At 48.4% G+C, this 56,584-nt stretch carries 59 protein-coding genes and 1 other RNA gene (2 of these 60 cut by a window edge); 18 read left to right on the top strand and 42 right to left on the bottom strand.

Features of this window, described 5'->3' with window-relative positions:
- The 8 genes from ACJJJB_RS03175 to ACJJJB_RS03210 all read right to left on the bottom strand — a co-directional run.
- Positions 1-59 carry the beginning of a hypothetical protein gene (locus ACJJJB_RS03175; protein ID WP_020412371.1) on the bottom strand. It extends 373 nt beyond the left edge of the window, so 59 of the gene's 432 nt are visible here — the first part of the coding sequence; it begins with the start codon at positions 57-59; the stop codon falls past the left edge of the window.
- 101 nt (positions 60-160) lie between these two features.
- On the bottom strand, positions 161-487 hold the full coding sequence (locus ACJJJB_RS03180) for a hypothetical protein (RefSeq protein ID WP_444945464.1): 327 nt from the start codon (positions 485-487) through the stop codon (positions 161-163).
- Between the two features lie 41 nt (positions 488-528).
- Positions 529-1,893, bottom strand: a complete 1,365-nt coding sequence (locus ACJJJB_RS03185; RefSeq protein WP_444945463.1) for an IS4 family transposase — start codon at positions 1,891-1,893, stop codon at positions 529-531.
- Positions 1,894-2,591: 698 nt separating this feature from the next.
- Positions 2,592-3,479 carry an IS3 family transposase gene (locus ACJJJB_RS03190; protein ID WP_445365039.1) on the bottom strand — a complete coding sequence of 296 codons (888 nt, stop codon included), beginning with the start codon at positions 3,477-3,479 and terminating at the stop codon, positions 2,592-2,594.
- Positions 3,431-3,784 (bottom strand): transposase, encoded by a 354-nt coding sequence (locus ACJJJB_RS03195; protein ID WP_445365040.1) that lies wholly within the window; start codon positions 3,782-3,784, stop codon positions 3,431-3,433. The genes ACJJJB_RS03190 and ACJJJB_RS03195 overlap by 49 nt, the downstream gene beginning before the upstream one ends.
- Before the next feature lie 95 nt (positions 3,785-3,879).
- Entirely contained in the window at positions 3,880-4,284 is a 405-nt protein-coding gene (locus tag ACJJJB_RS03200; protein WP_353374904.1) for a hypothetical protein, read from the bottom strand.
- Between the two features lie 145 nt (positions 4,285-4,429).
- Positions 4,430-4,768: a hypothetical protein gene (locus ACJJJB_RS03205; protein WP_353374905.1), complete on the bottom strand. Its 339-nt coding sequence runs from the start codon at positions 4,766-4,768 to the stop codon at positions 4,430-4,432.
- 40 nt (positions 4,769-4,808) lie between these two features.
- Positions 4,809-5,075 (bottom strand): hypothetical protein, encoded by a 267-nt coding sequence (locus tag ACJJJB_RS03210; RefSeq protein ID WP_353374906.1) that lies wholly within the window; start codon positions 5,073-5,075, stop codon positions 4,809-4,811.
- 125 nt (positions 5,076-5,200) lie between these two features.
- Here ACJJJB_RS03210 and ACJJJB_RS03215 point away from each other — a divergent pair, with 125 nt between their 5' ends.
- On the top strand, positions 5,201-6,565 hold the full coding sequence (locus tag ACJJJB_RS03215) for an IS4 family transposase (RefSeq protein ID WP_444945463.1): 1,365 nt from the start codon (positions 5,201-5,203) through the stop codon (positions 6,563-6,565).
- A 115-nt stretch (positions 6,566-6,680) separates the two neighbouring features.
- On the opposite strand, the gene ACJJJB_RS03220 is transcribed toward ACJJJB_RS03215, so the two are convergent.
- From ACJJJB_RS03220 to ACJJJB_RS03295, 16 genes are all read right to left on the bottom strand, one after another.
- A complete protein-coding gene (locus tag ACJJJB_RS03220) occupies positions 6,681-7,160 on the bottom strand; it encodes a hypothetical protein (RefSeq protein ID WP_445365726.1) in 480 nt (159 codons plus the stop codon).
- A 51-nt stretch (positions 7,161-7,211) separates the two neighbouring features.
- Positions 7,212-7,589: a hypothetical protein gene (locus tag ACJJJB_RS03225; RefSeq protein WP_353374908.1), complete on the bottom strand. Its 378-nt coding sequence runs from the start codon at positions 7,587-7,589 to the stop codon at positions 7,212-7,214.
- A 113-nt stretch (positions 7,590-7,702) separates the two neighbouring features.
- Positions 7,703-7,891, bottom strand: coding sequence for a hypothetical protein (locus tag ACJJJB_RS03230; protein ID WP_353374909.1), 189 nt, complete (start codon positions 7,889-7,891; stop codon positions 7,703-7,705).
- A gap of 132 nt (positions 7,892-8,023) precedes the next feature.
- A complete protein-coding gene (locus tag ACJJJB_RS03235; RefSeq protein ID WP_445365727.1) occupies positions 8,024-8,332 on the bottom strand; it encodes a hypothetical protein in 309 nt (102 codons plus the stop codon).
- 193 nt (positions 8,333-8,525) lie between these two features.
- A complete protein-coding gene (locus tag ACJJJB_RS03240; RefSeq protein ID WP_353374911.1) occupies positions 8,526-8,756 on the bottom strand; it encodes a hypothetical protein in 231 nt (76 codons plus the stop codon).
- Positions 8,757-9,639: 883 nt separating this feature from the next.
- Entirely contained in the window at positions 9,640-10,212 is a 573-nt protein-coding gene (locus tag ACJJJB_RS03245; protein WP_353374912.1) for a hypothetical protein, read from the bottom strand.
- Positions 10,213-10,337: 125 nt separating this feature from the next.
- The gene (locus ACJJJB_RS03250; RefSeq protein WP_353374913.1) at positions 10,338-10,892 is read right to left on the bottom strand and encodes a hypothetical protein; all 555 of its coding nucleotides are present in this window, start codon (positions 10,890-10,892) and stop codon (positions 10,338-10,340) included.
- A gap of 156 nt (positions 10,893-11,048) precedes the next feature.
- Positions 11,049-11,507: a hypothetical protein gene (locus ACJJJB_RS03255; RefSeq protein ID WP_445365728.1), complete on the bottom strand. Its 459-nt coding sequence runs from the start codon at positions 11,505-11,507 to the stop codon at positions 11,049-11,051.
- 421 nt (positions 11,508-11,928) lie between these two features.
- Positions 11,929-12,204: a CPCC family cysteine-rich protein gene (locus ACJJJB_RS03260; protein ID WP_445365729.1), complete on the bottom strand. Its 276-nt coding sequence runs from the start codon at positions 12,202-12,204 to the stop codon at positions 11,929-11,931.
- Positions 12,205-12,294: 90 nt separating this feature from the next.
- The gene (locus tag ACJJJB_RS03265; RefSeq protein ID WP_445365730.1) at positions 12,295-12,705 is read right to left on the bottom strand and encodes a hypothetical protein; all 411 of its coding nucleotides are present in this window, start codon (positions 12,703-12,705) and stop codon (positions 12,295-12,297) included.
- Positions 12,706-12,802: 97 nt separating this feature from the next.
- Complete coding sequence (locus ACJJJB_RS03270) at positions 12,803-13,114, bottom strand: transthyretin-like family protein (protein ID WP_445365731.1); 312 nt, start codon at positions 13,112-13,114, stop codon at positions 12,803-12,805.
- An 83-nt stretch (positions 13,115-13,197) separates the two neighbouring features.
- Entirely contained in the window at positions 13,198-13,665 is a 468-nt protein-coding gene (locus tag ACJJJB_RS03275; RefSeq protein ID WP_445365732.1) for a DUF4275 family protein, read from the bottom strand.
- Between the two features lie 42 nt (positions 13,666-13,707).
- A complete protein-coding gene (locus tag ACJJJB_RS03280) occupies positions 13,708-14,217 on the bottom strand; it encodes a hypothetical protein (protein WP_444902007.1) in 510 nt (169 codons plus the stop codon).
- 192 nt (positions 14,218-14,409) lie between these two features.
- Positions 14,410-14,964: a hypothetical protein gene (locus ACJJJB_RS03285; RefSeq protein WP_445365733.1), complete on the bottom strand. Its 555-nt coding sequence runs from the start codon at positions 14,962-14,964 to the stop codon at positions 14,410-14,412.
- A 156-nt stretch (positions 14,965-15,120) separates the two neighbouring features.
- Entirely contained in the window at positions 15,121-15,429 is a 309-nt protein-coding gene (locus ACJJJB_RS03290; protein WP_444945460.1) for a hypothetical protein, read from the bottom strand.
- Positions 15,430-15,575: 146 nt separating this feature from the next.
- A complete protein-coding gene (locus tag ACJJJB_RS03295) occupies positions 15,576-15,995 on the bottom strand; it encodes a DUF4288 domain-containing protein (protein ID WP_444945459.1) in 420 nt (139 codons plus the stop codon).
- A gap of 1,194 nt (positions 15,996-17,189) precedes the next feature.
- Between ACJJJB_RS03295 and csrA the strand changes: the two genes are divergently transcribed.
- The gene (gene csrA / locus ACJJJB_RS03300; RefSeq protein ID WP_282951306.1) at positions 17,190-17,405 is read left to right on the top strand and encodes a carbon storage regulator CsrA; all 216 of its coding nucleotides are present in this window, start codon (positions 17,190-17,192) and stop codon (positions 17,403-17,405) included.
- Positions 17,406-17,529: 124 nt separating this feature from the next.
- Here csrA and ACJJJB_RS03305 read toward each other — a convergent pair whose 3' ends face one another.
- From ACJJJB_RS03305 to ACJJJB_RS03320, 4 genes are all read right to left on the bottom strand, one after another.
- Positions 17,530-17,940 carry a DUF6746 family protein gene (locus ACJJJB_RS03305; RefSeq protein WP_444945458.1) on the bottom strand — a complete coding sequence of 137 codons (411 nt, stop codon included), beginning with the start codon at positions 17,938-17,940 and terminating at the stop codon, positions 17,530-17,532.
- 397 nt (positions 17,941-18,337) lie between these two features.
- A complete protein-coding gene (gene bioA, locus ACJJJB_RS03310; RefSeq protein WP_444945457.1) occupies positions 18,338-19,642 on the bottom strand; it encodes an adenosylmethionine--8-amino-7-oxononanoate transaminase in 1,305 nt (434 codons plus the stop codon).
- A 7-nt stretch (positions 19,643-19,649) separates the two neighbouring features.
- The gene (locus tag ACJJJB_RS03315; RefSeq protein ID WP_445365734.1) at positions 19,650-22,100 is read right to left on the bottom strand and encodes an ABC transporter permease; all 2,451 of its coding nucleotides are present in this window, start codon (positions 22,098-22,100) and stop codon (positions 19,650-19,652) included.
- Entirely contained in the window at positions 22,100-22,822 is a 723-nt protein-coding gene (locus ACJJJB_RS03320) for an ABC transporter ATP-binding protein (RefSeq protein ID WP_020411650.1), read from the bottom strand. The genes ACJJJB_RS03315 and ACJJJB_RS03320 overlap by 1 nt, the downstream gene beginning before the upstream one ends.
- A gap of 45 nt (positions 22,823-22,867) precedes the next feature.
- Here ACJJJB_RS03320 and ACJJJB_RS03325 point away from each other — a divergent pair, with 45 nt between their 5' ends.
- A complete protein-coding gene (locus ACJJJB_RS03325; RefSeq protein ID WP_020411651.1) occupies positions 22,868-23,536 on the top strand; it encodes an arylesterase in 669 nt (222 codons plus the stop codon).
- Between the two features lie 132 nt (positions 23,537-23,668).
- A complete protein-coding gene (ttcA, locus tag ACJJJB_RS03330) occupies positions 23,669-24,586 on the top strand; it encodes a tRNA 2-thiocytidine(32) synthetase TtcA (RefSeq protein ID WP_020411652.1) in 918 nt (305 codons plus the stop codon).
- Here the strand turns inward: ttcA and ACJJJB_RS03335 are convergent.
- On the bottom strand, positions 24,471-25,076 hold the full coding sequence (locus ACJJJB_RS03335) for a hypothetical protein (protein ID WP_211214878.1): 606 nt from the start codon (positions 25,074-25,076) through the stop codon (positions 24,471-24,473). The genes ttcA and ACJJJB_RS03335 overlap by 116 nt on opposite strands.
- A 206-nt stretch (positions 25,077-25,282) precedes the next feature.
- Between ACJJJB_RS03335 and putP the strand changes: the two genes are divergently transcribed.
- The 3 genes from putP (at position 25,283) to ACJJJB_RS03350 (ending at position 27,979) form a co-directional block, all read left to right on the top strand.
- Complete coding sequence (putP, locus tag ACJJJB_RS03340) at positions 25,283-26,749, top strand: sodium/proline symporter PutP (RefSeq protein ID WP_445365735.1); 1,467 nt, start codon at positions 25,283-25,285, stop codon at positions 26,747-26,749.
- Positions 26,750-26,903: 154 nt separating this feature from the next.
- Positions 26,904-27,416, top strand: coding sequence for an O-acetyl-ADP-ribose deacetylase (locus ACJJJB_RS03345; RefSeq protein ID WP_020411654.1), 513 nt, complete (start codon positions 26,904-26,906; stop codon positions 27,414-27,416).
- Positions 27,417-27,514: 98 nt separating this feature from the next.
- Entirely contained in the window at positions 27,515-27,979 is a 465-nt protein-coding gene (locus tag ACJJJB_RS03350; RefSeq protein WP_282951298.1) for an Mpo1 family 2-hydroxy fatty acid dioxygenase, read from the top strand.
- A gap of 54 nt (positions 27,980-28,033) precedes the next feature.
- On the opposite strand, the gene ACJJJB_RS03355 is transcribed toward ACJJJB_RS03350, so the two are convergent.
- Positions 28,034-28,519: an Lrp/AsnC ligand binding domain-containing protein gene (locus ACJJJB_RS03355; protein ID WP_020411656.1), complete on the bottom strand. Its 486-nt coding sequence runs from the start codon at positions 28,517-28,519 to the stop codon at positions 28,034-28,036.
- A 198-nt stretch (positions 28,520-28,717) separates the two neighbouring features.
- Here ACJJJB_RS03355 and ald point away from each other — a divergent pair, with 198 nt between their 5' ends.
- Positions 28,718-29,863 carry an alanine dehydrogenase gene (ald, locus tag ACJJJB_RS03360; RefSeq protein ID WP_020411657.1) on the top strand — a complete coding sequence of 382 codons (1,146 nt, stop codon included), beginning with the start codon at positions 28,718-28,720 and terminating at the stop codon, positions 29,861-29,863.
- 323 nt (positions 29,864-30,186) lie between these two features.
- Here ald and ACJJJB_RS03365 read toward each other — a convergent pair whose 3' ends face one another.
- The 3 genes from ACJJJB_RS03365 to ACJJJB_RS03375 all read right to left on the bottom strand — a co-directional run bounded on the left by ACJJJB_RS03365 (position 30,187) and on the right by ACJJJB_RS03375 (position 33,397).
- Positions 30,187-31,539, bottom strand: a complete 1,353-nt coding sequence (locus tag ACJJJB_RS03365; protein ID WP_445365736.1) for a substrate-binding domain-containing protein — start codon at positions 31,537-31,539, stop codon at positions 30,187-30,189.
- A gap of 250 nt (positions 31,540-31,789) precedes the next feature.
- Positions 31,790-32,506, bottom strand: a complete 717-nt coding sequence (locus ACJJJB_RS03370; RefSeq protein WP_445365737.1) for a 16S rRNA (uracil(1498)-N(3))-methyltransferase — start codon at positions 32,504-32,506, stop codon at positions 31,790-31,792.
- Positions 32,507-32,554: 48 nt separating this feature from the next.
- Complete coding sequence (locus ACJJJB_RS03375) at positions 32,555-33,397, bottom strand: 6-carboxytetrahydropterin synthase (protein WP_445365738.1); 843 nt, start codon at positions 33,395-33,397, stop codon at positions 32,555-32,557.
- Positions 33,398-33,525: 128 nt separating this feature from the next.
- Here ACJJJB_RS03375 and ffs point away from each other — a divergent pair.
- An RNA gene (gene ffs, locus ACJJJB_RS03380) (signal recognition particle sRNA small type) lies at positions 33,526-33,623 on the top strand.
- Positions 33,624-33,874: 251 nt separating this feature from the next.
- A complete protein-coding gene (locus ACJJJB_RS03385) occupies positions 33,875-35,737 on the top strand; it encodes a M2 family metallopeptidase (protein ID WP_445365739.1) in 1,863 nt (620 codons plus the stop codon).
- Between the two features lie 124 nt (positions 35,738-35,861).
- On the opposite strand, the gene ACJJJB_RS03390 is transcribed toward ACJJJB_RS03385, so the two are convergent.
- The 5 genes from ACJJJB_RS03390 to purM form a co-directional block, all read right to left on the bottom strand.
- Complete coding sequence (locus tag ACJJJB_RS03390; protein ID WP_445365740.1) at positions 35,862-36,641, bottom strand: type IV pili methyl-accepting chemotaxis transducer N-terminal domain-containing protein; 780 nt, start codon at positions 36,639-36,641, stop codon at positions 35,862-35,864.
- 506 nt (positions 36,642-37,147) lie between these two features.
- Positions 37,148-38,545, bottom strand: coding sequence for an outer membrane protein transport protein (locus tag ACJJJB_RS03395; RefSeq protein ID WP_020411663.1), 1,398 nt, complete (start codon positions 38,543-38,545; stop codon positions 37,148-37,150).
- Positions 38,546-38,792: 247 nt separating this feature from the next.
- Positions 38,793-39,497, bottom strand: coding sequence for a DUF3108 domain-containing protein (locus tag ACJJJB_RS03400; RefSeq protein ID WP_445365741.1), 705 nt, complete (start codon positions 39,495-39,497; stop codon positions 38,793-38,795).
- 97 nt (positions 39,498-39,594) lie between these two features.
- On the bottom strand, positions 39,595-40,248 hold the full coding sequence (gene purN / locus ACJJJB_RS03405) for a phosphoribosylglycinamide formyltransferase (RefSeq protein WP_020411665.1): 654 nt from the start codon (positions 40,246-40,248) through the stop codon (positions 39,595-39,597).
- The gene (purM, locus tag ACJJJB_RS03410; RefSeq protein ID WP_445365742.1) at positions 40,248-41,309 is read right to left on the bottom strand and encodes a phosphoribosylformylglycinamidine cyclo-ligase; all 1,062 of its coding nucleotides are present in this window, start codon (positions 41,307-41,309) and stop codon (positions 40,248-40,250) included. Before purM ends, purN begins: the two co-directional genes overlap by 1 nt.
- Before the next feature lie 276 nt (positions 41,310-41,585).
- Between purM and ACJJJB_RS03415 the strand changes: the two genes are divergently transcribed.
- The 4 genes from ACJJJB_RS03415 (at position 41,586) to ACJJJB_RS03430 (ending at position 46,819) form a co-directional block, all read left to right on the top strand.
- A complete protein-coding gene (locus tag ACJJJB_RS03415; protein WP_445365743.1) occupies positions 41,586-42,683 on the top strand; it encodes a DUF2066 domain-containing protein in 1,098 nt (365 codons plus the stop codon).
- Between the two features lies 1 nt (position 42,684).
- Positions 42,685-43,398 (top strand): DnaA regulatory inactivator Hda, encoded by a 714-nt coding sequence (gene hda, locus ACJJJB_RS03420; RefSeq protein ID WP_445365744.1) that lies wholly within the window; start codon positions 42,685-42,687, stop codon positions 43,396-43,398.
- Positions 43,399-43,614: 216 nt separating this feature from the next.
- The gene (locus tag ACJJJB_RS03425; protein WP_353374936.1) at positions 43,615-44,550 is read left to right on the top strand and encodes a universal stress protein; all 936 of its coding nucleotides are present in this window, start codon (positions 43,615-43,617) and stop codon (positions 44,548-44,550) included.
- A 451-nt stretch (positions 44,551-45,001) separates the two neighbouring features.
- On the top strand, positions 45,002-46,819 hold the full coding sequence (locus tag ACJJJB_RS03430) for a DUF885 domain-containing protein (RefSeq protein ID WP_444945449.1): 1,818 nt from the start codon (positions 45,002-45,004) through the stop codon (positions 46,817-46,819).
- A gap of 77 nt (positions 46,820-46,896) precedes the next feature.
- Here ACJJJB_RS03430 and ACJJJB_RS03435 read toward each other — a convergent pair whose 3' ends face one another.
- Together ACJJJB_RS03435 and ACJJJB_RS03440 are read right to left on the bottom strand one after the other, a co-directional pair.
- Entirely contained in the window at positions 46,897-48,774 is a 1,878-nt protein-coding gene (locus ACJJJB_RS03435) for a DUF885 domain-containing protein (protein WP_445365745.1), read from the bottom strand.
- 232 nt (positions 48,775-49,006) lie between these two features.
- Complete coding sequence (locus tag ACJJJB_RS03440; RefSeq protein WP_020411673.1) at positions 49,007-49,588, bottom strand: superoxide dismutase; 582 nt, start codon at positions 49,586-49,588, stop codon at positions 49,007-49,009.
- A gap of 333 nt (positions 49,589-49,921) precedes the next feature.
- Between ACJJJB_RS03440 and ACJJJB_RS03445 the strand changes: the two genes are divergently transcribed.
- Positions 49,922-50,677 carry a hypothetical protein gene (locus tag ACJJJB_RS03445; protein WP_445365746.1) on the top strand — a complete coding sequence of 252 codons (756 nt, stop codon included), beginning with the start codon at positions 49,922-49,924 and terminating at the stop codon, positions 50,675-50,677.
- A 151-nt stretch (positions 50,678-50,828) separates the two neighbouring features.
- Entirely contained in the window at positions 50,829-52,337 is a 1,509-nt protein-coding gene (locus ACJJJB_RS03450) for a fumarate hydratase (protein ID WP_445365747.1), read from the top strand.
- 185 nt (positions 52,338-52,522) lie between these two features.
- Here ACJJJB_RS03450 and ACJJJB_RS03455 read toward each other — a convergent pair whose 3' ends face one another.
- Entirely contained in the window at positions 52,523-53,440 is a 918-nt protein-coding gene (locus ACJJJB_RS03455) for a LysR substrate-binding domain-containing protein (protein ID WP_445365748.1), read from the bottom strand.
- A 212-nt stretch (positions 53,441-53,652) separates the two neighbouring features.
- Between ACJJJB_RS03455 and ACJJJB_RS03460 the strand changes: the two genes are divergently transcribed.
- Entirely contained in the window at positions 53,653-54,339 is a 687-nt protein-coding gene (locus ACJJJB_RS03460; RefSeq protein WP_444901982.1) for a sterol desaturase family protein, read from the top strand.
- 20 nt (positions 54,340-54,359) lie between these two features.
- Here ACJJJB_RS03460 and ACJJJB_RS03465 read toward each other — a convergent pair whose 3' ends face one another.
- Positions 54,360-56,183: a DUF885 domain-containing protein gene (locus ACJJJB_RS03465; protein WP_445365749.1), complete on the bottom strand. Its 1,824-nt coding sequence runs from the start codon at positions 56,181-56,183 to the stop codon at positions 54,360-54,362.
- 262 nt (positions 56,184-56,445) lie between these two features.
- Between ACJJJB_RS03465 and ACJJJB_RS03470 the strand changes: the two genes are divergently transcribed.
- On the top strand, positions 56,446-56,584 hold the beginning of the coding sequence (locus ACJJJB_RS03470) for a 4a-hydroxytetrahydrobiopterin dehydratase (RefSeq protein ID WP_020411679.1). The gene runs 206 nt beyond the window's last position; only the first 139 of its 345 coding nucleotides appear in the window; its start codon is at positions 56,446-56,448; its stop codon lies off the right edge, out of view.

The following is a 56,584-nucleotide window of genomic DNA, read 5'->3' on the forward strand; positions in this document are numbered from 1 at the left end:
ATATGCTGAGCATGATAATTATCATGATCTATTGCGATTAGCTCTGGTTTTCCATTCATGTCTTTGTAACTCTTCTGACACATAACACCGCAAGCAAAGTCGCGCGGTAGCGCGTCCAGTGGAGCGCAGCGGAACGATTTCACCTTGCCTTTTTATACGTTTACAGATCTTCTTCACTTATTTTCAATAACCTACGGCTATCTCCTAACCAGACCTCTGTGCCAGGATGCATTCTGATCTCACCGTTATTTTCATTGTTGAACGAGAAATTTAATTCCCCGCTAAATGTAACACCACTAATTTGGATATTGTTAAGTTCATCTCGCAGATAGACATCTGCGGTGCACACACGGCAATCGACGACCGGTGCATCTTTAACAATCCAAACTTTACCGTCAGGAACGACATAGCCTTGCTCTTTACTCAAGGTTAATTCTGCACCGAATGCAGAACTAGAAAGTAGGATTAGAGGGATAATAGTTCTCATATCTCAATTACGTATAACGCCCGCACTGTGTTTTATACACATCATTTAAGTCCATTTAAAGCCTCCGCTGCCTCCATATAATGGAGAAGTTTAGTGTACCCCTGCCAAACGGTTTTAACTCCAGGCTCACCATCGCCGCTCCGCCCCAGAAAGCCTCCAAGTCCTGCCAACATACGAGTTATATCTCTCATACTTGGAGCTTCATTTGGTGGGGAGGTTTTAGCTTGCATTATCCATATCATACGCCACTCTTTTTCAGAGTAGACTTTCGTACACGATGTATCAGGAAGCGTTCGTGCTCGTGTTGTCATGGAGTGTAGACGCCACCCAATAATCATATAGATTGCAATACAGTTCAGCATTCGCTGCTCGGTTCTAAAGCGATTACTTTCTATCTGGCATCCGCCTTTCACCACTCTAAAATAGGTTTCAATTTCCCATCGACTTCGATACCACTCAATGATAATCCTCGCTTGCTTAAAGTCCTCAACTGCAAGATCGGTCAGCAGCATCCATTCAATACCTTTTTTGCCTTCTGGTGGGCTTAATTCCTTAGCAAAAACTGCGTAGATAGAAAGAGGTCGTTTTGATTTTCCTTTCCCCTGTAATCTTACTTCTGCAATGGATACACTGACCTTAGCTTCCCTTTCTGGCTCCCCATTCCTTTTGGGGATACCTACTGAGTATTTTCCGATGGACTTCTGTTTGGTCAAATAGTCCCAAAGTAAAGTCGTATCTTCTCCTTCGATCTCTAAACTACGATTAGCCTTGGCTCGAACAATATAGCTTGCACGCCGCTGTTCATTTTGATCTTCAGCTAATTGAAACCACTCATGAATATCCCCCTCTCTATCCGCGATACTCACAATCGTGGTTTCAGGGCAGCGCTCTTGTATCTCACAAGCTGACTCATAATGGTCTAACCAGCGTCGACTCTCTTTATCTTGTATCGACTTGGTATAGCGAGAATTAGCACTAGATTCTTTATCTCGCTGCCACATGCTACCCTCAATAATTCCCAGGTTATCTCTGGATGGTGTTATAGCGATAGACGTATGTAGGAGCTGCTGATTAGTCTCTTTGCGTCGGAGTGTTCCCATTTCTTTGCTTTCTAAATCGGTAGCAAAATTTAGGAAAGTGGTATCCTGAGGGATAAGAACAACTGGCTGAACCTTGATTCTTTCAAGAGTGGCTGATTTATGTCCACTCATAATGGAGTCAAAGCTGACTTTATCATTTTCGATAAATCGATAGGCTGCAAAGGTTTCTGTCCAAGACTTGTTTGCACAGGGAATACTACTCTTTGGGTCGGTACTTAAATTACTGAGAATATTGGATAAGCGCTTATTCAATCGTGTATCACCCATAACCTGATTTTTCACTTCGTCCCTGACCCAGTCCTGCATAATTATCCAGCCAAATCTGTAGCTCCTATACCGTACAAACTGTAACTCATTGATTTTTATAATAAAACTGAAAAAACTTGTGTATAAAACTTAGCGCCCGCATTTGGGGCAGCCGAAACGCAGTGTAGACTGTCCTAGCCGCGATAACGGCGAACAACACACGCTTGTTATGTGCATGTACGTACCACCTGATTATTAAAGGTAAGTTCATTGGCATTTAAAGTACAGTTAGTAATCCATCTTGGTCTTGGGTGATATGGAACACATGCAGGCACATCCGCGACAACCCCTTTATTGTCGCCAGAGGTGGCCTCGACAACCACACGTAGAAACGGGCCATATGACCCATTGCTGTTACGAAAGATACCTTGCACTTTAAATTGTGTGCCAGCAACAAAGGATACTCCCGTTTTTTCCATTGGCCCTATTTGAACTCTATCCGATGAAGTAATCAATCTAGAGCTTGCGTATATGCTTTCTCTGCCTTCCCAAAGTTTATGAGGTTCAACCAACTCTAAACATTGCCCAATCAGAGAACTCTCCTGTGGTACAGCTACACATGAAGAAAGTAGAAAAAATATGGGAATAATTAATAGGTACTTCATAGTATCTTTAGCACATAACGTTGTCAGCAAGGGCAGCCGAAGCGGAGCGTAGGAAGCCTCCCCCCTTAAAGTAGACGCCACCTTATATTCATCTTATGCGGCCATTCTTTCATATTCATCTGGGCTTTTGAACCCAAGTGAACCATGTCTTCTTTTAAAGTTATAGTACCTATCAAGATACCAAGATAAGTTAGTTCTTAGCTCCTCAACGGATTCAAAATTAAACCCTTTGAAACTCTCAGTTTTCAGTGTTTGAAAAAATGATTCTACATACACATTATCATTCATAAATCCTGGACGGTTCATGCTCGGCTCAATACCCAGTTCTTTGAGTCGGTTTTGGTATGCATAAGCACCGTACTCAGAACCTCGGTCGCTGTGAAATATTAGATCTGATTCTATATTTCTGCGACGGACAGCTTTATTTAGCGCTGACAGTGTTAGCTCAACGGATCGAGTATCCGACAGCTCCCAACCCAACACTTTCCGGGAGTAAAGATCGATAATCACAGCTAAATATTGCCATTGCCCATTGATCTTCAGATAGGTTACATCACCAGCCCATTGAGAGTCTGGTTTACTCGGCATACCATTCTCTCTTTGTAAATTTTCAACCTTAATGCAAGGATTTCCAGGCAAAGGGTGTCGACGATAGATCCTTCCAGCTTTCCCCACGATTCCAGCCTCTCTCATAAGGCGTTCAACGCGCTTGTGATTTATTCGTTCACCATTAGCTTTCAGCTCTGCGCTAATTCTTGGACTTCCATAATTACCATCATGCTGCGCATAGATAGCTTCGATACACCCAAGAATTCGTCTATTTTCTATGTCTCGAGTGCTCTCATCACGGTTGAGCCACTTATAAAACCCTTGGGGTGAAACATTCAAGTATCTACATAAGTACCTGACACCAAAGTCCGATCGATTAAGAGCTATGAACGAGAATCTTTCAGCTTTGGATCTTTCAGGTACATTTCCCACTTTTTTAGGAAATCATTCTCCTTTTGCAATTTCTCAACCTGCTTTTTTAGACGTCTTATCTCTTTGTCATCAGTTTGAGACTGAGTTTTCGTTGTCTTGGTCATACTTATTCTACGGCTGGGCTTCTCGACCAGCTTGCCTTCTCTACTTTCCTGTCGCCATCTATACACCATTACTGGATGCAAACCAATAATATTGGCGATAGTGGTCGTATCTACTTTCAGTTGATTAGTGAGAGCTACCACTCTAACTTTGAACTCTGTTGAATATTCAACAACCCGCTCTTCACTCAGTATTTTCGGCATTTTCTCCTACCCTATTCAAAAGGTAGGCGTCTACTCAATGGGGGAAGGTTTCTAGACTGTCCAGCCCAGCAACCGGCTGGGCGTTGATTGTATTGTTAGGCATTTAAGAAAACCATTCTTTTGACTCTTTTGCATTTAACAGTAGAAACACGAAAAGAAAACACACTGCCCCCCCTATACCCGTGTATATAGAATATACCCTCTAAAGGGGTATAAATACTCATACCTGCAACCAATAATGCCAGAATTAGAAATGTATTCTTCGGATTGTCACTTCTAGTTCGGATTGAGCTTGAAACCCAATATAGAATTCCGGCCCAAACCGGGATAAATAGATAGTTATATATATCGTAGGGCCCTTCCTCCGAGGCATAGGTCAGCTCTTCAATTAGAAAGATCATAAAGCTAAGCACAATAAACCCAAATGCAAAATATATTGTTTTTGGCATCACTTTCGTATCTGTACTTAAATCTGATTCTGGAATTTTGTATGGATCCATGATTTATGCCTAACGCCCACAGCAGGGGCGGCTTACCTTATGCACGTTTTGCGCAAAAATGGGAGCGAAGTCACCGCGCAAAACGTGCATAAGGTAAGACGTCCCGCGGAGGCCCGAAGGGCCGGAGCCTCGCTGCCTGTGATTGTTAGCTTTGATCTACACTCTTTAGCTTAACTCGTGCACCTAGCTTCCTAGCAATACCAGTGAACACAGAGTCAAAGGGATTTTCATACTGAATAAAACGAACCCCATGCTCAGTAAAATGAAAGCGAACTTTCCCGTCGTAAGGAAATCGCTCTAAGTTCATAGAGCTTGGAACCCAGTAACCAGATCCCGGAATCTCAATTTCTAGAAACTCTTTTGTAAATGGGTTTTGCTGAATCAGTTTATCGGTAACTAGAAAGTTCGGCTCTCCACTCGCAACTTCACGCCATTCATCAACCGATATCCTCTCCCCATCCCTTTCTATGATGCAATGCTTCATTGCCTACTCTTAAAGCTAACGCCCAGTTATACGGCTGCTATCAATTCAATTTATCACCACAAAATGGACAGTAATAAACTACCACCATACTAAAATATGTGAACTCTCTAATGTACTCAGATTCGCCAATCTCAACCTCTTTAGCATCGGCAAAATTGAACTTCTGAAATTGCCAAGTATCCTGCGCTTCGTCCTCGCACGCTACACAATGAACAAACCTGTATTCGTTGGGGAAGGGGTTTTCATCACATGTATGTTCGCGATCGTACTCGCTATCGGTTTCCTTACCTAACTCTTTTAGATCCATTTATGTCCACTATTCGCGTATAACGCCCCGCCTAAGTTTTATACACAAGTTTTTTCAGTTTTATTATAAAAATCAATGAGTTACAGTTTGTACGGTATAGGAGCTACAGATTTGGCTGGATAATTATGCAGGACTGGGTCAGGGACGAAGTGAAAAATCAGGTTATGGGTGATACACGATTGAATAAGCGCTTATCCAATATTCTCAGTAATTTAAGTACCGACCCAAAGAGTAGTATTCCCTGTGCAAACAAGTCTTGGACAGAAACCTTTGCAGCCTATCGATTTATCGAAAATGATAAAGTCAGCTTTGACTCCATTATGAGTGGACATAAATCAGCCACTCTTGAAAGAATCAAGGTTCAGCCAGTTGTTCTTATCCCTCAGGATACCACTTTCCTAAATTTTGCTACCGATTTAGAAAGCAAAGAAATGGGAACACTCCGACGCAAAGAGACTAATCAGCAGCTCCTACATACGTCTATCGCTATAACACCATCCAGAGATAACCTGGGAATTATTGAGGGTAGCATGTGGCAGCGAGATAAAGAATCTAGTGCTAATTCTCGCTATACCAAGTCGATACAAGATAAAGAGAGTCGACGCTGGTTAGACCATTATGAGTCAGCTTGTGAGATACAAGAGCGCTGCCCTGAAACCACGATTGTGAGTATCGCGGATAGAGAGGGGGATATTCATGAGTGGTTTCAATTAGCTGAAGATCAAAATGAACAGCGGCGTGCAAGCTATATTGTTCGAGCCAAGGCTAATCGTAGTTTAGAGATCGAAGGAGAAGATACGACTTTACTTTGGGACTATTTGACCAAACAGAAGTCCATCGGAAAATACTCAGTAGGTATCCCCAAAAGGAATGGGGAGCCAGAAAGGGAAGCTAAGGTCAGTGTATCCATTGCAGAAGTAAGATTACAGGGGAAAGGAAAATCAAAACGACCTCTTTCTATCTACGCAGTTTTTGCTAAGGAATTAAGCCCACCAGAAGGCAAAAAAGGTATTGAATGGATGCTGCTGACCGATCTTGCAGTTGAGGACTTTAAGCAAGCGAGGATTATCATTGAGTGGTATCGAAGTCGATGGGAAATTGAAACCTATTTTAGAGTGGTGAAAGGCGGATGCCAGATAGAAAGTAATCGCTTTAGAACCGAGCAGCGAATGCTGAACTGTATTGCAATCTATATGATTATTGGGTGGCGTCTACACTCCATGACAACACGAGCACGAACGCTTCCTGATACATCGTGTACGAAAGTCTACTCTGAAAAAGAGTGGCGTATGATATGGATAATGCAAGCTAAAACCTCCCCACCAAATGAAGCTCCAAGTATGAGAGATATAACTCGTATGTTGGCAGGACTTGGAGGCTTTCTGGGGCGGAGCGGCGATGGTGAGCCTGGAGTTAAAACCGTTTGGCAGGGGTACACTAAACTTCTCCATTATATGGAGGCAGCGGAGGCTTTAAATGGACTTAAATGATGTGTATAAAACACAGCGCCCCGCACAGGGGCAGACAAATAAGCGCAGCGCTTTGGCTGTCCCAGCGACCAGCGACCAGCGACCAGCGACCAGCGGGAGCGATTGCTGCGGCTTGTTACACACGCCTTAGCTCTCTTAGTGAAAATCCCAAACCAAATATTGCTAGTGTATAAATAGCTAAAAGTGAAAGCCCTAACTTTAGATTGGTTTCTTCCACAGATTCTGTCCATTCACCTTCATATGACCTGCGAATTGTAACAATTTTACTGGCGCTAGAAACACTTATAAATTGTTTCTGATCATAGGTATTACTGTAATCACATTCTCCATTGATACAGGAGTAGCTGCCAGAACCAAATCCGATCTGAAGCAGTTTAGAGTTTGGAAGGTAATTTCTTGCTCTCTCTACGTGCTCTAAACTTGGATTCAAGTACCCACTCACAACAGAATATATCGGCAAAAAAACAAGCACTAGGCATGGCATTAATACAAAAAATACTACAACTAACTTTCGATTAAGCACTAATTCTCCTTGCCGTGTAACGCCTGCCGTAGAAGCTGACAAAATGGGTGCTTGTTTTGCAGCTTTTTGCAAAACAAGTGACCGTTTTGGCAGTCGGTTGCCGGCACTTGTTAGCACTTTGCATTAAAATTCCTTACTAAAGTCAGGAATACCCAACTCAGCCTTTATTTTTAGAAACTGCACCTCGGAAAATGGCCCCTGTGTAATCTCATCAAGGTTTAGATAGGTGCTATCTTTACTTTTCTCTATGTAAAAGTAGGATATATCTTCAGAACCAATAACTCCTTGCTTTGCTACGACAAATTTGTCATTGCTACCAACCGCTATCACTTCTGAGTCTGCTCTTCCGATTGTATCAGGACCACCATTGATCCTACGGGCCAATGTGACATTGTTTTCCGTATCGATCCAATGAATCTCATATGGGTGGTCACTCCAGAGAACACCAGAATCACATGAACACAAAGTGACCAAGAAAAATACAATTAGTGCTCGATTCATATTGAGTGCTAACGCCCCGCACAGGGGCCGACAAATAAGCGCAGCGTTTTGGCGGTCCCAGCGACCGATGGGAGTAGTTGCTGCGGCTTGTTATGTGAACGCGCAATATGCATTTACCGCTCACTCTCAATCTCTTTCATTTGCTTTTTGTAGCTGCGCCTTTCCCGCTCAGAGTTTTTATATGAGTACTTTTTCCCAAGCTCTTGAGTGTCGGGATCATTCTCGTTCAGCATACGATGCATCTCACGAGCCGACTTTCCGCCATAAACTCCTTTTACGGTTTGATGGATACTTCTACTCATATTCGATGGTTCCTAGTACACATAACGCCCGCAATAGGGGCGACCTATGCTATACACATTTTGTGCGAAACAGGGAGCGCAGCGAATGCAAAAAATGTGCATAGCGTTGGGCGTCCCGCGGAGGCCCGCAGCTTACTGCTTGCGCTTGTTAGCCATTTCTTGGAGCTGCGCCAGCCCTTGTTTACCGATATCACCGAGCGAGCGAGTGTTTGAACAAGAACTAATTTCTGGAATCGAACCAGTTTTCCCAAAAACTACATACTTGTACCCTACCACCATGTGAGACGCACACATATCTTCTGAAAACAATGTATTTTTGACATTTTTTGTATCTGCTACGCCCTTAATTTTCTCTAGTATAACTAATTCGTTTGTGACTACGCCATTGTCACCAAGCGTTGATGACTGAACCTGACCGAGATAAACATAGTCAGACTCCAAATATCTCTTCCCAAGAGGAGTATCTACGCAGTAGCAGCCGAACGCTAACTGAGATATAAACAGCGTTAAAAGTAATATAAAGATCTTCATTCTAAGACGACCTTATGGTTAACGCCCGCCGCACAGGCGAGTAACTTGTTGCAAGTCCACAGCGCGAAGCGCGCATTTGTGCCGGCGCCTGTTATAAGTAATTTCAATCATTCAGACCGGTACCCATATTATCTTCTAGCGCCTCTCCGACTTGGTGGAGTCCAACCACAGTAGTATTCTCGGCCGCCCAATGGAGATTGCCAATTATTTCCCGAATCGCTTTTCTGTCCATATTCAGGCTTAACTGCGCTTCGAGAGACTGCAAATCTCTGGAAAGCTGCATGCAAGAAGTCACGACTACGTCGAGCTTCCTTTTTAGTTCTTCAGGTTCCATTTTTATATTACTTATAATGCCGCTATATGTTGTGCTCAAAGCGTAGCTTTATTTTAGCGTATAATGCGCGAAGTGCATGCCAAAATGAAGCGAAATTTTTAGCATCACGCTTGATAGCTTTGTTATGTTTATTGCCAATTAAAACTACGGAATATTTTTAACACGCCAATAATTATTAAACTAAAAACCACTGGAAATAATAGAAAATACGCTGTTCTATCTACTCCAACATTCCAAAACCATAGTAAGATACACCCTGCGCAATATAAGCATGCAACCAAATCCCATACGCTTATTTCTGATGGATCACGAAATCCATTTGTAAAAACACCAAAAGACAAGCGGACACCTGCAACTAGGTAAGCTGTAGCTAGCGTATAGAATATTGCGGCTTCATAACCTTTCTCGTACCACGTAATGAGATACAGAAGAGGGAGAGAAATTACATGGAACAGGTTAATATTTTTCATATACTCGTTTAAACATAACGTTGCCAGCAAAGGAGGCCGAAGCGGAGCGCAGGCTGTCCAGCCCAGCCCTGAAGGGGGTGGGCGAGCTTGACTGGCCTAGTTATAGCTGGCGCGCTTGGAGCCGACTATTAGCACTTTGTCAGCCACGGCTTGGCTGGCCGCTGCCCAATATTTACGAGGAATGAGTACCGCACTTTCCTCAACCAATTCATATCTTACTGGCACTCCACGAAATTGCAGCGGAATGCCCGTTTCTGCCGCACCTAAGCAAACTCTCCAGGAGAGAAACTGCTTAAATATAATTCAGTAAAAATAGCTCAATACTGGGTGCTACTTAGTGGAACTAAAGCTTCAGTTGCCAAAAAAAATCAATAAAATCGACCGTCACAATAACGCCCAAAGCAGCGGGCGCTTTAGCGGTCCGACTGCCTTTGCTTGTTAACCCTTTCATCCTTCAATGCACTTTCATAAGCTGAAATCCAGATCTGCTTTTCTAAATTCGCCATATAATGTTTTTGAAACTCATCTATCCCGCTAATCCAGGCGTGAATTCTTAGAGGTGCTTTGGCTGTAGTCTTAATAGTAAACCACATCGATACCGGCGAATACGTTATCTCTTCTATTTCGCTCCACTCATATTCTCTGAGCCCTCTCCATCCTGACGTTCCTGCAATGCCACCGGATTTCAGGGTGATCTTTACTGTAAAAAATTCAATATAAAAATAAGCTGTAAAGAGAAAAGCTGCCGAGAATAGCCAAATAACTGCTCGCGCATCTGACTCTGTCTTTATTGGAACGAAGATAAGGGCAAGAAATAAACCACCTATAGATATAATGGAAAGGACGAGACCGGCACCTCTAATTGAATTCGCATACGTAAGAAGAACATCCCCATTCTCCATAGAAACGGGCTTGGCATTCTTTGAGGCTCCAAGCATCAGCGCTAGTACAAAACCCGCAATTGCTGAAATCAACACATAATTCACTCAATACACCTCTGGGTTAACGCCAATGTAAACGGCGAGCGACGCAGGAGCGAGTCCGGCGGAATGCCGTAGGCATGTAGCGATGTTTGACATTTTTGTTAGGCATTTCTAGCACAGCCCCTATTTTACACTGGATATTTTACAAATTGCCGAAGCAGTTTTGGCTGTAGAAACTTGTGATAACATGCACTTGGTGAGCCTTTGGGTTGTATTGAAGGGTAAATCATAGCGTAATCAACAAAGTAAGCTGCATCCTTCAACAAATCCAGAGTATTAGAAGAACCAAGTTTCTCTATTAGCTCCATATGACTCGACTCGGTTTCCTCAACCCATAAACTGACTTTTTCTGTATCAGTTTCGTAGTCAAAGGTAAAAGCGGCCCCCTCAACATACCAGTTATATCTGGATAATTTTTCCCACTCAGTTTCTCCCCTTATATATTGCTCTGCTAGCTCAACGCCCCTTTTACTCTCATTCTGAGGAAGAAGAGGCCAAATTTCGCGACAACAAGCTATATAAAATTTGTATAGAGGCATTTCAATATCCAAATAATCTTTCCAATCATTAGCAGCAGGATATTCTTTAAACCTTTCTGAAACTGTACGAAACGGCTCTTGTCTCCAAACAAACTCAATCATATCTGGAGCGTCGCAACAGTTATTCCATTCGTTTTTAGTCATTTCTGATGATTTATGTCTAGCGCCGCCAGCAGGGGCAGCTTACCTTATGCGAATTTTGCGTAAAAATGGGAGCGTAGCGACCTGCGTAAAAGGTAAGCTGTCCCGCGGAGGGCCGCAGGCCCGGAGCTTCATTACCTGGCTTTGTTAGGAGCCTGCTCAATCTTGGCAAAATGCCTCGCTAACAACACCGTTTTCGACGGTGCTGATACAACCAAAGGAATCATGCTCACTCGACTGACACAACCCCAGAATCGCAATTCCGATTTCATGGGTGTTGGGTGTGAAACATAGCCCTTGGCATTGTGAATTATCCGTGCAGCTTTTACCACCATCGATGTAATAAGCGACACAAGAAGGTATACCAAAAATTCCTATACCTTCAACTTTTCCACCAGAGGATACGCAAGCTTCGCTATCTATTTTCGCCCTGGCCTCGCTCCTCATTTTTTCTATAGAGCGCTTCATGCGCCAATCATTCCAAGCACTACATGCACTCAATTGAAAAATGATAATTAAATAAAGTGCTATTCGGATGATCAAGCTCCTAACGCCGGCAGCATGGGCCGGAGTTGCAACGCGGCAGAGGTCCAGTAAATGCGCAGCATTTACGAGCATGCCTGCCCTTGTTAAATGAGATACCTACATTGTTACGACTATCAAAAAATACGACACCACACCCAACAAAATATTCAAAATGATTGCCAATCTCGGTTTGCAAAAACATCCCCAGATAGCAAAAAATAGAGCGATAAGGCCGCAAATTCTGTACGCACCGAGCTTTGACATTAGGCTAAATAGGGAGTCCTTTAATTTACCCTCCAACTGAAGATAATTATCCCCAACTATTTCCCAGTGAACCATTCCGTAGTAATTTAAAAGTACAAACCCAAAAGCCAAAAAAAGCATAGAATTGTAGATGGGAAACCATGCGCTTCTATACCACTTTTGACTCATCATTCTTACTCCATTACTCGACACATTTAACGCGTTTAGCACCTGTGCCGTAAGTGTTGGGTGCCTATATTTGTTATATTTATTACTCAACTTCACTGGAGTGTTTATATTCTTTACGAGCTTCAGCTGGTAAAACATGTTGAATCATTTCTTCGCAACAAGCTCCATACCTGTCAAAGTTATTTCGTGCTTCGACAAGCGAGAGACCATGATTGTTGACAGATGGCACTGTCCCCCTAAAACCAACCTCCGAATCCGACTCCCAATAACAAATAATACATATCTCTCCATGTTCACCGCCATTTAGGGATAGATAGCCGCAACAGGGGCACTCAATTGTGGTATTCACTTCATTCATAGATCAGTAAATATAACGCCCGCAATAGGGGCGCAAAGAGTTGGGCGTCCCGCGGAGGCCCGAAGGGCCATAGAAGCTTGCTTGCGTTTGTTAATGGGCTTTGCTCCTTAGCAAGAGAACAAGTACCGGAAGCACAGAAATCGTCAGAAGAACTTTTACACTTGTACTCACTAGAAATCCAGAGCTAAGAATAAAATCTGATAGTGCCGGCGCTACTTCCAGAAAGTTAACAAAGCCGTAAATTGAAATAGGAATTAATGGAAGCCCCAAAAGCACCGATAGCTTGACAGGTTGTTTGAGCCGAAGCTTGACAATCAAAATTGCTAACAATGAAGCAAAAATTAGAACGGCACATAGACCATAAATTACCAGCATCGCTTGATACAGTATTGGCGAGGTTTGGATATCTACTGGGACATACAAGGTGGAGGTGTAACCAAAAAGCCTCTCACAGATCCACGAGTAGAGTACCGCTACCACAAATACCAAGGCTATTTTCATCTTTATACTGATTCTTGACCATTAACTCAGAGTGCAGGGGCGGCTGGAACGAAGTATAAGCCGTCCCGGCGCGAAGCGCCCTTGCTGCCACGATTTGTTAAGTGCTATTTTTGGTGCACTTGGTCTCCGATTTCCCAGGGTGGCTTGTAAATACTAGTTTATTACCAGAATAAACGAAGAAACCCGCCTCTTTTTCTGTGTTTAATGTGAAAGTTCCATTTTCATCCGTTTTGGTTTCTCCAAGTTTACCAGGCAAGTGAAAAGGAATCCATTCGTTTTCCCATGCTTCTACTTCTGCTCTAGCAATCGGATTATCTTGGCAATCGGTTACCGTTCCGGTATAGGTTTGTGGTGTAGCGCAACCATTCAAAATTAATGTAAGTAAAACAATTGCTACTGACGTCTTCATTCTCTCATGATTCTCTCATGCACTTAACTCCTAGGTAAACTGTGCCGCCAGGTATCAGTTTGACCTATTTGTTATGTGAATTTTTATGTCCATCCTTTACTCTTGGCAAAGGCTTTTTGTTTCTCTTTTTCAATCTGTTTTTGATTGTCGATATTTAGTTTTTCGTAATCTGGATGTTTGGCAAAGTAGGGCCCTAACCAACCTTCCTCATGAGTGAAAGCCATACACCAAGCCATATTTTTTGGAAAAATATAGTAGTCCAACAAATCAACTGTTTCAGGCTTTAGGTCAGTTAGTACTACTAACTCATCATCGTTTGCCATTATGTAATATTCGTGCGCACTATGATTGTTATATAGTTCGCGTGCTTTCTCTCCTTCGCTTGAAGGATAGCAACCAGCGCTAAAGGTATGCCATTTATAAGCTTTGGTATTTGCTCCCTGGGAATTCTTAGCGAAAGTGGCCATCCACTGTTTTTGAATGTTCCACATTTCCTTCTCGTAGAGGTCTTCTAAGATTTTTCCTGGGTGGCATTCAATTACTTGTTCCATCACCTTCCCCGTAGACAAATAACGCCCAAAGCAGCGGGCGCTTTAGCGGTCCGACTGCCTTTGCTTGTTAACCCTTTCATCCTTCAATGCACTTTCATAAGCTGAAATCCAGATCTGCTTTTCTAAATTCGCCATATAATGTTTTTGAAACTCATCTATCCCGCTAATCCAGGCGTGAATTCTTAGAGGTGCTTTGGCTGTAGTCTTAATAGTAAACCACATCGATACCGGCGAATACGTTATCTCTTCTATTTCGCTCCACTCATATTCTCTGAGCCCTCTCCATCCTGACGTTCCTGCAATGCCACCGGATTTCAGGGTGATCTTTACTGTAAAAAATTCAATATAAAAATAAGCTGTAAAGAGAAAAGCTGCCGAGAATAGCCAAATAACTGCTCGCGCATCTGACTCTGTCTTTATTGGAACGAAGATAAGAGCAAGAAATAAACCACCTATATATAGATATAATGGAAAGGACGAGACCGGCACCTCTAATTGAATTCGCATACGTAAGAAGAACATCCCCATTCTCCATAGAAACGGGCTTGGCATTCTTTGAGGCTCCAAGCATCAGCGCAAGTACAAAACCCGCAATTGCTGAAATCAACACATAATTCACTCAATACACCTCTGGGTTAACGCCAATGTAAACGGCGAGCGACGCAGGAGCGAGTCCCGCGGAATGCCGTAGGCATGTAGCGATGTTTGACACTTTTGTTAGGCATTTCTAGCACAGCCCCTATTTTACACTGGATATTTTACTAATTTCCGAAGCAGTTTTGGCTGTAGAAACTTGTGATAACATGCACTTGGTGAGCCTTTGGGTTGTATTGAAGGGTAAATCATAGCGTAATCAACAAAGTAAGCTGCATCCTTCAACAAATCCAGAGTATTAGAAGAACCAAGTTTCTCTATTAGCTCCATATGACTCGACTCGGTTTCCTCAACCCATAAACTGACTTTTTCTGTATCAGTTTCGTAGTCAAAGGTAAAAGCGGCCCCCTCAACATACCAGTTATACCTGGATAATTCTTCCCACTCAGTTTCTCCCCTTATATATTGCTCGGCTAGCTCAACGCCCCTTTTACTCTCATTCTGAGGAAGAAGAAGCCAAATTTCGCGACAACAAGCTATATAAAATTTGTATAGAGGCATTTCAATATCCAAATAATCTTTCCAATCATTAGTAGCAGGATATTCTTTAAACCTTTCTGAAACTGTACGAAACGGCTCTTGTCTCCAAACAAATTCAATCATATCTGGGGCGTCGCAACAGTTATTCCATTCGTCTTTAGTCATTTCTGATGATTTATGTCTAACGCCGCCAGCAGGGGCAGCTTACCTTGTGCGAATTTTGCGTAAAAATGGGAGCGTAGCGACCTGCGTAAAAGGTAAGCTGTCCCGCGGAGGGCCGCAGGCCCGGAGCTTCATTGCCTGGCTTTGTTAGGAGCCTGCTCAATCTTGGCAAAATGCCTCGCTAACAACACCGTTTTCGACGGTGCTGATACAACCAAAGGAATCATGCTCACTCGACTGACACAACCCCAGAATTGCAGTTCCGATTTCATGGGTGTTGGGTGTGAAACATAGCCCTTGGCATTGAGAATTATCCGTGCAGCTTTTACCACCATCGATGTAATAAGCGACACAAGAAGGTATACCAAAAATTCCTATACCTTCAACTTTTCCACCAGAGGATACGCAAGCTTCGCTATCTATTTTCGTCCTGGCCTCGCTCCTCATTTTTTCTATAGAGCGCTCCATGAGCCAATCATTCCAAGCACTACATGCACTCAATTGAAAAATGATAATTAAATAAAGTGTTATTCGGATGATCAAGCTCCTAACACTCAGGTCATGTGCAGACGACGCAAAGCGGCGGCTGTCACATGCACCTGCTTGTTAGCATCTTACCGAAACCCCACTATGTCAGAATTAAGAAAATTGATCCTGATTTTTTCGTCATCTTCATAACTCTGTCCAAAACAGTTATCAGCAAGGTATTTGTCATTCAATTTTCTTGGAACTAAATATGTACTAGAGAATACTTCAATATTAGCCGGCACTGAATCATAAGGCTCAAAAGCGACAGAATCACCAGTGAAATACCACGCCACATTTTGGCCAAAGGGATTAACAAAAACCTCACGAGCATATTCCTCGGCCTCTCGTTCTGCTCTTTCAATTGCCTCATCAAATGATCGAGCCTTAAAAGTAACGACTCGTTCTTCAACCATATCGTATTGATCAGAGTATCCCTCACTAGTTGAAAGAGGTACTCCAGTTGTTTTAGTCCGATATAGTGTTTTTACAGCGAATGTTTTCCACATACTCATATTATGCTAACAGTGTATTCAGAAGCAGCTGCATTATATCACCAGCCGATATATCCCAAGAGGAGGAAACTCCTCTAGCCAGAAAAAATCAAATAAATCAGTATGTTAGCCAGCACTGGTGGAAAATTACTCTAGTGGATATAGTGCGGCTGCATTATATCCTGATATTTTGCTGCTTTTGATCACAGGCGTAAATCATTCAAAATCAATGAGTTAGCGCTTTTTCTACTGTGGATATGTGCGGTTGCTCTTGATCTTTGATGTTGGCAGTACGGAAAAGCAACAAAATATATACAAAATAAGCATTTTCAAGCAGTTAAGGATGATATTTCCCCAAAACCATCTGTCAAACCAGAGCGTTTGGTGGATGTTCTGGTGCGGCCTTTTTAAACAGGGGTTACCGTACCAGAAGGCTTCGATCCTAAATGATGAGTGAAAATAGCACTATCACTACGAATAGAGTGCCGACCTAAATACCACAGCAATATATTAAAAGTCTGTAAGATATTTTGGCTCTCGAGAGATCTTTTCTATTGATGCGTGGAAGGTATTTCAAGTAGCAGTATTACCATTGTTTTTTGCATTCTAACGCGAGAAACGGTGAGGAGTGTTAATTTAAATGGCCATTTTTACGTGTGACTAAAATCTTTCAAAGCGTGAATAAATAAAAATATAGGCACAAAAATAATCTTATTAGATTTTATTAGGATTGTTTTAGTGTCAAAGCCACGTAAAATCGATAGATATTTATTGATATTTTGGCGGCGATTAAGAAGCCATCTAAAGGCAACAATCAAAGCCGCTCGGTTCAAGTGTATCTAGAGATTCAAGAACCCAAGAATTTTCTAAAAACCACCCCTTAAAGGAGAACGGTCGCGTGAAGTAAGAAATAGTAAAAGGCGCTGACCCAAGGTGCTGGAACACCTGGGGCCAGCTAACCAAATTGATAAATCACCTATCAAGATGGCTATATGAATAGTACGCTAGAAACCCGCTCGTCTTCAATAAAGTGGAGCACAATCAGCGGTTTGGAGAGATTCCCCAAGCCCTGGGGGCGTTGCGTCTGCCTTTTCTTTTTCTACGCCTACCGTTCTCGCGCACCACCCCGTATTTCCTCAAAACGTTACTATTCAAGCTTTCCCGTCGTGGAAGGTCTACTTATGGCTTGAGTATCAGTAGGACATAAATATGTTGGTCTTAAAGCGCCGGACAGGCGAAAACTTACGGATTGGAGCAAATGTCTCAGTCACGGTATTGGAAGTTAAGGGTAATCAGGTGAAGATAGGAATACTTGCTCCAAAATCCTTACCCGTACACCGCGAGGAGATTTATAGGCGGATCAAAAAGGAAGGAAGTATGGGCAATGGGTATCGTAAAGAATCTGATCGAGGTTGTGGCACCTAGCCATGAACGAGTGGTGTTATTATTGAAGGGCTAACTACTGATAGCTAGCCCTTCAGTTTTCTATCGTACTAGACGAGCCTTTCGCTGCGAAAAGAAACGCTGTTTAAGCTCGGGATTGAGCTTATTAGTGATGCTTAAACCCAGCGGCAAATTTGTCTGCTAATTTAAAGTATTCCTTCAGATCCTTGCGGGTCTTTTCTGCACGGTTGTTTTCGGAGTTAAGATGGATATTCTCCACCACAACGGCAATTTCTTTTGCCAGCTCTTGCTTCTCACCCTTTAAGTTCTCTGCGAAAAACTCAACGCTTTTTTCAAGCGTGTAGGTGATGACATGAATCTGGTGAAGCTCAGCAGCATCAAGCTTTTGCTTGCCCTTAATTTCTGCTGTTTTCTCAATGAAAATCTTCTTGGCATCCTTCATCGAAGTAACATCCGCTACCTTGAGGTGCTGAATGGGTTTTTCTCCTGATGCATCGCTAGCTTGCGCCGTGGTAGCAAAAGTAACCGCAAAAAGTAATGCAATTAAAATTCTCATTTTTCCTCTCTAACGCCCAAGCAGTAAAGATTGAAAAGGCATTGATCGGGCGAGGTGAATGCCTAACATTTAACTGTGATCACTTTGATTGCTATCACAAATGAGGATAACTATCATTAACATTTATGATACAGGAATTTTTAGGGGCTCAAAACATTTCTGGCAGAAATTGCGATCAAGCTGATCGAAGCTTGTAAAGACGAAGAAAATTGAATCTGCGAACGACGAATGCGGGAGGGGTCAACGGAGGTCTTTAGCCTGGAAGCGGCGCCCCCGTGTTAAGGAAAGTCATCAGATAGCCATCTGCTCGCAGCAGCAACTGTGAAGGTTATTGACAGAAAGAGCCGGTTAATCCGGCATTATTGAGACCGGCTTCACAAATTAATTGGTACGAAGGCTAGGAAATCTCCCCCAGTACATCAACCATTGCCGAAGTTAGTTGGCTTAGGTCTTCTTTAGAAATCACATAGGGCGGCATGGCGTAGACCAGCTTGCCGAAGGGACGCAGCCAAACGCCGCGTTCGATTAAAGCTTCCTGCACCTTGGCCATATTCACTGGCTCACACATTTCCACTACCCCAATAGCGCCAAGGGCCCGAACATCGGCCACACCCGGTGCGGATTTTAATGGGGCCAGCTGCTCGGTCAGCTGCTGCTCGATCACTGTGACTCGTTTCTGCCAGGGGCTGCTGAGAAGCAGCTGGATGCTGGCATTGGCAACGGAGCAGGCCAGGGGATTCCCCATAAAAGTGGGGCCGTGCATAAAGACTCCGGCCTCGCCATTGCAAATGCCTTCGGCAATACGATCGCTACACAGTGCGGCCGCTAAAGTCATGGTACCGCCGGTGAGTGCCTTGCCGAGGGTGAGAATATCCGGGCTGATCGCGGCGTGGTCGCAGGCGAACATTTTGCCACTGCGGCCAAAACCGGTGGCGATTTCATCGGCAATCAGCAGCAGGTCGTATTCGTCACAGAGTGCTCGTACCCGGCGCAGGTAATCTGCGGAATAAAAGCGCATACCGCCGGCGCCCTGTACTATGGGTTCGAGGATCACCGCAGCCAGTTGATCGCTGTTTTGCGCAATCAGTTGTTCCAGTTCACGGATATCTTCTTCCGGGCATGTTTCGCCGAAAGGGGTTTGCGGGGCAGGGGCAAACAGGTGTTGGCTCAATTGCCCGGCAAACAGGTGGTGCATGCCGGTAACGGGATCACAGGTGGCCATGGCCCCAAAGGTATCGCCATGGTAGCCATTGCGCAGGGCCAGCAATTTACTTTTACCCGGTTTGCCCTGAGAGTGCCAGTATTGAATGGCCATTTTAATGGCCACTTCCACAGACACTGAACCGGAATCAGCCAGGAATACCCGATTCAGCCCCGGTGGGGTGATCTCTACCAGCTTTTTGCACAGCTCAATGGCCGGTTCATGGGTGAGGCCGCCAAACATCACATGGGACATCTTGTCCATCTGATCGCGCATGGCCTGGTTTAGCTCGGGCACATTGTATCCGTGCAGGGCACTCCACCAGGAGGACATGCCATCGATAAGGCCGCGGCCATCTTCCAGGAAAATTCGAACCCCTTCAGCCCTGGCCACCGGATAAACCGGCGGCGGGTTGATCAGCGAGGAGTAGGGGTGCCAGATATGTTTGCGGTCGAATTCCAGGTCCATAAAAACTACATCTTTATTCTCAAGAGCCGACATTCATCAGTTAGGCCAGTTCGCGCAGTACTCTGAGCGGGGGCTGGCTGATCGAGCTGTAACAGGCCAGGGTACCGGCGGTGCCAACCAGTACTGCACCGGTGAGTGGTCCGGTTAGCCAAAGGACTGGGTGCAATATCACCGGCAGTTCAAAGACCCAATAAGACAGCACGGCCAAAGTGGCTTCAGCACCGATAGCCGCGAGCAAGCCGGCGGCAAAACCCAGTAGGCCAAATTCCAGTATCAGGCTTCTCAGTAATAAGCGCCTGCGGCCTCCCAGTGTGCGGATAATTGCCGCTTCCTGCAATCGCTCGGCGATACTGGCGCGTACTCCGGCAATTAATACCAGCACCCCGGCAACAAGCATCAGGGCCATGACTGATTCGATAGCAAAGGACACCTGGTTAATGGTGTCGCGGATACGTTGGATGATCTTATCCAGCTCTATCACGCTGACGCTGGGGAAGGCGCGAACCAGATCGTTGACCAGTAGCTTGTCCTCCGGTGGGAGGTAAAAACTGGTGATATAGGTAGCCGGGAAATCATCGATAGTGCCCGGTGCAAATATCATATAGAAGTTGGGGCGCATGCTGTTCCAGTCCAGCGAGCGGAAGCTGGCTACTGGGGCTTCTACTTCGAGGCCACCGATGGAAAAGCGCAATTGATCTCCCATTGACAGTTCCAGCTGGGCTGCCAGCTCCACTTCTACGGAAACACCTTCGCTGGCCTTGTCCCACCATTCGCCTTCCAAGATGCGATTGTCCGGCGCCAGGGTATCGGTGTAGCTCAGGTTCAATTCCCGGCGAACGCCACCGGGACGATCTTTTTTCTCTTTAATCGAAACGCCGTTAATCGCTACCAAACGGCCGCGCACCATGGGGTAAAACTCGGTGCTGCTTACCTCGCCCTCTGCCAGCATGTTTTCCATGGTTGGAACGTCGTGGGGGGCGATATTCAGAAGGAAGTGGTTGGGGGCTTTTTCTGGTAATTGCATCCGCCATTCATCCACCAGGGCTGTGCGGGCAAAGACCATGGCCAGCATGGCCAATAATCCGGTGCCAAAAGCGGCAATAAGGAGGGTGTTGAACGCGGCGCGGCGTTGCAAGCTGCCCAGGGCAATACGCCATGCGCCGCCGAGGGAAGCCAATTTGCCGCGCACCAGGAGTCGGTTAACCAGGGCGCTGCCCGCTACCAACAGGAGCATGCCGACAAACAAGGCGAGCGTCATGAGCAGACTGCCGGACAGCCACCAGATTAGGAGCAGCATGGCGCTGGGGCCGAGAATCAACCCGAGCCATTCGCGTCTGTCCGGATTGCTCCAGTCGTGCCTCAGGGTTTGCATCGGGTCTGTACGAGCCAAACGGAAAAGCGGCGGCAGGGCAAAGCCCAGGGCGCAGGCGAGGCCGGTGGCGAGTCCAATTAGCAGAGGGCTCCAGCTGGTGGCCGGGGGTTGAACCGGGAAGAACCCTTCCATCAGGTTGACCGCCTGGCTCTGGATAAAGGTGCCCAGTGCCAGCCCGATAGCAGTGGCAATCAGGGTGAGGGCGGCCAGCTGTCCCAGGTAGATGCCGAGGATTTTGTTGCGCCCGGCGCCGAGGCTTTTCATTACGGCTACGTAGGCGCCGTGGCGCAGTCCGTAGCGTCTGGCTGCCAGGCCAACGGCGACGCTGGCGAGAAGTACAGCCAGGCTGGCGGCGAGAAACAGGAATGACTCGGCTCTATCCAGGGCTGAGGCAACGCGGGGCTGGCCTTCGCGCAGGTCCAAGATTCGCTGGTGCTCAGTTAACTGAGGTTTGAGCCAGTCAAAGTAATCCTTCAGGACTTGGTCATCACCGGAAAACAAGTAGCGGTAGCGCACTCGGCTGCCGGGCTGGATCACACCTGCGGCGGGCAGGTCGGCGGTATTGGCTAGCAGTCGCGCGCCCATATCAAACAGGCTGGTGCCCCGGTCGGGTTCCCGCTCCAGTATGGCTGTCACTTTCAATTGGGTGTCGCCGAGGGCGATAGGATCGCCGAGCTGGATTCCCATCAATGGTAGAAGGCGGGACTCCACCCAGGCTTCTCCCGGGGGAGGTCCTTGTGGTGCCACTTCCCCTGGGCCTTCCGGGGACTTGCTGATTTCCAGTTGTCCCACCAATGGATAGCCTTTGTCGACAGCTTTGACTGAGACAAACTGGAACTGGTCGTTGGCGGAGATCATGGATGAAAACTGGACTATCTCGGCCTGTTCCAATCCCTTTTTGTCGGCTTCCTCCAGCCATGCGCTATCCACAGGCTTACTGCTGCGCAGCACCCGCTCTGCGGCCAGGAAGGTAAGCGATTGCTGCTCCATGGCGCGGGTAAGGCGGTCAGTGAAATGGGCAATGGCGGTTACACAGGTCACGGCCAGTACCAGGGCACTGGCGATCAGGGCCAGCTCGCCACCGCGCCAGTCCCTGAAAAGCAGTCGCAGCGGCAGCATCAGGCGGACACCTCCGACAAGTTGTCGTCACCAGAGAAGGGCACGTAAGACTCCACGGCTCCAGCAGACATACGAAGGTGAGTGGCGCAGCGTTCAGCGAGGCGTTGCTCATGGGTTACCAATACCAGAGTGGTACTGGACTCGGCGTTGAGCTTGAAGAGCAAATCGATGATTTTGGCGCCATTGCCGGCATCCAGGCTGCCGGTGGGTTCGTCGGCAAAGAGGATGGCGTCCTCTCCGCTAAAGCTAGCGAAGGCCCTGGCAATGGCAACCCGCTGCTGCTCCCCACCGGAGAGCTGGCGCGGATAGTGGCCCAGGCGATGTTCCAGACCAACCTTGGCCAGGAATTCCTCTGCGCGCTTGGCGGCGCCGCGCTCTCCACGCAGCTCACTGGGCAACATGACATTCTCACGAGCCGTGAGGCCTGGCAGTAGCTGGAAAGTTTGGAATACAAAACCCACGCAGCGGGCGCGTATCGCTGCACGTTGTTCCTCATCCATGGCGGTAATTTCTTCACCGGCCAGCCAGATTTTTCCTTCGCTGGGCTTGTCCAATCCCGCTAATAGACCGAGCAGGGTGGACTTGCCGGAACCTGAGGCACCGGTCACAGCCAGGCTTTCCCCGCGCGCCAGTTGCAGAGAGATATTGTTTAATAGGGTCAATGGCCCTTCGCTGGTGGAGACTCTGTGATACAGGTTTTCTGCCGTAAGAATGGCGGACATACTGTGTTCCCTATACGGATACGCGAATTTTTTGGAGAGTATGACATGACGACAGCCTTTTTTCGGCAGTTGGCGGCTCAATTCAGCTTGGTACTGTTGCTGTTTATCCCTGTCGGGGCTGCCCAGGCGAATACTGCGGATACCTTATTGGTGCTGGGTGACAGTATCAGCGCTGCTTACGGTATCAATGAAGAGCAGGGCTGGGTGCAATTATTGCGAGAGCGCCTGCAGGAGAAAGGCAAAAAAATTCGAGTGGTCAATGCCAGTATCAGTGGCGAAACGACTTCCGGTGGGTTGACGCGTTTGCCTCGCCTGATGGAGGAGTACAATCCGCGTTGGCTGATTGTGGAGCTGGGTGGTAACGATGGCCTGCGGGGCTACCCGCCGCAGTCCTTGCAGCGCAATCTGATGGAAATGGTGAAACTGGCCAAGAACTCTGGTGCTGAGGTATTGCTATTGGGCATGCGTATTCCTCCTAACTACGGTCGTGCCTACACCAATGCCTTTGCCGCTGTATATCCCAAGGTGGCGAAATCTGAGCAGGTCGGGTTGGTGCCCTTCTTCCTGGAGACAGTGGCGCTGGCAGATGGGGCAATGCAATCGGATGGTATCCACCCAACCGCCAAGGCCCAGCCCGCATTGCTGGACCATGTATGGCCCTGTGTTGAGTCACTGCTGGCAGAAGAGGTGGATAGCCAGTCGTGTACTCCGTGATCGAAATGCGTACAATCGCGCCCCCAGGATTGGGAAAGCCAGCAACTGGCCATCAGCCACAAGAAGTAGTACTGCGGCTGTGCCCCCAGGTTTGTAACCGGCCAGCGGTACTGAACTAGTTAGAGAGACACCATGCCCGAAGTGGAAAATCGCCGCGAGCGACTCGAATTTAACAAGCTGCAGAAGCGCCTGCGTCGTCATGTGGGTCGTGCGATTGCGGACTTCAACATGATTGAAGAAGGCGACAAAATTATGGTCTGCCTGTCCGGTGGCAAGGATTCCTATGCCATGCTGGATATCCTGCTGAACCTGCAAAAAACTGCACCGGTCAATTTCGAGCTGGTGGCGGTGAATATGGACCAGAAACAGCCGGGGTTCCCGGAGCATATCCTGCCGGAGTATTTGCGCTCCCTCGGCGTACCGCACCACATCGTGGAAAAAGACACCTATTCAGTTGTGCAGGAAGTGGTGCCTGAAGGCAAGACCACCTGTAGCCTCTGTTCGCGCCTGCGCCGCGGTACCCTTTACGGCTTTGCCGAGGAAATCGGTGCCACCAAAGTAGCCCTTGGCCACCATAAAGACGACATTGTCGAGACTTTATTCCTTAACATGTTTTACGGTGGACGCTTGAAAGCGATGCCGCCCAAGCTGCGTGCTGATGACGGCCGTAATATCGTGATTCGCCCGCTGGCCTATTGCCGTGAAGAGGATATTGCCCGCTATGCGGAGTTTAAGGAATTCCCGATCATTCCCTGCAACCTGTGCGGTAGCCAGGAAAATCTGCAGAGGCAGGCGATTAAGCAGATGTTACGGGAGTGGGATAAAAAATTCCCAGGACGTAGTGAAAATATCTTTGCCGCATTAACGCGTGTCTCCCCATCGCAACTGGCAGACAGGGATCTCTACAACTTTGAAAGCCTGGAATTGGATCGCTCTAAGCCGTCGGCTGCCGAGCGCCCTGACCATTTAATTCAGCGTCAGGTGAATTCCTGGGAGCCTGAGGATGCTCAGGAGGCTGCGCCCCAGTATATCTCGGCGCTGAATTTGTAGGGTCTGCACCACTTACCAGTTGGGCATAGCTGCATTCAAAATCCCTCGTAGTGGCGCTGGGCCCGTGGTGAAAATGCTGGTGCCACAGCCGCGCCATTTTCGCCACATCATTGGTCTCCGGCTCGGGAATCTTGTGAACATTCGCTGAGCGGTAAACCAGCCAGGCGATAGCGGTGGCATAGCGCAAGTTGGTGGTCAGCTCGCTGTGGGGGTGATCGAGAAAGTCTCGCTGGCTGGCCAGGCCGCGTACCTTTGAGGCCAGGGCTGGATGATCGATCAGATAGTGATCCCAGATCTCCCGGTGCGTGTGTGGTTGGATTTGATAGATGCCCAATCCATGGCGCCGTCCCTGCTTGAGATGAAACCCGAGCTGTGATTCTTGTGCGGCTGTGCCGAGCAGGAGGTTTTCCATGCCCTGACTCCAGGCTCTCAGGTGTTTGAGGGTCGGACGGATAACCTGGAGGCGCAATTCGTCCAGACAAATGCCCATAGTGTTGTCTTTTTTTCTGTGGCTGTTCTGAATATTTAGTTTGCGGATTGAGTCGACGCCACCTGTTGGGTAGATTTAGGCGCAATAAACATAACAATTTTTGAAGTGGTACCGATCCCGTAGCTCATTTTGCCCAAAAAGCGAGCAGCGAGTCGCAGAAAGTGCCCTCTCTAGGTGCCACTCAGTTTGAGTAGAAGGAATCCCCCATGCCTGCACAGTGGCTCGTAGCCCTAACCTTTATCGCCTACCTGGCCCTAATCCTGGTGATTGGCATTTACGCTTATATGCGTACCAAAAATGCCAGTGATTATTTCCTTGGTGGCCGTTCATTGCCCCCTGCCGTTGCGGCGCTCTCTGCAGGGGCCTCTGACATGAGTGGCTGGTTACTGCTGGGATTACCCGGTGCTGCCTATGCTGCGGGGTTGTCTGCGGGCTGGATTGCTATAGGCCTCTTTTCCGGTATCGTGCTGAGCTGGGTCAGTATGGGGCGCCGCCTGCGCATATATACCTATGAACTGGATGATTCCCTGACGGTGCCAGCCTACCTGGATCGCCGTTTTAAGATGGGCCACCCTTATCTGCGCACGGTATGCGCTATTTTCATCTTGCTGTTTTTCCTCTTTTACGTGGCTTCGGGACTGATTGCCGGCGGTAAGTTATTTGAGACTGTTTTTGGTTGGGACTATCACTTTGCGGTGGTTATCGGCGCAGTTGCAGTGATTTCTTACACGCTATTTGGCGGTTTCCTGGCGGTATCCTGGACAGATGTATTCCAGGGTCTGCTAATGAGTGTTGCTCTGATTGCCGTTCCTTTAGTGGTGATTTCCGATCAGGGTGGCTTTTCCGCCAGCTGGGCTCAGTTGCAAGCACAACAGCCCCAGTTAACGCATTGGTTGACTGATGGCAGTGGACAGGCGTTGGGCATGGTTGCCATTTTGAGCTCTCTCGCCTGGGGACTGGGCTACTTTGGCCAGCCCCATATCCTGGCGCGTTTTATGGCGGTACGCAGCCCGGATGATGTACCTGCGGCTGCAACCGTTGCCGCAGTTTGGTCCCTGGTTGGCTTTTTGGGTGCTATGGCAGTTGGCCTGTTTGCCCACCTACAGATGCAGCAGGGGCTGCCGGATGGCGAGACGGTCTTTATGGAACTGGTTCAGGTTCTGTTCCATCCGATTGTCGCGGGTGTACTGCTAGCGGCGATCCTCTCCGCCATTATGAGCACCGCAGATTCCCAGCTGTTGGTGTCCTCTGCAGCATTGGCAGAGGATATTTATCATGTCTGGTTTGGACGTAAGACCAGTCCTGAAGCCATGGTGAAAGTGGGGCGCTGGGCCGTTGTTGGGCTCTCTCTAATCGCTGTTTGGATTGCTATGGATCCTGATTCCAAGGTCTTGGATGTGGTGAGTTACGCCTGGGCCGGACTCGGCGCCGCCTTTGGGCCGGCGCTGCTGATCAGCCTCTACTGGTCAAGAATGACTGGCAGCGGTGCCATTGCAGGGGTGATTGTCGGTGGTGGCACAGTGGTGATCTGGGAGCAGCTCTCCGGTGGTATCTTCGATACCTATGAATTGCTGCCGGGCTTTATTTTCTCAGCAGCTGCTATCGTCATAGTTAGCGTACTGACGAAATGCCCGGAAGCCGTGGCCTCCCAGCATAAAAAATTGCTGGGCTAACCCCGGAGGGCTTGTACTTGCGGCCCCCAGTGATGGGGCTGAGTGCAGTGTGACAGCTACGCAAAGGGCGCGCCTGTGATATGGGTGCGACTGTTGTGAAGCGAAAAGGATTTCCATCCGCAGCGATTATTCAAATAGCGGTTGGAGATACTGAGTGATCAAAGTTCATCTCGGTGATATCACGCGATTAAACGTCGATGTCATCGTCAATGCCGCCAACGCTCGTCTACTCGGCGGTGGTGGAGTGGATGGCGCCATTCACCGTGCGGCGGGTCCAGATTTGTTGGATGCCTGCCGCAGTATCGGGGGTTGCCCGGTTGGTGAGGTCCGTGCCACTAGCGCTTTTTCAATTCCTGTCAAACGTATTTACCACACGGTTGGGCCAGTCTGGCGCGGTGGCCGTTTGGGTGAGCCAGAGCTTTTATCGAGCTGTTACCGCCAATGCCTGACTTTGGCGCGGCGAGAGAACATGCGTTCCATCGCATTCCCCGCAATTAGTTGCGGTGTTTATGATTATCCTCCCAGGCTTGCGGTAGAAATTGCCGTTGAACAGGTGCAGCAGCACTTGGAGAGAGAGGGGGAGCCACAGAGTATTGTTTTCTGCTGTTTCGATAGGGAGATGGCTGAACTCTATCACGCTCAGCTGGATGCATACGTGCGGCGTTGACAAAATATTTTACCTGGCACTTTCGGCCATTGATTACCGTTTGTGCCCGGAGGATCATAGCTCTCCTGACAATGACACAATAAGAAAAGGAGATTGTCATGCGCACCGCCCAGCAGTGGTTTGCCGAATACGGCGAGAGCCACCAGAACCCGATCAATAAATCCATTCACTGGGTTGCAGTACCGGTAATTTATGCAACTGTTGTTGGCCTGCTATGGGATATTCCGCAGCCGCAGTTTATGGCGGCGATCCCTTGGTTGAACTGGGCAGTAGTGATCACAGTGCCAGTGATGCTTTTCTATTTTGCCCTTTCCTTTGCAATTGCAATTGGCATGACTGCCTTAACGGTAGTTTGCCTCTGGGCCTGGTCGATAGCGGAGCGCCTGGGGGTGCCCGTTTGGCAGACGGCACTGGGACTATTTGTAGTGATGTGGATTTTTCAGTTTATAGGCCACCATATCGAAGGGAAAAAGCCCTCTTTCTTTAAAGATATTCAGTTTCTACTGATTGGCCCGGCTTGGGTTATAGGTTTTGTTTATCGCAAGCTGGGAATCCACTACTGATCACTCTTGCCAACTTGCAGTAGGGGGGCTGACTAGTCGCCCCTACTGATGGGCTCATCGATTGTAGTGAACGGGTACTTCCAGGGTTTCTTTTACTTCCTCCATCACCACGTAACTGGTGCACTCCTGTACTTCTGGCAGAGTCAGAAGAGTCTCACCGTAAAACTTGCGGTAGGCGCTCATATCCGCAACCCGTGCTTTGATCAGGTAGTCAAAATTGCCAGAGACCAGATAACACTCCTGTACTTCCGGTAGTGCGGCCACAGCGTTGCGGAACTCTTCAAATGCGTCCTGGGCGGACCGGTTCAGGCGAATCTGTACAAAAACCACCAGGGCGGCATCCAGGAATTCTGGATTGATCAGGGCAGTGTATCCTTGGATAACGCCATCATTCTCCAGTCGTTTTACCCGTTCAACACAGGGGGTAGCAGTTAAACCCACTTGTCGGGCGAGTTCAGCATAGCTGGTACGGCCATTTTTTTGCAGGACTCGCAGGATATTGCGGTCCACGGTATTGAGTTCTTCCGCGCGCTTGCGCATACCTCTGTCTCCTGGATAGATGATCAGCTCAAAAATCGGACTATCGACTAAGTTTAATAGTGGATTCCACTAGTTTGATAAAAAATCTTATAGAAATCCACTTTAGGAGTGGCCTTATACTGGGGAAAACACAGAAATTAGGTGTGGCTTTGTCTATGCGCAAAGATTGCGCCAGATACAGAGATTGAGGAGCAGAAAATGTTGATTGGCGTCCCTAAAGAGATCAAAAACCACGAGTATCGTATTGGCCTGACGCCGTCGAGTGTTCGCGAACTGGTTGGCCACGGTCATCAGGTAATCGTACAGAAAGATGGCGGTGCAGCTATTGGCTTTACCGATGAAATGTACGAGCAGGCCGGTGCCAAGATTATTGATACTCCGGAAGAGATTTTTGCCACTGCCGATATGATCGTCAAGGTCAAAGAGCCGCAGCCGAATGAGTGCGAAATGCTGCGCCCTGGGCAGGTTCTTTACACTTACCTCCACCTGGCTCCAGACCCCAAGCAAACCGAGCTGTTGGTGAAATCCGGTGCAACCTGCATCGCTTATGAAACTGTTACCGACCGCTTTGGTGGTCTGCCGCTGTTGGCGCCGATGTCTGAAGTGGCTGGTCGTATGTCTGTACAATGTGGCGCCCACCACCTGGAAAAAGCTCAAGGCGGCCTTGGAGTATTGCTCGGTGGTGTACCCGGTGTAGCCCCCGCGAAAGTCCTGATTATCGGTGGTGGTGTTGTTGGTACCAATGCAGCCAAGATGGCCCTGGGTATGGGTGCTGATGTAACCATCCTGGATCGCTCACTGCCACGTCTGCGTCAGCTGGATGACATCTTCGGTGGCGCTGTGCGCACTGAATACTCCACAAACGACGCTATTGAAAAGCACGCGCTGGAAGCGGACCTGGTTGTGGGTGCAGTATTGATTCCGGGCGCTGCGGCTCCCAAGCTGCTGACTCGCGACATCATCAGCCGCATGAAGAAGGGTGCTGTGGTTGTAGACGTGGCTATCGACCAAGGTGGTTGTTTTGAAACATCCAAAGCCACTACCCACCAAGAGCCTACTTATGTGGTAGATGGGGTAGTACATTACTGTGTAGCCAATATGCCCGGCGGTGTAGCCCGCACCTCCACCATGGCTCTGAACAACGCTACCCTGCCTTACGCCGTGGCCCTGGCAAACAAAGGTGCTAAGCAGGCGTTGCTGGATGATGCGAATCTTCTGGAAGGGCTGAATGTTCACGCTGGTATGGTGACCTACAAAGCTGTTGCCGATGTATTGGGCTATGAATTTGTGGATCCCAAGCTGGCTCTGCAAAAAGTAGCTGAGTCTGAAGAAGCTGTAGCCTGATTGTTGGCGGCTGCTCAGCAGCCGCCTATTTAAAACGAGCTGCAACGCGCTTGTTATTTGGGAGTTTTTCCCGGAGCGCTCCTGGCGTTCCTCTCTGTGAGACCTGACAGTGAAAGCTGTCATTGATAGCCGCGTATCAACGCGGCTTTTTTATTGCGAGTTTTATTTTCTGGGTTGGCTTACTGCTGCACTGATTTCCCTTAAAGTCAGTTGTTGGCGATAGCTCAGTATCAGAAGACAGGAAGGACTTTACAGAACACTCCATCGGATTTAATCCCGCCTCAATCATTTTTTCTTCCCTGTGAAACGGCAGGATCTTCAATTTACAGAAGCCAAACTTCAACCCGGCGATTTTTGACTTTGCCACTGGAGTTGTTCGATGCAATAGGTAGGTAAGCGCCGAAGCCTTGTACGGGAGCAGTGTTTATCTGGTGGTCGCGAAGTGCGGATCGCACAGTTACTGCACGCAGCTTGGATAGAATTACTGAACGTTCCGGGCTGGCTTTTTCATCGCCAAATCCAATCAGTAGCAATCGGCGATCACGATTTTGGGGTTTTTGCATATAGTTTGCGAGTCTTTGAATATCCTGCTGGGCTTTGTTGTCCAGAGACGCACTACCTTCAGAGAAGCGGAAATTAATACTTAGTCGTTCTGCTTTTTCAGTCAGGGTCAAATACTCCACTGGGCCTTCCCTTAAGCTGCCAGGCTTTACACCAATTGGGGTCTGTGCAACAAACCCTGTGGCTTTTACCTGCTCTTGTCCCAGCTCACTTTGCACAAAACGTAGAAAATCATCGGCAGCTGGTTTGGCTGAATACACCGGTGTATATAAAAACAGGCGGCGTGATAGGGGATAATCTTCGGTCGCAACAGTTAAGTGTTCAGGTGCTTGAGGCAAAGTATCTTCATCGGAAACAGAGATTGCCTTGGATTGCCTTATTGATGCCAGCCCAACAAAGCCAATGCTGTTGGGGTCTGCGGCAACCAGGTCCGAGAGTTGATCATTGGATTCAAAGCGTTTTGCGCTGCCGGCGAGTGTGTGGCTTTTGCCAAGTACCAGATTCTTGAATGTATCCCAGGTGCCAGATTGATTATCACGGGCATAGACTTTGATTCGACCTTTGTTACCGCCGAGTTGGGACCAGTTGGAAATTCTGCCGGAGAAAATAGAGGCGATTTGTTGCAAGGTCAGTTTTTCGATGCGATTACCGGGATGCACAATAATTGCCAGGCCATCGATAGCAATTACATGCTCTGCCCGGCTACTGCGCATGTCTCCAAGGCGGCTCAGAGATGATAATTCCGTATCCTTGATCGGTCTGGAAGCCATGGCAATATCTGCTTGAGACTGCTCAAGCCCTTTAAACCCAGTACTTGAACCATGCGCCGCTATATCAATGAAAACGGTGTTACTGCCAGTGTCTGCCTGTACGCGAAGTTCATTGGGAGTGTCCAAGGGGGTTACGCGAATATTTCTGGCGCTTTTTGCGGAGAGGTAATCGCGAATCAAGTTGGGTGCCAGCTGTGCACCGATGGTGTTGGATCCGTGTAAGGTAAACAACAGGCCCGAAGTGCTCGAGTCGAAAGGAGGCAGCTCAGCTGCAGCCGCCGGGGTGAGTATAGGCCCCAGTAAAAGTGATAAGGTGAAACATAGCCGGTGAAGGAACAGGTACATAAAAACTCGCCCATAGGGAAGAAAAACGAGGCCGCAAAATATGTCTTATTTATTACAAAATGATGAAATCTTGATGAATAAAACGTGCAAATGTCTCACTATCCGCTGTAGGAGTGATTCGCATTAAATGATCGAGTGGAAATTTGAAGCTGTGAGGTAGGAGAGATTAAGGCTTTGTAATAGAGGTGGCTCGGGTGTAAGAGGCTGCTTAATTTTTTTTACAACCCCTTTTCCGTTCGGTTGTGTATGCTCAGCGGGCGGGGAAAAGGCGACTTACCAATACTGGCAGCGCGGTTTCCACGCGCAGAATACGCGCTCCCAAATGTACCGAGTGGAAACCGGCCTCCATTAGCTTTTCAACTTCGTAGGGGATAAAGCCTCCCTCAGGGCCAATCGCAAGCGTTGTTGTCTTATCGATATCAACGGGACAGGCATCGCCACCTACCGGGTGAGCTACCAATTTTAATGTATTGGCGGATAGCTCGGGTAGCTCATCCTCCACAAACGGTTTGAAGCGCTTGCGCAAGATGATTTCCGGCATCTGAGTATCAACAGCCTGCTCAAGGCCTAACAGGCACTGTTCGAATAGTTTATCCGGTTCCAGCCAGGGTGTTTGCCAATAGGACTTTTCTACACGATAGCTATTCAGGAGAACCAGCTTTTTTACGCCTAGGGCAGTGATATGCTGAATAATCCGCTTCAACATTTTAGGGCGCGGCAATGCCAGAACCAGCGTAAGTGGTAGTGGTGGTGGAGGGCTGTTTTGTAACTCCACCCTTAACTCTACTTGTTGATCAGTAAGAAAAGTGATTTCACCAAAACCAATCTTGCCATTGAGTAACCCAACACGCAGTTGCTGCCCCGGTGCAGCTCGATGGACTTGGATAATATGTTCCAACCTGCGGCCTGAGAGGCGTACATGTGTTGAGTCGAAGAAATCAGTTTCCCGTAAAACAATCAGGTTCAAAATCCGCTAACCTTTGCTGGGCCCAGGGAATAATTTATGCGCAAAAGCTTATTGCTTGGCGGAGGCGATAGCCCCTTTACCCAAGCCTTCATAAGCGCGAACGGTGATTTCTTTTCCAGGCAAATCTTTGGCCAGGGTATTGGCAATATATTGAGCCAGTTGCTCCACGGTAGTATCGCAGTTGATCACCTCGCAACAGCGTACAGGAATCTCCAGAGTGAAATTGCCCTGCTGAGCCCGATAAGCGAAGCTCAGGGTTTTCTCGCCCTCCTCAATTAAATCTTCGCGGGTTCCTATATAGATGTCTTCCCAGCGTTTTGCCCATTGTTGCTCCAGCTGCTTGTCGCGCTCTCCAGCAGAATAAATCTGGATGCGGGATCGATGGCCATGGGCAATTCGCTGGCAATTGCCATCGTGTTTTTTTAGCCCGTGGCTGTAGTGGTAGAAGGCATCTTCTATTTTTTCATCTTCAAAAGAGAGCTTGAGTTGCTCGACACTGGTCGGAAAGGAGCTGGCCAGCTGCTTTACACTCCAGTTTGCAACGGTGTCTCTATTAATAGTGTCAGCTTCGACTAGAGCGAAAGCCTGCTCGGGCCCGGATACGGCAATTTGCTCGCCATTTGCCAGCTGCCAACTGAGTGAAATTAGCTCGCCTTCATTAGTAAATGTCAGGCCTGGGGCCTTGGTGGGCACTAAAAGGCGGTGGTCAAGTTGATCATCCAGCCAATGGCGTAGAGTCTTTTTAACGATACCAAAGTCACAAACCATACCCTGGTGATCCAGGGTGCCCTCAAGGGCAGCATTGGCCAGCCATGTCTCTCCTACCAGCCCGCGTTCATGGTCCAGGTAGCTGAAGTCAACATTGGTCAAATTATCGACAAAAAGGTGCATGAGTAACTCTATTGAAGGGGTAAAATACTAGACGTCTATTATAACCTGTTAATAGGGCTGGAACTTGCGCCTTTATGCCTCTATAATCGCGCCCTCTTCGGATGCACCGAAGATCGTTGTGGCGGCCCTTCCGGTCCCCTCGCAATGAGCAGCTGTGAACCCCGCCAGGCCCGGAAGGGAGCAACGGTAGCAGTGGTATCATGTGCCGAGGGTGTTGCTGGTTGGGCTGCCTCCATCTTCTCAGTCTTTCCCTTCTATTTTCTTTTAGATCTTCTTTCCCCGTTGCGAAGTAAGCTTCTTGAGACCTCGCGAACTGACTGGTTTTGAGCCGTATTTTCCCCCGGAAAATCTGCAAAAAAAGGTATTTTGTGTCGAACTGGGCTTTCAAATTGCGCCTGACGTCGATGACAATATGAAGCTTATGCTATAAACGGCGTCAGTTATAACCAGGCCCAATAATGATTATCTGAGGGGAAGATGAAGAAAATTGCTTTCGCCATCGCCACTACGGTGGCGCTGTCTGCTTGCGACGATGGCCAACAGGCTCCGAAAAATATTGATGTGGCTCAGGCTACTGCAGAAAGTCCGGCGGCAGAACAAGGCCAGCTGACAGCCAAAGATGCCCAGGTGTTCCTGGATGGCGCCCAGGCGCGCCTGGAAAAAATGGCCCAGGAGATGAGCCATGCAGCCTGGTTGGCCTCGACTTACATCAATATGGACTCCCAGTACGTTGAAGCGCTCGCCAGTGAGCGTTACACGACCCTGGCCGTGGAACTGGCCTCCGAAGCAGCTAAGTTCAATAATCTGGAACTGGATGCAGATACCCGCCGCAAGCTGACTATGTTGAAGCAGGGCTTGGTATTCCCCGCTCCGAAGGATCCGGCATTAACTTCCGAATTGGCTCAAATCGGCTCGAAGATGCAGGGTATGTATGGCGCTGGCAAATACTGCCGTGAGGAGTCGGGGGATGAGAAGTGCTATACCCTGACCGAAATGGGTCAGATGATGGCCACCAATCGCGACCCTGAACTACTCAAGGATCTTTGGGTCGGTTGGCGCAAAGTCTCTCCTCCAATGAAGCCACTTTATGAGCGCCAGGTTGAGATCGGCAACGCCGGTACCAAAGAGCTGGGCTATGACAACTTGAGTGTTTTCTGGCGCTCCAAGTACGATATGAAACCGGATGCTTTCGCAGCTGATATGGATACGCAGTGGAATAAGGTGAAGCCTTTGTATGAGGCCCTGCATTGCCATGTGCGTGCCAAGCTGAATGAGCATTATGGCGATGAGGTTGCACCTGCCCAGGGCAAAATTCCGGCACATTTGCTCGGTAACATGTGGGCTCAGGAATGGGGCAATATCTATGAATTGGTTAAAGATGAGGACATGCAAGCGCCTTATGACCTGACTCAGCTCGTTGTTGACTCTGGCATGAGCGAGAAGGATATGGTGAAGGTGGGTGAGAAGTTCTTCACCTCTCTTGGCTTTGAGCCGCTACCTGATACTTTCTGGGAGCGCTCACAGTTCACCCAGCCCCAGGATCGGGATGTGGTATGTCATGCCAGTGCCTGGAATATGGATGGTCAGGACGACATTCGTATCAAGATGTGTATCAACAAGACTGGTGAAGACCTGGTTACAATCCATCATGAATTGGGCCATAACTTCTACCAGCGCATCTATAAGGACCAGCCTTTCCTCTACAAAGAGGGTGCCAATGATGGTTTCCATGAAGCTGTTGGCGACACTATCGCGCTATCTATTACCCCGAAGTACCTTAAAGAAATCGGCTTGATGAATGAGGTGCCGGACGAGAGTAAGGATATTGGCTACCTGATGCAGCAGGCGCTGGATAAGATTGCCTTCCTGCCTTTTGGTTTGTTGGTAGATAAATGGCGTTGGCAGGTATTTAATGGCGAAGTGCAGCCTTCCGATTACAACAAGGCATGGTGGAAATTGCGTGAGGAATACCAGGGTATTGAAGCTCCAGTAGAGCGCACCGAAGCGAATTTTGACCCGGGTGCCAAGTACCACATTCCAGGTAATACGCCTTATGCCCGCTACTTCCTTGCGCGTATTCAGCAGTTCCAGTTCCATCGTGCACTCTGTGAGGCCGCTGGTGAAACCGGGCCGCTGCATCGTTGCTCTATTTACAAAAATGATGAAGCGGGCGAGAAGTTGCGCACCATGTTGGCTATGGGTGCAAGCAAGCCCTGGCCCGATGCAATGGAAGCTCTGACTGGCCAGCGCGATCTGGATGCCTCGGCAATTATCGATTACTTCCAGCCTTTGATGGCCTATCTGGAAGAGCAAAACCAGGGGCGTCAGTGCGGCTGGTAATCTGCTGGTTATCCAATAGCGTATTAGCGCACTAATTAAGAAAGGGGGGCTCCCCCCTTTCTTATTGTTCCGATGGTTTCTTCAAAGCTTTTCTGGAGTATTCTTTCAATTGCATTCTCTGTTCTTATAAAGTTGTGTTTGAATCCAATAATTTGGCATACAGCTGAGTAATAACATTCATATTGCGCAGCATTAGATCGGTAGTGCCTGTAATTACTTGAATCTGGCGCTTCTCAGATATTTTCATCTCTCCTTCGAACCCGCGACTGGCGTAATTTAGGTGATCCTGAGCTTTGCGCAGATTGTGGGTGATTTCGGGTGTGTTGAGTGGGCTTTCCAGAAGCTGGTTAAGGCGGTTGGAGTACTCGGAAAGATCCTGTTGCAGACCGCTACTGGCATTATCTTGGGAAATTTCCCAAAGTTTAGCAGCATAGTTTTTGACTATGCGCTGGGAGAGCATGCGTTGCCGACCTGCGATGTTAATTAACTCAGCGCTATTATGCGGTGCAAGTTGCTGGAGCTTCACAACATAAGCATGGGTTTCAGACAGGAGTTCATCACTCCGTTCAAACAGCTTAGTAGCGCTTTCCTTGCTGGTGGGTTGGAGGGCGATTTTTTCAAATTTTTCCCATTCCTTTTGCACTTTTATTAATTGGGTTTCGATTTTTTCCGCGCCCTGAAAGTTACTTAGTTTTTCGTGGTTTCGCTTGAACTCCTGGAGGGACCTTGAAAAGACTTTTTTGTGGCGCTCCGCACTGGGCTGTATTCCGCGGAGGATATACGCCTGGGTGATACGCTGAGACAGCATCCGCTGCCGGCCAGCTATATTGATGGCATCTCCCATGGTGAAGGCCGAGATATCGAAGCTTAAGAATAACAAGAAAAATACTGCTATTAACTTCATGATTTTACTCTTGTTGCTTGGTTGTTTTCGGTTTTGATTTTTGTTTGATCGGGCTGGTGCCGGGGGTATAGATCCGGTACTGCTGCCAGTGGTGCTCGGTTCGCCTAAACTTCTAGTGCCCTCAGTAGGTTGTTCATTGCAATCGGGTTCAAGGTGGAATTTCAGTTGTTACTATTTTGCTTGCTCCCTGTTCCAGGTCATGGTCACAACAAAGAAAGAGGGGTGGTTCTAGTGGCCGCTTTTTGTTGAGAGTCATTGGTGGAATTTAATCGACAAGCAAAATTGTTGGCGTTGGATTTTTGGGTTAGACAGAGATTTGAATTTAATTAACTTGAGGGGTGTTTATAGCAAATTTGCCTGGATGGTTATCTACCCCCTTTTTTTAAGGTCGGGGCTGTGGTGGTATAGGCAAGGCTTTGGGGGCTTGAAGCGGGTGTCTTTTGTTGGTCTGTAAACAAAAAAGGCCCTACCGGAGGTAGAGCCTTTTTTTCGTGGGGACTTGCTAATCAGAAGCGGTAGTTAATAGCTGCACTGAACAGCCAGGCCTCTGTTTTGGTCGTGCCGCCATCGTAGTAGGTCGGAACGGGGATTGGTGTATATTCCTGAATTCTCTCGTCGTCACCCCAGATGTAAGCTATGCCGGCATCTACGCTCAGCTTTTCATTATATTGATAGGTTCCACCAAGCGTGAGCCACTGACGATCGGTGTCTGGAATGGATAATGTGCGCCAGGTGATGGGGAGGTCCAGGCCAGTAGTGGCAAGAATTTCTTCTTGCTCGTGACGATTGAAACCATCGCGCGCTGCACCTTGGTCATAGGCATAGCCGAAGCGCACGGTAATATCATCATTGTAGAAATACTCGCCAGCGAGGCTGAAGCGTGAACCGCTTTTAAAGTTTTCTTCTTTGATGAGTAGAGGATTGAACCCCTCACCAGCGCTTGGGATAAAGGCTTCGAGACGCTCAAACTCTTCCCAGTTGGTCCACATATAGCCAACTGCAACTGCCCATTGGTTGTCGAAGCGGTGGTAGAAACCCAGCTCCAAAGTATCCGGCAGGTCTAACGTGAGGTTGCCGCTGGTATCATCAAATGGCGCGGCAGGGGGGGGAGGTATTAAGTCGGAACTCACATCCCCTTTGAGTTTGGGATCGTACTTGGCATGGTAAGAAATGCCGGCGCGGGTATTATCACTGATGCGCCACAATGCACCTAAGGTCCAGCTAACATCCCAGCCATCGCCCTCAATCTTAAGAACGGAAGCGCCAGAGAGGCCTCTGCCTAAGACCGCAGGATTACTGAAGATTGGGTCAAGAACAAAGTCTGTCGGTATATTGGTCTTCAGGGTTGCATCGGCGTACAGGAAATTGATAGAAGCGCCAATGCTAAAGGTGTTATTAATATCGTAAGCAATAGAGGGCTGGATATTGACTGTCAGCAGCTCAGTTTGGTTTGCAATGGCAGCCGCTGGAAAGCTATCGGGGAAGTCAGTCTCAAGGCCAAAATCTGTATACATGGCCAGGCCCCAAGACCACTCATCGTTGATCGGTGCGGCTAAATAACCGTTGGGAATCCATGCGCTGGTAGCGTAATCGTCGGCATCAGCCCGAACAGTGGTGCGGGTGCCCGGGATTGGCCCGAAATAAGTAACATCGCCAGATACGTCGATATTGGGGTCTACGTAAGTAAGGCCACCTGAAATAGTGTAGGTGTCAAACAGCGCAGAGCCCGCGGGGTTGCGTGCGAGGATAGAGGCATTGTCACCGATGGTGTTTTCGGCGGCGAAGGCGCGGCCTAGGCCAGATGCGCTGGTTTCCTGCAGGTAGAAACCTGCTGCCATTGCGCCTTGGGAAACGGAGCCGATTGCTGCGGCCAGAACTGCGTGTCGCAGGTATTTCTTATTCATGAGAGCCCATCTCTAAGTCTGCTGATTACTGAAAACCATATGCAGCATTTGAATAAATGCCGTTACATGGAAGGAAGGCCGTTAGACTTATATAGATACCTTCCGATTTCATAGCAAATCCCTTACTGGAAAAGTTAGGCAATAGAAAACTGCCTGAGCAAGGGAAAGGAGTCACTTTATAATGAGAAAGGAGGCAAAAATCCATCAAATGAATAGATTTTTTTTTGCCTCGCGGGGAACTGGTTTTTTATTGGCCTGAGCTGACGTTTTTTCCATTAATGGATAGATTTGTCATGGTGATTTGGTATTTTTTACCATTTTCCTCTCTTTGAACAAGCTTCACTAACGCATAGTTCCACTGGGGGGCAATCCAGACTGTTGTCTCTCTTGCAGAGTCGGCATCCCGAACCCTGCGCACTTTAATTGTCTCGATTTCCCCCATCGGGGTATCCAGGGTTTCAGTGCCTTCTCGGGCAAAAGTGTATTTGCGAATCTTCTTGCCATCGGCAATTTCGTACTGGAGGTCTTCTTTGCCTGCGGCGACATCCATTGTCAGTTGCAACTGGTAGCTGACCTTATCGAGAATATGTGGAGATACATCTTTCAAATCCCTTTCGGGATTGGAAACATTGAGTACCATGCCCTTGTCTGGCTCAAAATTGAGCACAGTGCCGCGATTACGGCCCAGTCCTTTGCGGCGATATTCGTAATGGTAGGGAGTTATGTGGCCGTTCTCACTGGTAAAGCGGGAGTACTCTTTGATGCTGGCAAATAGGGTGTTGGTGCTGAAATCCAGTCGCCAATTGCCCTGCTGGCCTGTGAGCTCGCGGGTGGCGGTGACGCTGATACCATTGAAGCGCGCAGTATAGGTCGCTTTAAAGGGTTCTAATTGGTTGGCCAGGGTTTGGCTGGTGAGTAGAAAAAGAAATAGAGAGGAAACTAAAAAACGCACGGCTGAGCCCCACTAATACTGAATCTCCTTGAATATTAGCCGGCGGGACTGGCAAAGTACATTGAAGGACTTTTACCCCGCCAGCTAATAACAGGTCTCAGCTGTTTAGTTTGGCTCCGCTACGGGGTAGGAGTTCGCCATCCAACTGGGAGCGATCACCGTGCATATGCAACCTTTTCTCTGCGAACCAGGTAACTGCCATTGGGTATATTGCATGTTCCTGCACTTGAACCCGCTTGGCCAATGACTCTGTTGTATCCCCATCTTTTATAGGGACTACAGCCTGGATGATGGCTGGGCCCCCATCCAGTTCTTCGGTAACAAAGTGCACGGTAGCGCCGTGTTCGCAATCACCGGCATCCAGGGCGCGCTGGTGGGTGTGTAAGCCCTGGTACTTTGGCAGCAGGGAAGGATGAATATTGAGTAGGCGCCCGCTGTAGTGCTGTACAAACTCCGGTGTCAGGATGCGCATGAAACCGGCCAGGACTACCAGATCTGGTTGTTGGCTGTCGATCTCGGAAATCAGAGCACGGTCAAAATCCTCTCGGCTGGAGAACTCCCGATGATCAATCACTGAGCATGAGACGCCAGCTTCGGCGGCTCGAGTCAGGCCGTAGGCCCCAGATTTATTACTGATAACTGAGCAGATAGAAAAGGGCGCGTCGGTTTTTGCCGAGGCATCCAATAGCGCTTGCAGGTTACTGCCACTGCCGGAGATCAAAACGGTAACTTTGCATACACCCTGAGTCATTATAAGCCTGCCAGTTCAACAGCTTCCGAGCCCTCAACGGCATTTTCAATGCTGCCCACTACAAAGGCTTCCTCACCCAGTTGTTTGAGGGTTTCCAGAGCTTTATCAGCTTGATTAGCAGGTACACAAATTACCATGCCGACACCGCAGTTGAATGTGCGGTACATTTCGCGTGGGTCGATATTGCCTGCGCCCTGCAGCCAGCGAAATACCGCCGGCATTTCCCAGCTGCTAACGTCAATGCGCGCAAGGCACCCTTCAGGAAGAACACGGGGCAGGTTTTCCAGCAGGCCGCCGCCGGTGATATGGCTGAGGGCATTAACCTGGACACTCTTCATCAGCTGCAGCAGGTTCTTGACATAGATACGAGTGGGCGCCATTAAGGCTTTGGCCAGGGTTTCTCCGCCAACAGCCTCTTCCAGGTCGGCACTGCTGACTTCCAGTACTTTTCGGATCAGTGAGTAGCCATTGGAGTGAGGGCCACTGGAAGAGAGACCGATCAAAATATCGCCGCTTTTGACTTTGCTGCCGTCGATGATTTCTGATTTTTCCACCACTCCCGTACAGAATCCGGCCAAGTCGTAGTCGTCGCCCTCATACATGCCTGGCATCTCGGCGGTCTCGCCACCTACCAGTGCACAGCCGGCCAGCTCACAACCTTTACCAATTCCAGAGACTACCTCAGTGGCGATATCTACATTGAGTTTGCCGGTAGCGTAGTAATCGAGGAAGAACAGGGGCTCAGCGCCTGCGACGACAAGGTCGTTGACGCACATGGCAACCAGGTCAATGCCGATGCTGTCGTGGATACCCAAGTCCATTGCCAAGCGTAGTTTGGTTCCCACACCATCGGTGCCAGAAACTAATACAGGCTCTTTATAGCCAGAGGGCAATTGGCAAAGGGCGCCAAAACCGCCCAGGCCGCCCATTACTTCTGGCCGGGAGGTGCGTTTGGCTACATGTTTGATACGCTCTACCAGGGCGTTACCCGCGTCGATATCGACTCCGGCATCTTTATAGGAGAGGGATGATTGAGTGGATTGCGGCTTGGAATCGCTCATGATTCTTCCTGCGGTGGGTATTCGAAGGGCGCGTATTCTAGCCGGGTCTTGCCTCAGTAGCCACGCCCTGGCGGCATCTCATTAGGCGATTATGGAATTTATCTCCATGTTGGCCTGTTGAAATACACGAATAGTGAGAACTCGGGGCTGAGAGAAGTCGCCGACGCTGATACAATAGCCCCAATTTTTATCCTAACCGTGGATTTTGGCGTCTTGCGCATCAATAACAATTTCGTGCAAGCTCACGGGGTGGAATGAGGTTTGGAGAGAAATCCTATGCACAAGCTGCTCCGGCAGGGATTGGTGTTGCAGTTACTGGCACTGCTTTTCGGTGCGCTAAGCCTGCCAGTCCAGGCTCGAGTTATCTCGGATCTATACGAAGTGGTTGAAGCCGTGCCCAGTCGTGGCGCTACAGACCGCGCGGCTGCGGGTAGCCGGGGACTCGAGCGGGTATTTGTGCGGGTTACAGGGGATGCCGCTATTGGCAGTAACCCCAATCTGCAATCGCTCCTGCCAAAGGCTCAACAGTTAGTACAGGGCTATCGCTACACTAGCGAGAACAATCAGCTTTATCTTCATCTCTCTTTTGACCCCCAGGCTGTCTCCAGGCAAGTTCACCAGCTGGGTTTACCTATGTGGCCAAATAACCGCCCAGGCACTTTAGTCTGGCTGGCCGTAGATACACTGCAAGATGGCCGCAGTGTCCTGCGTGAAGAAGATGCTCCAGAATTATTCTCTGTGCTTGACGCTATGGCCATAGAGCGGGGCGTTCCACTGGATTTCCCGGTGATGGATCTCAACGATCAGCGCAATATGCCTTTAGGGTCCCTCTGGGCTCAAGACGAGGCAGCTGCCGAACGTGCGGGTTTTCGCTACCGACCCGATGCTACTCTGATGGGGCGCCTATTGCAGGCTTCCGGCCGCCGCTGGCAGGCAGATTGGCTGCTGTTACACGGTGGGCGCAGCTATGCGTTCGACAGTAATGGTGGTTCTTTGGAAGAGGTGGCCTTACGAGGGGTTAACCAGATGGCTAACTTGTTAGCCCAGCGCTATGCGGTGCGCCCAGAAGGACAGGATGCTGAATCTGGAGCTGTGATTGTTGAACTGTCTGGTGTTGGTAGTTTTGCCGACTATACCGAAGCTTTGGCTTACCTGCAGGGGTTGGCTCAGGTGAGCAGTGCTCAGCTGCTCTCAGTGGAGAGCGATCGAGCGCGCTTGGCCTTGGTCACCTCTGTGGGGATGCGCAATTTACGTGATGCCCTGGCACTAAACCATAAATTGAGGGCACAGGGCCACGGGGACCCCATCGACCTGAGTGGAAAACGTGCCCCACTGGGCAGTGCTGACAATCCGTTGCGTTATCGCTGGGACTGAGATGAGTATTCCGCAGCAGTTGCCACTGGGCGTCTCCCTCCGGGACGATGCCACTTTCGATAACTTCTATCTGTCTGAGATGGACCCCAACCGTCAGGTTGTAGCCATGCTTCAGTCGTTTGCAAGTGGGCAGAACCCCGAGTCGGCAGTGTATATCTGGGGGGAGGCCGGTAGTGGTGTCAGCCATTTGTTACAGTCGGCCTGCCAAAGTGCCGAGGCCAATGGTCGTACGTTCCAATACCTGCCTATGGCTGAGCTGATGGCGATGGACCCTCTGGTGCTTTTGGATGGCCTTGAGCAGCTGGATCTGGTTTGTATTGATGACCTGCACCTTTTGGAGGGGCAGTCACAGTGGCAGACGGCGATGTTCCATCTATACAATCGGGTTAGGGATAGTGGCAGGCAGCTGTTGCTTGGGGCGCGTAAGTCCCCCCGGGGGATGGACATTGCCCTCGCGGACTTGCAGTCACGTCTTCAGTGGGCTCTGGTATTCCAGCTACAACCCATGAACGATAAGGATAAGGTAGCTGCACTGCGCAGGCGCAGCCGCTTGCGTGGTTTTGATTTGCCTGAGGATGTGGCCCAATACATATTACACCGCGCCCCTAGGGATACCCGGGCCTTATTTCTGTGCTTGGAGCAGTTGGATAGAGCTTCCCTGATGGCACAGCGCAAAATCACCATCCCCTTTGTGAAGCAAGTGCTGGATATCTAATTGGTTAGAGGATTGACCGGCGCTACACTGCGCCGGTAGTTTATCTACAAAAATATTCTACTCCCGGATCTTTTCTCAGATCCATCAGATGCCCTTATTGGTCCTTTTTCTTTGATTTTCCCTCGCCCCACAATATCAAGTGGTGACGGCCTTGGGGCTCGTGCGTAAATTGCTGTCCCTGCTTACTTCCGAGGCTCACAGCCAGAGGAGATTGATATGCCAAATGTTCATAGAATCCTCTATGTGAGTCACGCTGCGGAAGATGAAAGTAGCGGCTTATTGCAGGCATTTGCAGTTGCTCGCAATAACCATGCGGATATTAAGGTTTTGTTGGTGTGCCCTGCAGTACCTGAAGGTTTTGAGGATTTTGGTGAGTTGTGTGAAAAGGCCATGCTGGAGCGGGTAAGGGGGGAGATTGCTTCAGCCCAGGAGAGGATGAACCTGCCCAAGGACCAGGTAAAACTGGAAATAGAATCTGACTGCGGTCCACGCCCCGCCGAACGGGTGATTCGTCGGGTTCTTACCGGGGGCTATGACTTGGTCATTAAGAATGTAGAAGGGCGCACCCAGCGTAAGGGTTTTAAAGCTATTGATATGGAATTATTACGTAAATGCCCTTGTCCGGTTTGGTTATGTCGGCCGATAGAGCGTACTCACACTGATATTCGGGTTGCAGTGGCAATAGACCCAGAGACCGATGCGGCTAGTACTTATGATCTGGCAATTCGCCTGTTGCGCTGGGCTAGGGTATTGGCGGATAGCTGCAGTGGCACCCTACATGTAATTTCCTGCTGGGACTATGACGTGGATGAGTATCTGCGCCGCCATTTTCCGCTCAGTGCTTCTGAAGAGGAATTGGATCAGGCTACCGAGGCTGCGCGATCCCAACATCGCTCGAAGCTGGATGTGCTGATCCGTGCATCGGGCATTGGTGGAGACATACAGGTCCATCACGTGATTGCCCATCCTGATAACTATATCCCGCTGCTAATCGATGAGGAAAAGCTTGATTTGTTGGTGATGGGAACGGTGGGGCGCGCGGGAATACCTGGATTTATTATGGGTAATACCGCAGAGAATATCTTACAAAAAGTTAGCTGCTCTCTCCTAGCGTTAAAGCCCAGTGATTTTGAATCCCCTATTAAAATTTAATTTTTGGATTCTTGGTTAAGGTGCAATTGATATATTAATTTCTTTTGTTTCAAGTTATTAGATTTTTTTCAGGGTCTTTTTTTCATCTTTCTTATATGTTGGGTGGCTTGGGGTTTTAGTTTCTTTTGATTATTTTTCTGAGTGAAAAATTCAAGAAGGTTATTGTCTAGAGACAGTATGGCCTGGTATTTCTGAATATTGCTTTAATTTAGCTGTTTAACTCTTATTGATGTTATCAATATTTACATATTGATTGCCAAATTACTTGTTCCTTGGTGCCAGTTGGGTTTTATTTAAGTCGGGGCGTTTCAAGTGGCTACTTACCTAAATTGATTTTCAGTTGGTGTTTTGTCGCTCAATTCTACTTATTCGTCGCACTAAAAAGCCAGAGCGGTTGTGCCAGACCTCATTATAGAGTGAGAATGGAGTCACAAGTTAGGAGGAGAAGATAATGATAAAAAGGATATCCAAATGGTTAGGCGGGATACTATTACTCGGGGTAGTAGCAGTATCGGTCTTTGCTGTCAATGCGATCTATTTTAAACCCTGGTCTATCAATGTGTATTTCGAGCGTGCTTTTATTAAGCTCGGCAGCACCAGTCCAGAGATTCTCTCCCAACTGCGGGTGTTGGAGCAATTTGGTATCGATGGGCACAATGCTCACCTGGATGATGTTTCTGAAGAAGAACAGCAACGCCAGATGCAAATGATTAAAGATGAGCTGGCAGTGCTGCAGGGGTATAACCGCGAGGAGCTAAACGGGCAGAAGGCAATTTCATACGATGTGTTTGCTCACTTTCTTGGCAATATGGTGGAGGGAGAGCGGTGGAAACATCATAATTATCCGCTTAACCAGATGTTTGGGGTGCAAAATAGCTTGCCCGAATTTCTTGCCGAAGTACACCAGATCAATAATGTCAAAGAGGCAGAGTATTATCTCTCCCGGCTAAGCGAGGTTGATAGAAAGTTCTCCCAGGTGCTTGACGGGTTAAGAATCCGTGAACAGAAAAAAATTCTACCCCCTCGCTTTGTTATCGATAGTGTATTGGAGGAGATGCAGGGTTTTATAGCTGTTCCTGCTCATGAAAATATCCTCTTTACCTCTTTGCAAGAGCGCTTAGGGAAAATTGAAGGATTACCGGAGCAGGAGCGCACACGTATTCTGGGTAGGGGTGAGGCTTTGATTGATGCGGAAGTTTATCCTGCATATAAAAGCCTGATCGCTTATTACCGTGAGTTGCAACCACAGGTCTATGAAAATAATGGGGTTTGGGCATTACCGGATGGTGATGAATTTTACGCTTACCAAGTGCGCAGTCATACATCCACTGATTTGAAACCGGAGGATTTGCATCGTATTGGTCTTGAGGAGGTTGCTCGTATTGAAGGGGAGATGAGCCGAATTTTCGCCTCGGTAGGCCAGGATAGCGGCAGTATCAGTGAGCGTTTCGCGGGGATTAATAATGACCCCCAGTTCCTCTACGAGGATTCTGATCAGGGGCGTGAGCAGATCATAGCCGATTATCAAGCGATGATTGATGAGGTAAATACGGGCTTGGGAGATTACTTTGATATAAAGCCGGCGATGGGTGTTGAAGTTCGTCGTGTGCCTGAATTTAAGGAGCAGGGGGCTCCCGGCGCCTATTATAATCCCCCGGCTATGGATGGTTCTCGCCCCGGTGTATTTTATGCAAACTTGCGAGATGTTCATGAAACCAAGAAGTTTGGCATGCGCACCTTGGCCTATCATGAAGCTGTTCCCGGCCATCATTTTCAATTGGCGATAGCCCAGGAATTACAGGGGGTTCCCACTTTCCGAAAAATGGGTTTATTTACTGCCTATGCCGAAGGCTGGGCCCTCTATGCTGAGCAGGTAGCGAAGGAGGCTGGTTTCCAGGAAAACCCCTATGATGACCTGGGTCGACTGCAGGCGGAAATGTTTCGTGCTGTGCGATTGGTTGTGGATACCGGCTTGCATCACAAACGCTGGAGTCGTGAAGAAGCAATCGAGTATATGGTGGAAAAAACTGGTATGACAGAAACTGAGGTTACCACTGAAATTGAACGTTATCTTGTGATGCCGGGCCAAGCCCTGGCTTATAAAGCAGGAATGTTGAAAATCCTGGAGCTGCGTGAAAGGGCCCGTGAAAAATTGGGTGGCGACTTTGATATTCGACAGTTCCACAACGTGGTCTTAACTAATGGAGCCTTGCCATTGGCAGTGCTTGAGCAGCAGGTGGACAGCTGGATCACAATGAAAAAGGGGTAATGCTTTTTCGTACCCATAAAATAAAAAAGCCGCTCAATGAGCGGCCTTTTTATTGGAGTTACTTTTGTTATATGAAGCTAGCTATTCGCTTTCACTTGTGCGACCCATTCATTCACGAGCTCTTCCAGTACATCAAGTGGCACTGCACCATTGGCTAGAATAGTGTCGTGGAAGCCGCGAACATCAAACTTGTCACCAAGCTCTGCCTTGGATTTCTCGCGCAGCTCGACAATCTTGAGCATGCCGATTTTATAAGCGGTCGCCTGGCCGGGCATGACGATATAGCGTTCGATAGCCTTAACTACATCGCCTTTTGGGTTGGGGGTATTTTCCACCAAGTAGTCGATGGCTTGTTCGCGAGTCCATTTCTTGGCGTGGAGGCCAGTATCCACAACCAGGCGGCCTGCGCGCCACAACTCCATAGCTAGGCGACCAAAGTCAGAGTAGGGGTCTTCATAGAAACCCAGTTCCTTGGGAACCAGCTCTGAGTAGAGCCCCCAGCCCTCGGTATAGGCCGTGTAGCCACCGTATTTGCGGAATTTTGGAATATCCTGAAGCTCCTGGGCGATAGAGAGCTGCATATGATGGCCGGGGATGCCCTCATGGTAAGCCAGTGCTTCCATTTGATAGGTGGGCATATCTGACATGTTGTAGAGGTTGGCGTAGTAAATGCCGGGACGGGACCCATCTGGAGCAGGGCGCTGATAGAAGGCTTTGCCGGCAGATTTTTCACGGAATGGCTCAACAGCTCTTACATCAAGTTCAGCTTTGGGCTTGGTAATAAACAGCTCATCCAAACGCCCCTTCATGGTGTCGATAATAGCGGTGGCTTTCTCCAGGTATTCCGCCTTACCTTCCTCTGTAGTGGGGTAGTAGAACTGCTTGTCGGTTCGCATGAATTCGAAGAATTCCTGCAAGTTACCCTCGAACTTTACTTTGCGCATGATCTCACGCATTTCGTCGTGGATACGTGCAACTTCTTTGAGACCTGTCTGATGGATTTTATCAGCAGTCATGTCGGTAGTGGTGTATACACCCAGGCGGAATTTGTAGAAATCCTCACCATCAGCCAGTTTCCAGGCGCCGTCGTCGGTGGTGGCTTTTTTCTCAAGCTCCTGCAAATAGCCGATCAGTTTTTCATAGGCGGGGCCCGTGCTCTCTTTCAGCGCGGTACTGGCTTTGTCGATGAGTGCTTGTTTCTGCTCTTTGCCAATATCCAGTTTTTCTACTTTGCCTTTAAAGTCAGCAAACAGAGGGCTGTCTTTATCACCGTTAAAAGGTGCACCATTGATCAGGTTTTGCGAATCACTGATCACGTAGGGGAATACGAATTTTGGTACAATAGTGCCGGCTTCAGCATTGGCTTTCAGTTTCTCTTCCAACTGGGAGAAGTACTTGGGCATTGCATTCAGGCGCGCGATATAAGCCTCAGCATCACTTACATCGTCAATGCGGTGCTGGCTAATAAGTAGGGAGGCCGCACTGGTGTGTGTGGCGTACATCTGGTTGACGGGATAGCTGTGGTTGCGCCACTTATAGCCCTCGATATCCTGTTCCAGGTTACGCTTGGCCAAGCGCAAGCTCAGTCGGGTGGCTTCGTCCAGGCTACTGGGGTCAATTTTGTTTAGTTCAGCCAGCTGACGCTTGTCAATTTCCAGGGTTTCTTTGGCGAATTCGGGGGAGAGATCGTCCCACTTATCGTAGTCCTCTTTTTTGCCCAGGAATGTTTTGAATTCTGGGCTGCGGGAAAGATGCTCCTGGAAGAAGTCCTCGAACATCTGGTTAACCTGTTTGATGGCTTCCTGGCTTACCTCGGTAGTGGTGTCTTGTGAGGCTTTGCTTTCTGCTGCAGGAGCGGTCATATTCTGCTCCGCTGTGTTCGGTTTGCCGCGGTCACAGCCGCTGATAACAAGAGCACTTATGGCAGCTGCGATCAGGGTCGGTTTCAACTTCATGAGCATATTCCCAGTGTTCGGAGGTTCGTTGCTACTTTGTGCCACTCAAGTGGCATTCTCTAGGTTTTCGTTGCTATGGAATTTGCAGTTCCAAAGCGCACAGTAGAAGGTATTGTGCGCACTTGTGGTGCTTTTGGCCAGAGGCAGTTTCCCTCTACTTCGGTGTCACAGTTGCGCCCTGACCAAAAATAAAAAAGCGGGCACAGGGCCCGCTTTTTAGGTGAACTCGCGATTAAGCGAAATTCTGGTTTACAAATTCCCAGTTCACCAGATTCCAGAAGGCTTCCATGTACTTCGGACGCAGGTTGCGGTAGTCGATGTAGTAAGCGTGTTCCCACACATCGCAGGTCATCAGGGGAGTTACACCCTCTTCGGTCAGTGGAGTAGCTGCATTGGAGGTGTTCACGATTGCAACTGAGCCATCAGCCTTTTTCACCAGCCAAGTCCAGCCGGAGCCAAAATTGTTAACGGCACTGGTGGTAAACTCTTCTTTGAATTTTTCAAAGCTGCCGAAAGCGGCAGTGATAGCTTCAGCGATTGCGCCAGTGGCTTCGCCGCCGCCGTTGGGGCTCAGGCAGTTCCAGTAGAAAGTGTGGTTCCACACCTGGGCCGCGTTATTGAATACACCACCAGAGGAGGACTTGATGACTTCTTCCAGGGATTTGTCAGCATCAGCGGTGCCTTCCAGCAGGCCGTTCAGTTTATCTACGTAAGTTTTGTGGTGTTTGCCGTAGTGGTACTCCAAAGTCTCTTCGGAGATATGTGGGGCCAGGGCATTCATCGCGTAGGGGAGTTCGGGCAATTCGAAAGCCATGGTGTCTTCCTTCCTTTGTTTTCGGGTTATTGGTGAGAGCATTCTACACGCGCCGTATGCCAGAATTAAGCCGGCGCGATTGAATAGGGGAATTTGGGACGATTTCCTCGAACTCAAGGGGGGGGGTATATTGATGACAGTGTGCGACTGTCGTCTATTCTTACCAGTGGCCGCTTACTTTTTCGTCAATTTTTGGTATAACTGCCGCAGAATTCGACGAATCTGTCTCGGCTTTGATTGCCACATAGTATTCGATTTACCGGTACCTGGCTGGGCTGTTTTGAACCAGCCGGTACCGAATTCAGCAGATTTAGCTACCGGGTGTATTAATACATGCAACGCAGAGAGCCCACACTGGACGGCAGCGCCGCTATTGAACCAGCACTGGACCCACGGTCACAAAGAGAGAGTGAGACGGCGACTGAACCGCAGGTTATTGTTGAAGAGCGCCGCGGAGGTTTTTCCTTCCTCGGTATGTGTGCACTTGTCCTCGCTATGGGCGGGCTTGCCGCTTCAGGTTTTCTCTACCAGCAGTGGCAAGAGAGCCGTACTCAATTGGTTAATGCCGAAAACCGTATTGCCGATGCGGAGAGCCGGATTGCCGAGCTGGAGAAGCGTTTTAATCTCTCTGACGAGGAATCCACGGCATCTGTTGAGGTGCTAAATGCTAAAGCCAAAGAGAACTCCTCTGAGATTCGTAAACTCTGGGGTGTTGCTTACGATACTAACCGCAAGAGTATCACTGCGAATAAAGCAGCTGTTGCAGCCAATAAGAAGCAGGTTGCTGCACTCAATATCAAGCTGGGCAGCCTCGATGCCAGTGTGAAGAAGATTGCCGCTGTTGAAACTGCATTGTCGGAGCTGCGCAAGAGTAACACCGACAGCAAGCGCGAGATGACGGATAAAATTTCGCGTTTGGAACGACAACTAGCTTCTGTGCGCAGTGACCTGACTATGCGTGTTGGCGCTAATGAGGAAGCTGTGGAGTCTATCGACGCTTATCGACGCTCTGTTAATAAAGATCTGGTGCAATTGCGCGATGCAATTCGCTCCCTGCAGGCCAGTGAGCCAACTGCCTCATCTATGTAGGCATTGCGAGTAATAAAAAAGGGCGAACCCTATGTTCGCCCTTTTTTATTGCCCTGATAAATCAACAAGTCCCTTGTCAAATCAATAATCGGTCTATAACCCTACATTTCGTGTAGAATCGCCGGCCTTGAGACGTTAATCGGAGTTGGGTATGACCACTATCCGCCAGGATGATCTGATCGATAGCGTGGCTGACGCGCTGCAATTTATTTCTTACTACCACCCACAGGACTTCATTCGGGCCCTGAACAAGGCTTATGAGAAAGAGGTCAACCCGGCGGCCAAGGACGCCATGGCACAGATACTGATCAACTCACGTATGTGCGCCGAAGGCCATCGTCCCATTTGCCAGGACACGGGTATTGTGACCGTGAAGCTGAAAGTGGGCATGAATGTGCGCTGGGACGCTGAAATGGGTGTCACCGATATGGTGAACGAAGGTGTGCGTCGTGCCTATAAGAATGCCAGCAATGTGCTGCGAGCTTCTATTCTTGATGACCCTGATGGCGCGCGTAAAAACACTGGTGACAATACTCCAGCGGTCATCCACTACGAGATTGTACCCGGTGATACTGTCGAAGTTTACGTAGCGGCCAAGGGGGGTGGCAGTGAAGCCAAGACCAAGTTTGCCATGCTGAATCCGTCTGACTCCGTAGTGGACTGGGTTTTGAAGATGGTGCCGCAGATGGGCGCTGGTTGGTGCCCGCCGGGCATGCTGGGTATCGGCATCGGTGGTACTGCTGAGAAAGCCATGTTACTGGCTAAGGAGTCACTCCTAGATCCTATCGATATTCAGGAGCTGCAAGAGCGCGGCGCCTCCAGCCGTGCTGAAGAGCTTCGTTTGGAGTTATATGATTCCGTAAACAAACTGGGTATTGGTGCTCAGGGGCTTGGCGGACTGACCACTGTCCTGGATGTAAAGATTAAGGATTATCCTACTCACGCAGCTAACAAGGCAGTGGCGATTATTCCCAATTGTGCCGCTACTCGTCATACGCACTTCACTCTGGATGGCTCTGGCCCCGCGTGCCAGACTCCGCCGAAGCTGGAAGACTGGCCGGAAATTACTCGTGAAGCTGGCAGCAACACTCGCCGTGTCAACCTGGATACCGTCACTGCAGAGGATGTGCAGAGCTGGCAGCCCGGTGAAACCTTGCTACTGAATGGCAAGATGCTTACTGGTCGCGACGCCGCTCACAAAAAAATAGTGGATATCCTAGCGAAAGGGGAGAAGCTGCCAGTGGACCTGACTGGCCGCTTTATCTATTACGTAGGGCCGGTAGATCCTGTGCGGGATGAAGTGGTTGGTCCCGCAGGCCCAACTACCGCGACCCGTATGGATAAGTTTACGCGCACTATGCTCGAAGAGACTGGCCTGCAAGGGATGATCGGTAAGGCAGAGCGTGGCCCAATGGCAATTGAAGCGATTCGTGACAATAAAGCGGTATACCTGATGGCTGTGGGCGGTGCTGCGTACCTGGTAGCTCAAGCGATTAAAGCCTCCAAGGTAATTGCTTTTCCGGAGCTGGGTATGGAAGCCATCTACGAGTTTGAGGTGGAGGACATGCCAGTAACCGTAGCTGTCGATAGTCAGGGTGAGTCTGTGCATACCACTGGACCGTTGATCTGGAAGGCAAAAATTGAGGAGGGCGTCGTCTAAGGGCTGCCTCAATTTATACAAGCCGGGTCCGCGAGGTTCCCGGCTTTTTTTGTCTGCAAGCTTTTAGGGATTAAGTTTGGCGGGACTAGGTTGTCTTCTCAGCTAGTCACTGTAAACAGGCATAGTAAAAGCCTAACCTAATGCCTCAATTAGATTCATCCTGGTGCAGCACACTCCAAAAGCCTCTACATACCCAGCTCTGGGTAAAGCTGCAAAATGGTTTCTCTTAACCAGCGATGGGCGGGGTTATTGGTTTGTGACTTATGCCAAATCAGCTGCAGGCTGACCTTGGGGAAGTCCATAGGCAGCTCAATTGTACGAACAGGTAGTGCTCGGTAATGAGAGGACTTCATCATCCTTGCGGGTACAACGGCAATTAAATCGGTGGTGGCGACTATATGAGGAAAGGAGGATAGGTGTGGGACACGCAGACAAATATTGCGCTGCAATTTATTCGGTCTGGCCAGCCTCTCCATCGGTGAGCCTACGGGGCTTCCCCTCAGCAATGATATTTGTGGTATTGATTGAAAATCCGCTTCAGAGATGGATTTTCCTACCTTCTCATTATGCTCTCCTGCGATCACCACCAATTCCTCTTCGGCAATAATCAGGCTGCTGTAATTGGGAGACTCTAATGGTAAATAATCGATAATTAAGTCGACTTCACCATTGCTTACCATTCTGGAAGTCATCTCTGATTCGTCAGGCAATATTGTGAGCCTTATCCCAGGTGCATACTCTCGTAGCCAGGCACTGAGTCCTGGAATCATAAGGGTTTCCACCACATCGGGTAGAACAATCGAGAAATCCCTTTCTGCCTCATGATGTTCAAAGTCGAGTTGCTGAAAGCTGGATCTCACTGCTCCAAGAGCGGTGTGAATGGAAGGGTGTAGTGACAGGGCACGCTCGGTAGGGCGTAGCCCTTTTGCGGTGCGGATAAAAAGGGCATCGTTATAGGTGGATCTCAAGCGCTTTAAAGCGGCACTTACTGCAGGTTGGCTCATGTGTAGCTTTACTGCAGCCCTAGTCAGGTTACGTTCGACCATCAGGGCATCAAATACAGGCAGTAAATTCAAGTCCATTGATCTGAGATGACTCGACATTATCAATCTCACAAATAATGCTGTTAATTATTATTTATTAGAATTCAATCATCCGCCTGATTATATTTCTGGTCAATCAAATTCTTAAATTTGCTAATGCAATTGATGAGAGGCACCCTTTACATCACTTCTAGAGAGATGTGATCAAACAGCCTGATTCTGATTGTTTATATAGTTTTACGGAATACCAACTCTAATAAAAAGGAGCAGATATGTCGATCAATCACGATGCGGCTACTTTCAGAGCCGGGTACCGGGCACGAGTGAAGAGCCGTTACAGCGGGTGGTTTCATCTATCGGGTATTCTGGCTATTGGCGTCGGAGTTTGTATTTACTGCATATTTCAGTTGGATATGTTAAAACCTTGGGAGTTATTAGTGATCCCCGTAGGGGTTGTTCTATATAACTTTTCTGAATACGCAAGTCATCGTTGGGCTGGTCATAAAAAAATTAGAATTGCAGGAGTTTTTTATCGCAGACATACTGGGGATCATCACAGTTTTTTCTCTCCGCCCCTGTTTTCAATTGATACTACCAGAGACTGGAGGATAGTACTTTTCCCTACTTACTTAACGGCAACTCTTGCTTTAGTGATAGCCCCGAGTTTAGGGTATTTTTTTTCTATTTTCTTGTCGATGAATGCTGCTTACCTCTTGATTGTGACTATTGTAGTAAATCATTTGGGTTATGAATTGTTGCACTTGGGATACCACCAGCCTCTGGATCATTGGTTTCATCGAGTTCCCGTTCTGCGTGAGTTGGCTCAACTACATCGTATACATCATCAACGTAACTTGATGAATCAATGTAACTTTAATTTGACTATCCCCCTGTTTGATTTTTTGCTGGGTACTTTTCATTGGGAATCTATTGGGTATTGCCAGAAGAACGAGAGTTAGAGCTCTAAAACGTATTTGGTTCAAATAGATCCCGTCTCCTCCAGCTGGGTCAACATTAGCTCTCGAATTATCGGTACAGGTGCATTACCAAAGCTGAGAAATTCTTCGTGAAATTCTTTTAAATTAAATTTTTTCCCGAGTTTCTGCTTTATTTCATCACGCAGAGAAAGTATGTCAGTGTAACCCGCGAAGTAACTGGTTAACTGTACTTGGCTCAAGGTGGCTCGCCGCCATTTGCCCTCAGCTTCAGCCTGCTGTTGGAATGCGCCTTGAATCATCAGCTTAAGTGCATCGGCTTCATTAAGGCCTTTTACTTGAACTTCATAATCCAGGATTGTATTGGTGATAGTGCGCAGGTTCCACTTGTAATACATCAGCCACAATTCTGGAGAAAAATTACCATATCCAGCTTCTAACATCATACGCTCAGCATAGACAGCCCACCCCTCGATCATGGCTCCATTACCTAGAATACTTTTTATAAGGCTGGGGGATTGGTTGGCATAAACCAACTGAGTATAGTGTCCCGGGATGGCCTCGTGGATATTGAGGATCTGCAGGGTGTAGTTATTGTATTCTCGTAGCAGGCTGTCAGCTTGATTGTCGCTGAGCTGTGCCATAGGCATTACATTGTAATAGGTAATGGCATTCTTATTGTAAGGTCCAGGAGCATTGATGGAGGCAACAGCAAAACCTTGAAGGTAAGGTGGAGTGGTGCGTACAATCAGAGGTTTGTTTTTATCCAGTGTTAGCAAGTTATTCTTAGTTACAAAAGTGGCTAATTCTGGAATTTGTTGTTCAACCTTCTCCTTAAAAGTATATTTTGTGGCATGGTGTTCGGATAGTTTATCTAGTACCTTTTGGATCTTGAGTTGCTTATCTGAAGGTGGGGCTTCTTTAGGATAATATCTGGGCCAGAGTTTTTCTGATAGCTCTAGCATTTTATCTCGAACTAATATCTTTTCTTCCATTGCAAGCTCGTAAAGTTCGGCTGCACTTATACCAATCTGGATGTCAAAATTGAATTTTTCCTCGTAGAGTTTTTCGCCAATACGAAAATCGCGGAATTTTCCAGTTTTTTCCAGTTTTTTTTGTAGTTTCTTCAGGAATGTAATATAGCCTTGGATAGCCTCGCGAGTTACTTCCAGGCGCTGTTGGAAAACTGCTTTTTCATCGTCGAACAATTGGCTGTCTACTGCTTTCTTTTCTGTCTCTTCACCGAACACTTCCATGGCCCCTTCATTTTGCTGGATAGCCAGTGCCAGTTGAGGGGCGGCGGGCCTGCGGATGTTATGCATAGCAGCTTGATAATATTCCGGTACCTTGCGCATACGAGTACTAAAAGTTCGTAAGCGTTGCTCTAAAGGTGCATACTCCGTATTCAATATAAGTGCAAAAGGATGAGAAACATTGTAATTGGAGGGGTCCCATTCAAAAGATTTGAAGGTGGTATATTCCCACTGCAAACGCAGAAGGAAGTTTAAGATCAATGCCAAGTCAGTACGTGCGTTGATGCTCAGCTGATCTATGTTCAGTGCATTAAACTTTTCTTCATAAGTCTCTGCAAAATCCAGCAAGTATTTCCGGTAGGCCTTATTGGGTACCTGTATCTGGGTGGCGACATCATAGTAGCCCTCACGAACAGCCCAGGACGGAAAAAGACGCCAGAGCCCATTAACGAACTGTTCACTCAATTGCTGGAAAGTCAGCTCTGTCTCAGCCCGCATTTCTGCGATAGTTTCGGACTCCGGGGGGGTAATACGGTTCTTATCCAGACTCTGTGGACCGCAGGCACTAGTTGAGAGGAATGACAGTAATATCAACATACACAAAAGGGCTTTCATAAGAGTCCTTGCTTCGCTGGGCTTCTAATACCTAGGGGCTGTTCAAAAATTAACACACTTGATGGCGTTGCTGCGGCTGGTCGGCACCAAATGTCTCCAACAGTGGCTTACCCCGCTGCTTTTAGCAGGCTGTTTCATATTGGCGTGTTAAAACCGTATAAAATGCCTTTTTTGAGTGTGTGCTTGTTTCGTTGGGGAGCCCCGGTTAGAGTGGAGCCCACGCTAAATAGCCGATAATAAACAAGGTGTTGAGGACTCATTTATGACCGAACTCGCCCAACAACAATGTGAAGCCTGCCGAGCAGATGCGCCCCTGGTCAGTGATAACGAACTTCCTGGATTGCTGCGTCAGATCCCGGATTGGACCCCAATGACCCGAGAGGGCATCATGCAACTGGAGC

This window comes from Microbulbifer variabilis (genome assembly GCF_052468405.1).

Excerpts from the sequence above, each read along its gene's own strand:
- ACJJJB_RS03305 (WP_444945458.1), bottom strand. The coding sequence starts at position 17,940 with ATGAGAATTTTAATTGCATTACTTTTTGCGGTTACTTTTGCTACCACG.
- ACJJJB_RS03205 (WP_353374905.1), bottom strand. The coding sequence starts at position 4,768 with ATGAAGCATTGCATCATAGAAAGGGATGGGGAGAGGATATCGGTTGAT.
- ACJJJB_RS03270 (WP_445365731.1), bottom strand. The coding sequence starts at position 13,114 with ATGAAGACGTCAGTAGCAATTGTTTTACTTACATTAATTTTGAATGGT.
- csrA (WP_282951306.1), top strand. The coding sequence starts at position 17,190 with ATGTTGGTCTTAAAGCGCCGGACAGGCGAAAACTTACGGATTGGAGCA.
- ttcA (WP_020411652.1), top strand. The coding sequence starts at position 23,669 with ATGCCCGAAGTGGAAAATCGCCGCGAGCGACTCGAATTTAACAAGCTG.
- ACJJJB_RS03275 (WP_445365732.1), bottom strand. The coding sequence starts at position 13,665 with ATGGAACAAGTAATTGAATGCCACCCAGGAAAAATCTTAGAAGACCTC.
- ACJJJB_RS03285 (WP_445365733.1), bottom strand. The coding sequence starts at position 14,964 with ATGACTAAAGACGAATGGAATAACTGTTGCGACGCCCCAGATATGATT.
- ACJJJB_RS03200 (WP_353374904.1), bottom strand. The coding sequence starts at position 4,284 with ATGGATCCATACAAAATTCCAGAATCAGATTTAAGTACAGATACGAAA.
- ACJJJB_RS03350 (WP_282951298.1), top strand. The coding sequence starts at position 27,515 with ATGCGCACCGCCCAGCAGTGGTTTGCCGAATACGGCGAGAGCCACCAG.
- ACJJJB_RS03465 (WP_445365749.1), bottom strand. The coding sequence starts at position 56,183 with ATGAAAGCCCTTTTGTGTATGTTGATATTACTGTCATTCCTCTCAACT.
- ACJJJB_RS03185 (WP_444945463.1), bottom strand. The coding sequence starts at position 1,893 with ATGCAGGACTGGGTCAGGGACGAAGTGAAAAATCAGGTTATGGGTGAT.
- ACJJJB_RS03315 (WP_445365734.1), bottom strand. The coding sequence starts at position 22,100 with ATGCTGCCGCTGCGACTGCTTTTCAGGGACTGGCGCGGTGGCGAGCTG.
- putP (WP_445365735.1), top strand. The coding sequence starts at position 25,283 with ATGCCTGCACAGTGGCTCGTAGCCCTAACCTTTATCGCCTACCTGGCC.
- ald (WP_020411657.1), top strand. The coding sequence starts at position 28,718 with ATGTTGATTGGCGTCCCTAAAGAGATCAAAAACCACGAGTATCGTATT.
- ACJJJB_RS03240 (WP_353374911.1), bottom strand. The coding sequence starts at position 8,756 with ATGGAACCTGAAGAACTAAAAAGGAAGCTCGACGTAGTCGTGACTTCT.
- ACJJJB_RS03450 (WP_445365747.1), top strand. The coding sequence starts at position 50,829 with ATGACCACTATCCGCCAGGATGATCTGATCGATAGCGTGGCTGACGCG.
- ACJJJB_RS03260 (WP_445365729.1), bottom strand. The coding sequence starts at position 12,204 with ATGAATGAAGTGAATACCACAATTGAGTGCCCCTGTTGCGGCTATCTA.
- purN (WP_020411665.1), bottom strand. The coding sequence starts at position 40,248 with ATGACTCAGGGTGTATGCAAAGTTACCGTTTTGATCTCCGGCAGTGGC.
- purM (WP_445365742.1), bottom strand. The coding sequence starts at position 41,309 with ATGAGCGATTCCAAGCCGCAATCCACTCAATCATCCCTCTCCTATAAA.
- ACJJJB_RS03195 (WP_445365040.1), bottom strand. The coding sequence starts at position 3,784 with ATGCCGAAAATACTGAGTGAAGAGCGGGTTGTTGAATATTCAACAGAG.
- ACJJJB_RS03230 (WP_353374909.1), bottom strand. The coding sequence starts at position 7,891 with ATGAGTAGAAGTATCCATCAAACCGTAAAAGGAGTTTATGGCGGAAAG.
- ACJJJB_RS03460 (WP_444901982.1), top strand. The coding sequence starts at position 53,653 with ATGTCGATCAATCACGATGCGGCTACTTTCAGAGCCGGGTACCGGGCA.
- ACJJJB_RS03415 (WP_445365743.1), top strand. The coding sequence starts at position 41,586 with ATGCACAAGCTGCTCCGGCAGGGATTGGTGTTGCAGTTACTGGCACTG.
- ACJJJB_RS03180 (WP_444945464.1), bottom strand. The coding sequence starts at position 487 with ATGAGAACTATTATCCCTCTAATCCTACTTTCTAGTTCTGCATTCGGT.
- ACJJJB_RS03425 (WP_353374936.1), top strand. The coding sequence starts at position 43,615 with ATGCCAAATGTTCATAGAATCCTCTATGTGAGTCACGCTGCGGAAGAT.
- ACJJJB_RS03290 (WP_444945460.1), bottom strand. The coding sequence starts at position 15,429 with ATGGAGCGCTCTATAGAAAAAATGAGGAGCGAGGCCAGGACGAAAATA.
- ACJJJB_RS03265 (WP_445365730.1), bottom strand. The coding sequence starts at position 12,705 with ATGAAAATAGCCTTGGTATTTGTGGTAGCGGTACTCTACTCGTGGATC.
- ACJJJB_RS03335 (WP_211214878.1), bottom strand. The coding sequence starts at position 25,076 with ATGGGCATTTGTCTGGACGAATTGCGCCTCCAGGTTATCCGTCCGACC.
- bioA (WP_444945457.1), bottom strand. The coding sequence starts at position 19,642 with ATGTCGGCTCTTGAGAATAAAGATGTAGTTTTTATGGACCTGGAATTC.
- ACJJJB_RS03430 (WP_444945449.1), top strand. The coding sequence starts at position 45,002 with ATGATAAAAAGGATATCCAAATGGTTAGGCGGGATACTATTACTCGGG.
- ACJJJB_RS03320 (WP_020411650.1), bottom strand. The coding sequence starts at position 22,822 with ATGTCCGCCATTCTTACGGCAGAAAACCTGTATCACAGAGTCTCCACC.
- ACJJJB_RS03390 (WP_445365740.1), bottom strand. The coding sequence starts at position 36,641 with ATGAAGTTAATAGCAGTATTTTTCTTGTTATTCTTAAGCTTCGATATC.
- ACJJJB_RS03280 (WP_444902007.1), bottom strand. The coding sequence starts at position 14,217 with ATGCCAAGCCCGTTTCTATGGAGAATGGGGATGTTCTTCTTACGTATG.
- ACJJJB_RS03250 (WP_353374913.1), bottom strand. The coding sequence starts at position 10,892 with ATGACTAAAAACGAATGGAATAACTGTTGCGACGCTCCAGATATGATT.
- ACJJJB_RS03375 (WP_445365738.1), bottom strand. The coding sequence starts at position 33,397 with ATGCACCTTTTTGTCGATAATTTGACCAATGTTGACTTCAGCTACCTG.
- ACJJJB_RS03440 (WP_020411673.1), bottom strand. The coding sequence starts at position 49,588 with ATGGCTTTCGAATTGCCCGAACTCCCCTACGCGATGAATGCCCTGGCC.
- ACJJJB_RS03210 (WP_353374906.1), bottom strand. The coding sequence starts at position 5,075 with ATGGATCTAAAAGAGTTAGGTAAGGAAACCGATAGCGAGTACGATCGC.
- ACJJJB_RS03395 (WP_020411663.1), bottom strand. The coding sequence starts at position 38,545 with ATGAATAAGAAATACCTGCGACACGCAGTTCTGGCCGCAGCAATCGGC.
- ACJJJB_RS03385 (WP_445365739.1), top strand. The coding sequence starts at position 33,875 with ATGAAGAAAATTGCTTTCGCCATCGCCACTACGGTGGCGCTGTCTGCT.
- ACJJJB_RS03225 (WP_353374908.1), bottom strand. The coding sequence starts at position 7,589 with ATGAATCGAGCACTAATTGTATTTTTCTTGGTCACTTTGTGTTCATGT.
- ACJJJB_RS03355 (WP_020411656.1), bottom strand. The coding sequence starts at position 28,519 with ATGCGCAAGCGCGCGGAAGAACTCAATACCGTGGACCGCAATATCCTG.
- ACJJJB_RS03445 (WP_445365746.1), top strand. The coding sequence starts at position 49,922 with ATGCAACGCAGAGAGCCCACACTGGACGGCAGCGCCGCTATTGAACCA.
- ACJJJB_RS03255 (WP_445365728.1), bottom strand. The coding sequence starts at position 11,507 with ATGCTCGTAAATGCTGCGCATTTACTGGACCTCTGCCGCGTTGCAACT.
- ACJJJB_RS03325 (WP_020411651.1), top strand. The coding sequence starts at position 22,868 with ATGACGACAGCCTTTTTTCGGCAGTTGGCGGCTCAATTCAGCTTGGTA.
- ACJJJB_RS03455 (WP_445365748.1), bottom strand. The coding sequence starts at position 53,440 with ATGTCGAGTCATCTCAGATCAATGGACTTGAATTTACTGCCTGTATTT.
- ACJJJB_RS03295 (WP_444945459.1), bottom strand. The coding sequence starts at position 15,995 with ATGTGGAAAACATTCGCTGTAAAAACACTATATCGGACTAAAACAACT.
- hda (WP_445365744.1), top strand. The coding sequence starts at position 42,685 with ATGAGTATTCCGCAGCAGTTGCCACTGGGCGTCTCCCTCCGGGACGAT.
- ACJJJB_RS03215 (WP_444945463.1), top strand. The coding sequence starts at position 5,201 with ATGCAGGACTGGGTCAGGGACGAAGTGAAAAATCAGGTTATGGGTGAT.
- ACJJJB_RS03435 (WP_445365745.1), bottom strand. The coding sequence starts at position 48,774 with ATGAAGTTGAAACCGACCCTGATCGCAGCTGCCATAAGTGCTCTTGTT.
- ACJJJB_RS03365 (WP_445365736.1), bottom strand. The coding sequence starts at position 31,539 with ATGTACCTGTTCCTTCACCGGCTATGTTTCACCTTATCACTTTTACTG.